Here is a 50,774-nt window from a genome sequence, read left to right on the forward strand (position 1 = left end):
GGCGCAGCTATCGAGTTCGACGGCTTCGCGGAAGCCGATCTGGCGGAGTTTGCATGCACTCAGCTGATGCAAAGCAGCCCCGTAGTGGGCGGGGATGCCGTGGAAGACAGAGCGGCCGCTCCGCCGGATCTTGGCCGTCAGACGCATTGAGGCGCAAGCTCTTTCGAGCCCCGCCATGCGCCGCCACATGCTCGCCAAAAAGCCCGCCGCAATGGCGGGCTTTGGACAGCTGGAGGTTTGGTGGACGAAGGCCTCTCGGCCCGGTCCGACATTTCATCCGATGTATTCGCCTTAGCGGCGAGCGATCAGCAGGCACAATTGGCGCAGATCGCTATCGTAAGTGCCTTCGCTGCTGAGCACGTCGACGCAGCGCTTCTTCATCCTGGCCAACTTGTCGCCCGACATGTCGGCAACGACCTGGGGCAAGCTGGGATTGTTGGGGTTGCTGGGATTGGACGGGCTGCCCGGGTTGGACGGATTGCTCGGATTGCTTCCACCACCGATCCCGACACCGGCGCCGACATTGATGCCACTGCCGACCCTGACCCCGGCGCCAGCGTTAACGCCGCTGCCGATACCTACCCCGGCGCCCGCCGCGATGCCACTGGAACCGCCGATCGTCGCGCCGGCACCGGCGTTGATGCCGCTTCTGCCCCCGACCGATGCGCCGGCGCCCGCGGCGATGCCTCTGGAACCGCCAATCGTTGCGCCGGCACCGGTGTTAATGCCGCCGCTGCCGCCAACCGTTGCGCCGGCACCGGCGTTGATGCCGCCGCGACCGCCAACCGTCGCGCCGAGGCGGGCTTTGATGCCGCCGTTGCCGCCGATGGACGTTCCAACACCAACGGCAATTCCGTTCGCGGCATTTACCGGCATCGAGAGCATGAAAAGCACTGCGCTGCCTGCCACCGCACCGGTGATTGTTTTGATCTTGATGGTCATAACATTCTCCTTGCTGTAGTTGCGCTGAGCAGCCTGCGAACTCGCCGGTTGCATTACGCCCTAAGCGCAAGGAAGAAGATCGGTTTCTTTGCCGATCAAATTACTGGCCTTATGGTAACTGTTCAAAGAACAGCCGCGTGAAATTTGTAGTGAAATTTTCCGAAAGTTTTACTTCGGGATGGCCTCTGAACTCCAATGCGGATGAAAACTGCCCTGCAACCCCGCAAGGAGCCCAACCCGACGCGTCCAACAAGCCTGCCGGGACGGTTTCACCGACTGTCAACGACAACAATTGCGGCAACTAGTTAGCCGCACCATTCGGGCCTACCATCGCGGGTGGGCTTGCGGCGGCGGGACCGGTCAGGACTGGTTCTGCTGCCGATCACGGAACGACGTGCAGGAGCGCCAAGACGATGGGCCCGACCAACCGCGAGATCTAGCGTTGGAATCAAATCCGCTCGAGTTCACGCTTTGCGTGGTCGCGCCTTGGGTTTGCTTCCGTCCTTGGCGGCCGGCGCCGGCTTAGGCTGACGTGCTTTCGGCTTCGGCCGGCTGGCGGTCTCTTTCGTGGCGATTTCTGCGTCGATTTCGGCGGTAGCCTGATCCCAATGCTGCTGATGCGCCCCGTCGGGCCTGCCTGCCTGTTCCCAGATCGCGTGTGCTCGCTGGCGAATCCGTTCCTGCCTGTCCGTCACTGATGCCTCCGTCGGCTCGGTTCATGCGTAAGCAACTTTGTTCTAGCTGATATTTCGACCGGCGTCTTGAGCGGCAGGCAACAGCGTCATTGAACCTCTCTGTCACACAGGACGGCGACGCCGAGGAGCGCCGCCTTCTTGATGATCAGCCCTTCAAGATCGGCGTCCGAGCGCTCGGTTCCGGTGCGTTCGCGCAACAGTGCAATCGCCGCCTTCATCGACAGCAGGCCATCGCCTCGTTCAGCAAGCAGTTTGTCGACGGCTGCGGCCACGTTGACCGGCTCGACATGCATGGGAATGACTCCTTTCCTTGTTTCGAGACGACAGAGCTCCATCCCGATCGCTCGGGATGGAGCTCTGATTTGGTTATTAGACCGTGACCTTTCCCAATCCGGTTCGCGGTTTGGGAACGCCGATCACTCGATGACCTGCACGATCTTGCGGGTGCCTGGGTCGACGAGCACGGTGCGATTGCCGACGACGACGTATCTGTACTGCACGTCGGGAACATCGATCGGTTGCAGCTCGACCGTATCGGGCAACGTGGAACCGATATTGAGCTCCACCCCCAGAAGATTGATCGACGCCAACGGGTGCTTGTGGACGTATTCGCGGATGACCGTCTGCTGTTCGGGCGTGACAATCACCTGGTCCGCGGTGGCCACGCCGACGCCGGCGAGCAACACCAATCCCGCCGCAGCAGGAACAAGGTGGATTTTCATCGTCTACTCCTGTTGTTACGGGCCTCGCCTTTACGGTTGCGACACGGAATTCCGGTCGAAGCGGCGAACCCTCTAGGCAAACGCCCACGCCACCTTGTTGTTCCGTAAGTGGCGGCTAATCGAATAGCGGTGAAGTGCCCGCGCGGTGTGGCGAATGGACTGCGAATGAACTGCGGTGGCCCGCGTCGCAAGACGCGGGCCGATCGGTTTCCCGATCAGCAGCGATACCGGAGGGGGGTGATATCGACTGCGTCTAAACAACATTTAGGACAAGCTAATGTTCCTAGGCGACTGCAACAAACCTGCCGGCTCGAACGGCGCGGCGTTACCGCCCCGTCGCAGCGCCATGGACAGCCCCCGTGGCAGCAAATGAAGCGGCTACTGCTTGGGCGGCTGTGGCGGCAGCTCGCCGGGCTTGATCACCGGGGTCTTGCCGTCATTCGGCGGTGGCGCCGCTATGCCCTGATCGCCCGTTGGCGGCGGCTTCAGCACCCCACCGCATGGCTCGAGCGTATCGGACAAATTGTTGCCGGCCGGCTTCTGCTGCTGGCTGTTCTTGTCCGGCGGCTCGACCTTGCAGCGGTCGGATTGCGACTGTTCGCCCGGCTGCGCGGACGCCGGCACCGCCAGCACCAGCGCGCCTAGCATGTACGGCAAGAAAATGAGCGGTCTCATGTCGAGCTCCTTTCGCGCCAGTATCTTCTGAATGTGAAGGCGGGCAGGCGCGATTGGTTCCGTCGTGCGGCCATGCGCCCGGACCGCAGCGGCCCGGAACCAGCCGCCAGACTTATGAGTTCAACCACTGAGCCAATTCAGGGCCGCTGACATTATGGAGAACCGGCGATGGAACCGCGCAGGAAAGATCGAACCGACGACGAGACGGAGAGCCCGACGATCCAGCAGCAGGACTGGGATGCCATCCGGAGCGGGAGAATCCTCCCTGACGGCGTGCCGCAAAACGGCGACATCCGTTACGACGTCGAGAAAGACGGCGAACTGCCGGAGGAGGACGACGACAACGCTTACCAGGAAAGCGACGAGGCCTTGCCGGACGATACCGATGAACGCGTTATTTCACGCGATCTCGCACGCGAAGGTGGTCCTTTCGACGAGGAGTAAGCCACCGCCTTTCGCACTCTGCGTCGGCGGCCGGATGAAAGCCCCTGCTTTCAATTCGGGAGGTCGAAGACCGGCTCCTGGCAGCGATAGACCAGACATTGACCGTCACGCGTCTTGATATACGCGGCGCCCGGCACCTGCGGCCAGTCGCATTCATTGCCGAATTGGCGGACGTAACGGTCGTAGGTGTTCTGGCCGGTGGTGAGCACCACCGAGCGATGCCTCTGGATCAGAAGCTGTGTCTGTTCGCACGTCATCGCGCGGCTGTCCGGCCGGGCATGGGCCGTCGCGGCAAACAGAAGCGCCCCGACTGTCAGGACTGCCGCTTGTGTCAGGACTCTGGCAAGCATGACACCATCTCCCGTGAAGCCTAACGCGCATCTTGGTCTGGCAGGCGCCGGATCGAGCCGCCCTCGCGCAGAGAAAAGATCGTACAGACTGCCAGGGAAAATGCAAAAGCCCGCCGCACCTTTCGGCGCGGCGGGCTCCAACTGAACGTCACTATTTCGTCGGGCGGCTTACTCCTCCTTCACCGGCCCGAACCGGCGCACGATCATTTCGAAGACGATGTCCGAAATCCACATGGCCGAGACGCCGATTAGGAACGCGGCGGCGAGCGTCGTGGTGTCGTCGTCCGGAGAAGGAATGGGCAGTCCGGCGGCGCGGAAATAATGCACGACCGGCAGCGTCAGATAGGCGGCCGCCAGCGCGCCGCAGATCGGCGAGGCCACCATTTCGCGGATCTTGTAGCGATGACGCGACAAGGCCCGCAAGATGCCGCCGGACAGGCCGGCGACCAACACCGGCGCCTTGATGCCCAGGACGTCGAGCAGCTCGTGCATCATGGCGTCCACCCGCACCATCTGGCGCCCCGCCCGTTGAAGGCGTTCATCTCGTCCAGCTCGGGCCGGGTCATGACGGCGACGACGGTCGCCGATGGCCGGCGCGGCTGGTTGTGGTCGCACCAGACCTGGCGCGGATTGCCGGCCGGCGCGGTTGTCGCGCAGCCGGCGAGCACCAGGCAGAGGATCAGCGCTTTGCCCATTTCGCAGCCTCCGCTCTTGCTGCCGCATCGGCCATACCGGCGGCCTTGCGCTCTTCGGCGGCGGCCTCGCGCCTCATTTCCAGGCGATCTTCGGCGGCCGCGACTTTTGCCTCTGCCTGTTTGACCGCTTCCTTCCTCACCCGGTTGATACCGCCGGCAACGTAAAGGCCGATGCCGCCGGCCACGGCAGCGAATACCGTCATGACGACCTTGTTGCCGATGATGGCGTCGAGAATGGCGAGGAGTGCGGCCATCACAAATCCTCCGCGCGGCGGCGGCGCAGGAACTCGGTCAAAACGCCGTTGACCACAAGAAACCAGGGGAACCATTCCCCCGGGATGATCGGCGAAAGAACCCGCGGGTCGACATAGGTGACGATGGTCGCGATGACGCCGATGGCCGCCTGAAGCCGCGCCCAGAATATTGTCTCGCTGTCGCAGAAGAAGCTCTTGATCCGGGTCCACATGTCATTTCCTTCCAAACGGTTTGAGGATGGCTGATAGTTTCAGGACAGCGGCGATCAGCGCTGCCCAGAAGCCGGGCTTGGCGGCAAGCACAGGAGGCGCAGAGGGCGCGGGCGTGGCGGTCGCTTGTGGAACGGGAATTGGGTTCGCGGGCTCTGGCGGGGCTGCAGGGACGACCGCCGATGACACCGGGCCGGCAGACGGCCAAGGCGTGTCCTTGATGCGCGACCATTTGCGATAGGCCTCGGCAAGCCTGGTATCGTAGGAGTTCTTGCGGTAGCCGGCGCCGTTGTAGCCCTTGGCGAATCCAGCCCAGTCATGATTGCGCAGATTGTCGTCGAGCTGGTTCTCGACGATGAAGTCGATCGCCGCGCCGAGCTGCAGCGCCTCGTCCGCCATCATCGCCCCGACCATCGCCTGCACGGTAAGAAAGCCGGCCGCCTTGAAATTCTCGCCGAGAACCTGGCCCAGCCCCCACGAAGCGGATTTGAGCGCCGCGGTTTCGTCGATCGCACAAGCTGCCTTGAGCCGTGGGTAGCTATCCCTGGGATAGGGCTTCTCGCCCCACTTCGGATAGGCGAGGCCGGCGGCGACCGCTCTTGCCCGCTTGGCAACCGACAGGTTGCGGTAGAAGACGTGCGGTTCGAACAGGATGACCGGCCGGCCATGGGCGTCGAAGCCGTGCCCGCTCGTTTCAACATCGAGGAACGCGTGCATCTCGTCCTCGCCGACGCCGATCCGGGCGCCGAGTTTCGGCAAGTCTATGTCATCGAGGCGCCTGGCGGCGCCCTTGAACGTCATGTCCATGGGCAGTCCTTTCCGCCCTCGCGGGCAGGTTGTGCAGTTGAAAAAACAGATGCGTGGCGGCAAAGCAGAATTGGGCGGCAGCGCGTGCCGATGTGGCAAGCAAGGTTGATGTTTTCGACCCGCCGTGTGAAATGGCCGCGGGATGGTGCACATGTCTGATGATGAACAAACCGCTGCGGCGCGCTGGTCGGTGAAGTCCGAACTCCGCGCCGTCGGTCGCGACAAGCCGCTGCTGCTGCTGCTGGCGGCGATCCTCTGCCTATATTGTGCGTTTATCGCCGGACCGATCGTCTATGCGGTGCTGGCCATCAACGGCATCGCGGATTTCTTCAAATGAAGCCGGTTCCGGCGATCTCGCTCCGGTCCTGGTTCCTGCGTCTACCGCGCCCGAAATTGCTTGACCTGGACGAAATTGCTTAGCCGGGATGAAACCGTTCCCGTCTATCGTTCGTACCTTGGGGGGTACGGGGAGGACATGTGACGATAAGAATCAGGCTTCCGGGCGGGACTTTGAAGATCAAGAAAAGGAACGAGTTGCGGCGTCGCGAGCAGAAGCGCGAGGTGCCGGTTTGGCAGGTCGGCAATTACTTCGTCATCTGGTGGCCGAGCGGCATGTCCGATCGCCCATCCTCGACCAACAAATCCTCGCCCAGGAAATAGCCCGCGTAACCGACGATCCCGACTGGGCATGACGCCCCGGTGCAGGATCAGGAACCGCCGTGCGCGCCAAAACTTCCGAGACCGCTCGACAAATCCCAGAAAAAGTCAGCGGGCAGGCGTTGACTCTTCCGCCACGGAAGGTCTTTGATGCTGCATTGCACAATGAGGCGGGCCGATGGCAGTGCGTATCAGAATGCCGGGCGGCACGCTGAAGGTGAAAGTGTACCGCGAATTGCGCGACCGCGAGCGCGCCCGCCGCATACCCGTCGTCAAGATCGGCCGGCTTTATTTCACCTGGTGGTCGAACCGCCAGCGCCTGGTTGACGATCAGTCGCCAGGGTGACGCCTCTATTCTTTCGGCCTGGCATGCGCCTGGGAAAGCCCGCCCCGGCCTCAGCAGGCCAGCTTGCAAAATAAGTTGATGAGGCTGCTGTTGACTCTTCCGTAACGGAAGGTCTCTACTTACCGCATTGCACGAAAATTGCTGCGTTGCACAACGGGAGTTGGACCGATGGCAGTGCGTATCAGATTGCCTGGCGGCACTCTGAAGATGAAGACCTATCGTGAGTTGCGAGCCCGGGAACGCGACCGCCGCGTGCCTGTGATGAAGATGGGCTCGCTGTATTTTGTCTGGTGGTCGAAAAGCCAGGACCTGCATCAGAAGCCGCAGGACAGCAGACGGTAGCGCCGGCAGTTGGGCCGACGCGTCGGCGTCAACGATCGACCCGAGCCGTGTCTCCCCACTGGTCGAGTTGCCATGCCATGTTGGTGCGACCTCGAGCGCGTCTCGTGCGCAATTCTTCCAGCACTCTTTCGGCGGCTCAAACAGCAGCTTCGGGCGGCCGTAGCGGTCGAAGCCGGATCCTGCCGCCTCGACGTCCATGAAGGCGTGGATTTCGTCCTCGCCGACGCTGATCGTCGCCCCTATTCGCGGATGTCGAGATCGGCGATGGGCTTCGCGGCGCCCTTGAACTTGTGTCCATGGCAGTTCCTTTCCGCCCTCATGGGGAGGCTTGTGATGGTGAGTGGTTGTGTTAAGGGGTTTGGCGCTCAACTTGGAGCGACGGGGCGTTTGCGAGCCTCGAGGGGACCACACGCGATGTTGTCAAGATTGACCAAACACTTAGTGAAGAATGCGAACAGGCTTAGAGTGCCGGCCGTCGCCCGTTCGGTGCGCCGCGCCCGTCTGACATATCTTTCGGACGCAAAGTTTATTAGCCTTCGCGATGCAATCAGGCGGCTGAGGCGTGAAAACGTCCCCGGCGATTTCATCGAATACGGTATCGCACTCGGTGGCTCCGCAATCTACATCGCGTCCGAACTCAACGGGGACCGTTCTTTCCACGGCTACGATGTGTTTGGGATGATTCCGAGCCCGACTGAACAGGACGACGAAAAATCCAAGGCCCGTTACGAGACCATCCGGTCGGGACGATCCAAAGGCATCGGCGGTGACACCTATTATGGGTATCAAGGCGACCTATTCGATAAGGTGAGTGCCAGCTTCAAGGACTTTGGTGTCCCGGCCGATGGTAAAAGGATTGTGCTGCACAAGGGCCTGTTCGAAGACACAGTGCAGTTTCATCCGAAAAGCAGAGTAGCACTGGCCCACATCGATTGCGATTGGCACGATCCGGTCAAGTTCTGCCTTGAGCGGACCGTTGAAGTGTTGAGCCCTGGCGGATTCATGATCCTGGACGATTACAATGACTACGGCGGATGCCGGACGGCGACCGACCAATTCCTTGCAGGCCGTTCTGACTGCCGTCTAATACGAACTCTTCCGCATGCTGTGATCCAGCGATCGTAAGGCTTCTCTTGCGGCCAGGACGTTGCTTTCCGCCTCCCGGGCAGTTGAATGAGGCGGATGATTTCGGGAATTGACTCGCCGACCGCGCAAGCGCCTAGTGCTGCACTGCACTATCTGGCGGGCTTTTCAAAATGACGTTGCGGATCAGGCTGCCTGGCGGCACGCTGAAGGTGAAAACCTATCGCGGATTACGAAGCCGCGAGCGCGACAGACGCGTGCCGGTGCTGAAGATGGGCTCGCTGTATTTTGTCTGGTGGTCGAAAAGCCAGGAACCTCACCAGAAGCCGCAGGACAGCAGACGGTAGCGGCTCCGCCGCGGCGGGTCTGCGTCAGCGATGAACCCTGACAATTCCGAAATACTGCCCCAGCTGTAGGATTTCTGGTCGGCCTGCTGCGCCGTCGTTGGTGCGGACGGCATCTCGCCTCCCAGAGCAATTCTTCTGACGAACTTTTAGGCGATTTTCAGACGGCGTCCAGACTGTCGGGCGCGGGCGTTTTGCAAGCTTGCAAACCGCCGCCGCTTGTCGCAATAGCTAGGCCGTGAGGAGTCGCATGGATGATGGAGACTGACCTGCTTATTGCGAACAGCCAATTTCGGTTGTCGGTTCAGTTAGCCGAAGGGCAACTAATCCCACCCACAATCATTGATACGGACCTCGAAGACGCGGCGCCGGCATTCTTCGAAGGGGTACACCAACATTGGAAGCATTTCAGATTCTTTGAGCAATCGCAGCCTTTCGCTGAGAGGTTGTCCAAGCCGCACTTCGACCGTAACTGATATGCCATTCGTTCCATCATTCCTCTACCGCCTAGCCGGCATCAACTCCGGTCCCGCGACGAAGCTAAGTTTGCGGAGCGTCCGCAGTTTGCGGCGAGGCAAGCATGCGATCGGCGAAGAATGCATCATCAACGGCGTCTTTTCCTTCGATCGCGCTGATGCAAAGATCACCGTTGGAAAAAGATCCTATATCGGCAAGAGCCACCTCGTCGCGGCTGAGAGGATCGAAATCGGGGATGACGTGATCATTAGTTGGGGTACCACAGTCGTCGATCACAACTCACACGCGACGGGTTGGCAAGACCGCAAGGAAGATATCGCCGACTGGCATCAGGGAAAAAAGGACTGGTCAAAGATCACCATTGCGCCAGTGAAGATTGAAGACAGCGTCTTTATCGGCTTCAACGTCATCATTCTCAAGGGCGTAACGATCGGCAAGGGATCGGTCGTTGGTGCGGGGTCTGTCGTCACAAAAGACGTGCCGCCCTTTAGTATGGTCGGCGGTAATCCTGCAAAGCAAATCGGCGGCGCTGCCGCTAGATCAGCGACTTGAGCACAGAGCTCCGGCCATGTAGGCCATGCTGCGCATCGCCATCTGGGGTGCAAACCTGAGAAATTCGGTCCGCAGTCTGTGTTTTACCCATCCTTTTTTTCGCCACCCAGGTGCTGTTCATAGGCGAGGTCGTGCGCAAAAACCTTTAGCCGTTCGACCTTTAGCCCGGACGTTTTGAGAAGGTTTTCAAACGTTTGGGTCGTGTAGAAGTTGATATGCCCATACGGCCCTGACATCCGAATGGCCTTGCTGAGATCTCGCGTATGCTCCAAAGGCACTTCGATATAGAGCTTCTTGCAGACCCGAGCCGCTTCCCTCAGAAACATCCGTTCGTGTTCGACGTGTTCGACGACGTGAATGGCAAGCCCGAGATCGAACGACTTGTCGGGATGAGGGATGTGATAGCCGTCGAATACGTCGATGCTGGCCAGTTTGGCGATTTTTCTTGCCTTGATGGCCTCGACGCCGCTCTTCGAAATCTCGACGGCGCCAAGCTTCTTACCGAGCCCCTTCCTGTTCAGCTTATCCAGCACCGCACCTTCGCCCGCCCCGATATCAAGAATCCTGTCGAAGAACTGGCCTTGAATGATCGCTTCGATGTGCCCGACCGACTGGTTTGAAGCTATGTCCCGTTTTGCGGCTACTTTTCCATCGGCGTAATAGTCTTCATAGATGTCGATGATGCTGCCGGCATGCGCCATGGGACAATCCTCCAAGGATAGCCCCCGCCGACCTCATCCTGCCATTGCCTGCGAACGGCGTCCAGCGTCGACTACGGCGCCGCCTACCCAGACCTCAACGAGACCCTCAATGTCGCCGTCAGGAACCGGGATTTCGCGGCTGTGTGCCGGATCCTTCGGCTTTGCGACCATGATCATCGCGCCGACCACCAGCCATTCCTCGCCTTCCTCGAGCTCGGTGACGATTTCGCCCTTGTGCTGAATAGCAGATGGCATTGGCCTATCCCCGTTCCGCAACTTGTTCGATGAATCGCAGCGCATTGCCGTCATGGCCGGCATCGTTGAAATGCAGCCCCTCTTGGTAGTTCCCAGAGTTGATGTAATCGAAGCCGTCGATCGGGATGGTCAGCACGTTCCGGGACCTGTAGGTCTGTCGGATCGCGCCGAGAGCGGCATCATAGGTTCGGCCGCCGGTGTAGCTTGCATCCCATGCCGCCGACGGCCGCGTCGGCGGCATGACAAGGATACGCGGTGCAGCGGCCGCTTCCAGCGCGTTGATGATTGTTGCGATGTTTGCCGATATCGTGGCCGGCGGCGTGCCAAAGCTGTCATTGATGCCGAGCGCCAGGATGGGCACTATCTTGCCGCCGGCGTAGCCGCATTGAGCGGCGGCGGATGTAAGACGCGCGGTGTTGAATGACGAGAAGGCATAGCTGCCGTGTGCCGCGCGCAAGGTGCGCAGGCGCGGACGCGAGCCGGGCGCCTTGACGCCAAGCCGGATGAGCCCGGTAATCTCGACAGGACCGCCGACAGCCGTAAGAGTGTAATTGCCGCTTGCCGCCTGCGCGGTGAGCGACGGCCCCGAATATTGGTCAAGCGCCAGGGCGCCGGCGCAATTGACGGTTTTATGGGCCGCGCCGCCGTCGAAGGCGAAGGCAAGTGAGCCCTGGGCTGCGTCCTGGGTGTAGTGGACGTCGACCTGTTCATAGGCGCCGGTGAACGCCAGGGACGCGCCGGCCGCTAGGATGATGCTCTCGCCGATCGGCCCGCGCGACCCTGTCGACACGCTGCCGGCGACAGTGACGCCATAGAAGGTCGGAACGTAGGTAGAGCTTGGCCGCAAAGCAGTCATGCCCGGTTCATCGTCGGCAATGCCGATATTGGCAAAGCGGGTAACCAGGTTGAACCAGTGTTTCGGCCCGTCGCTGGCAAGTGCCCAAAGGCCGATGCTATCGGCGATCAGGCAGAACACATCGTTGTTGGCAATATGTTCGGCCATCTTCGCGCGAAAGCGGTCATAGAGATTTTGCAGCGACGGCCGGCGCGGAATGAAGAAGCGCTTACCGTTGACGGCCGGCTTGCCAGGTCCCCAAAAACCGTCGCCAGATGCAGGAATGGCCGTCAAAGCGAAATTCCCAGGCGGCACATAGGGATTAGGATGAGCGGCGGTCGCCGACGCAAACAGCGCGGTCGCATCAACGACGCCATTCGGATCTGCGCCAGCCAGCAGGTTCATGCCGTCATTACTGCCGCCCCCGGCCAAGGCGCGGTCGGCATCGGCGAGCAGACCGGTTTTGATCGTAAACCGAACCTCATACCGATGCTGGGCGGATAATGCTACGGTCGCGCCATTCGACAGCGCGCCTGACTTGATCCATGCAGGGATGCCTTGCGGGTTGACGCTGTTTTGAAACTTGTAGGCGCCACCGCTGATCGCCGGATATTTGCCGGCTGGGATTGGGATACCCAGCGGAATATGGGCGACGCCGTTGATCAGCGTCACCGCATATGTGCTTAGGACGTTGACCACCAACCCGCCGAGATAATCCACTACATGAATGAGCGCAGCGCCGGCGCCAGCGCCAGCGCCGACGTCAACCGCTGTAATATAGCCGTCGGCCGGCGCTGGCGTCTGCATGATGACGCTGTAGCTGCCCGGAACGTCCGACCCTGTGTTGACCAGTATCGGCCAGCCGATTTCCTGGCTAACGCCGACAGCGGAAACGAGACCGTTTGCCGTGGTATAGGCAGCACGCGCCTTGACGGCGACTTCGCCGGTGAAGGTCGCCTTCCACTGTGGACCATTTACCGCGCCGATGGTCTTGGCAGTGTGCGAGGCCGGAACCGCCGCCGTGAACCACTCGACTTCGCCGTTCGGAATTGCCCCGGCAGTGTAGTACCAGCTGCCGGCGCCAGTGCGCTGGGCGCCTATGACGCTGCCGGCAGGCTTCAGGATCGAAAGCCCCGAAACAACCGACGACGGGCCGGCTGGAACGGATATCGTCTGCTCGGAAACCAGGCTAAGCGTTCCGTCGCTCTCGACCTGGGCAATGACGATGTGGACTGTCCCCGGCACGGCGCCAAATCCGAGCTCCAGGATCGACAGATATTCATCGACCGTCGACAGCGATCCAGGCCAGAAATAGACGCTGTCGTTCGTAATCACCGTGCCGCCGACGGAACCAGTGATCGGAACTGGCCCGACGACCCGTGAGCTGATCAGGGCAATTTCCGCCGGTGACGCACGGATACCTGTATCGACGGCAATCGGTCCGGCCCCGACATTGTACAACCCCAAAGAACCAGTCGAAACTTCGGTCCAGAAATATTCGCCGACATCGACATTCCTGCCGAGCACCACCACCGCGGCGGCGCCGGCCAGCCCTGCCGACGCCGCAAAGCTGAACGTCGGCGCCACTGTGTAGGAGCCCGGCGCCGTGATCAGTATCTGCGTCAGCGCCCCGCCCGCCACCACGAAGCGGCCGGCAGCGCCCGAGCCGGTGCCGCCGGTAAACGCCAGGTCGAACGTGCCGTTGGCGCCGCCCGAGCCTGGCGTGATCGCACCGTTGCCGGCGAGGCCGAAGCCGATTGCCGCCGCAGTCGTCGGGAAAATGCCCTTGCCGTAGAGCGAAGCGTCACGCGCAGCCTGGGCGCTGATGACGGCCGCCGCGGCTGCGACGGCATCGGAATTGGTCGCAGCCCGGTCGGCTGTGGTTTGGCCGGCATTCGCAGCGGAAGCGGCGGCACTGGCGGTTGCCTGGCCGGCGCTGGCTTCGGCAGCATCCTTCAAGGCCTGGGTTTCATCGCGCAGCGCTTCGACCTCTTCGACCACATCGGCGATGTCGGGCGGAACGGATGCGGCGATGGTGATGGCATCTGCGCCGACGGCCGGCACGTCGGCCGTGAACTTGAACACGCGGTCGGCATTGACCGATCCGATCTGGGTGTGAACGGTCGTGCCCTTCTGCAGGGTGCGCGTGGTGCGGGCGTCGGCGGCGCGGAACCATTCGCCTTCGCTCGCCGTGTAGATGCCGTTCTGCGTCGGGTCGGCCTGGTCCTTGACCAGCACGCGGTCGCCGACCTCCGCTGGCACGCCGTCGATGGCCTGCAGGCCGTGCAGGAGGATGTCGGCCGTGCTTGCGAGGCGCACGGGTTCGCGTTCGCCGGTCAGGAAACGAACGGCGGCAGTTGCAGGTCGGGACATGAGGGCTTGTTCCATAAAAAAGCCCCGCGAAGCGAGGCAGGAAATGTTCTGATTTCGGGTTAGTGCACGGTGGCGAGCCACCTGGAAGCAACGGCTGCCGATGTTGACCGCAGGCAGCCCTTGTCGACCGCGCCGCGAGCGAGGCAGAAGCGAGCGATTTATCGCGGCGCCTGAGACTGGCACCCTGGCTCTGATTCTTCTATAGACGGGGACCAGCCTCGGGGACCTGAACCTTCAATATGCACACCAGTATCGGAAGCGCGGATTCGCACCTCATCGGCTATCGGGCGGACGTCGACGGGCTGCGCGCGATCGCCGTCATCTCGGTGATAGCATTTCACCTTTCAAGGTCATGGCTGCCCGGAGGATATCTGGGCGTCGACATCTTTTTCGTCCTCTCGGGATATCTGATCACACTGATCTTGTGGCGTGAGGCGCTCAAAGGGCAGTTCTCGATCATGCGCTTCTATGAACGTCGCGTCCGCAGGATCATGCCGGCCCTTTTGCTGCTGCTGTTCTTCACCACCTTGGCGGCAATCGCCCTGCTGCTGCCCGCAGACCTGATCGGGTACGGCAAGAGCGTGCTCGCCTCGCTTGGTTTTGTGGCAAACATCTATTTTTGGCGCGATACGGATTATTTTTCGAGAGCTGCCGAGGCCAAACCGCTGCTGCACGTCTGGTCGCTGGGTGTCGAGGAGCAGTTCTACATTATCTTTCCCCTTTTGATCGCGGCATTCGCCCGCTACTGGCCGCGCGCGACTTTGCCAGCAATCGCGCTGCTCACTCTCGGCTCACTGGCGGTCAATTGCCTGGCTCTCAGGATTGGTGGCGCGTCGCCGGCGTTTTTCTTGTTGCCCACACGGGCCTGGGAACTCGGAGCCGGCGCCCTGGTTGCTCTTCTGCCGCGGGAGCGGGCGCCGCATGGGTGGATCGCTGGCGTTCTCGGAGCGGCCGGCGCAGTCGCAATGCTCGTTGGCATTGGCAGCCCGGCTCGGTTGTTTGGATCGGTCCCTGTTGCACTGCCTGCGGTGATTGGCGCAATGCTCTTGATTTTTGCCGGCCAGGACAAGCAGTCGCCGATCAACCGGCTTCTTGCGATGCGGCCGCTGGTGTTCGTCGGGCTGATTTCGTATTCGCTCTATCTTTGGCACTGGCCGTTCATCGTCTTCTCGCAATATTACCTCATCCGCGATCTCAATTTCACTGAGATGACGGTCGCTGCCGTCGGCATGGTCATTTGCGCGACATTGTCGTGGCGCTATGTCGAGCGCCCCTTTCGCAGCAAGACCATCCCGGCACGGTCCGTGTACTCAGCCGCTGCCGCCGGCGCCGCAATCCTCGCCGTGCTTGCATCGGTGCTGATATGGTCGAATGGACTGCCCGGCCGGATGAGCGGTGAGGTCGCAATCATCAATGCGGCTGTCGGAACCAATTATCGTTGCCCCGTCTCGAATTACCTAAGCGTGGGCCTGTCGCGCGCCTGCACTCTCAACCTTCCATCGCGCAACCCATCGGATGCAAACGTCGTTCTGCTGGGAAACTCGCATGCACAAATGTATGCGCCTGCTTGGGAGTCCATCCTGGTTGCCAAAGGGTTGACCGGCCTTTTGATTCCCGCGAACGGCTGTCTTCCGACCGTCACCGTCAACATCTCTCGCCAATGCATCGAAGTTGCCGCCGGCAACCTTCGTGAAATCGACAAGCTTTCAAACGTTCGGACCGTCATCCTGGGACTGACTTGGCCACATGCGGGTGACGGACTGGTAGATGCTGATGGCAAGGTTGTCGACAACCGTAGTGACCGCGAACTGGCCGTCGGGCTCGATGAGCTAATTGACCATCTGCGGAGATCCGGCAAGAACGTCGTTCTGATTGGCCCGATAGCCGATCCCGGCTGGGACGTTCCCTCGGAGGTGAGTCGCGCCCTCGCCTTCGGCCGGCCGATGGACAAACCGACCTATCTTCCGGTCGAGGAGTTCGAACGGCAATACGGGGCGATCATCCGGCATTTCGAAGCACGGCGCGATATAGGCTTCACCCGTCCGGACAGGATTCTATGCGATGCGAGCCGATGCAACTACATTCTCGACGGACGGTCGATGTTTGCAGACAGCAACCATATCGCCGAAGCGGAACTTTACCGCTTCCGCCCCAATTTCACGGAAGCGCTGGCCGCGCAGCGCTGAGCTTCACAACGCGGTCGAGACCTAGAGCAATCCGCCAATGAGCCTTCTTGTGCCGCCCATGGCCGCCAGTCCGCCGGCCATGCCGGCGCAGTCGGCGACCCAGTCGAGGATATCCATATCGCGTGCAATCAGCTGCGCGCCTTGAAGCAGCTCGATCGCCGCGCCGGTAATGGCGAGGAGCACGACCAGCCTCGTCTTGTGTTCCGGCCAGCCGAGGCTTCCCAGCGCCGCCAGCACAGCGAACGCCGCGGCGTGGTTGAGCTTGTCATGCTGGAAGGTGAAGCCCATGTCCAACTCCTGCAGGAAGCGCACCGGCGAAAGCGCGAGCAGGAGAACAACGACCAAGGTGAGCAGAAAAACGATCCTTGCCATGGTCGAAAAAGAGTCTGTGCGCAACAAGATAGTCAACCCTTCATGTGAGGAGGCAATTCAGAAAGCACCAGGACTGGCACCGCTCTGCGGTTATCGACGCCATAAGCCAGCATCGTGACCACAATCAGACCGCCGGATCGGTTGCGGCACGCTCTACCCGGACCGTCCGGCCACAAAACGGATAGCGCATCACAGACCGCGACCGTTGCACCCCTTCAGACCAGAGGCAAATACCGCCTCTAGCCATGCTTCGAACGGGAGTCCCCGTGGCAGATCAGCGGAAACCCAGTTTTAGAGAAGGTCTCGGATATTGACAGGTGTTCCGGGTGGCAGGTCTTTCACCTTCGCAATAAGTTGGCCCATTATGTGCCAATAGACTTCCAGGTCCGACATCTCCTGGTTTTTGTTTTCGTCCTTGCCATTGAGAAACAATGGTATCTTGTAGCCGATGCATTGGTTGTAAGCCGGCTCGGCGCCACCGGCCTCGCGCCAATCCGCGTAAAGGTTGGCGGCCAACGCCGCGTCTTCATCCTCTATGACATCGACCTCATGGAAGGTGCGGATGTTGGCCGGCACCTGGAGCGCCTGCCCCGTGCCCGGCTCGAACATCACGACACCAGGTTCCCCTTGTTCCAGCCTTTGGCTATCGACTGCAAGCGCCGTCCCCAGCCAATCATAACCAAAGCAGGTGATCCGGCCGGTGAATTCCGGAAAACCCAGGCAGACACGTGCGTTCCAACGTGCCACGTCCTGCGCCCGGATTATCCTGTACAAACCGTGTTTGAACGAAGCGCCGCCGAAGCTGGTCAGCAACTCGGCTAATCCAGGCACTTTCGTATCCAGGGGGAAATTGCCGGTGTCCGCCGGCATCCTACTATCCACCGGGAAGTTTTGGCGAAATATCTCGAACATTGCGATCTCCAATCTACCAGCCGATCAATCTGACGGTGCCTAACCTACTCTTGCCGAACGTCGAACGGCTTGATGGTAGCGGAAGGGAGACCTCGTTCATCAAGCACATCGAAGACTCGCTCCGATAAGACGAGGTTAAGGTTCTTGGCGATGCCGAAGTCATCGTGACCCGCTTTCCCGCTCACCTTCAGCCACACGAAAGATGGAAGCTTTACGTCGGGCTGCTGTTCGCGGAAATCTTCGGACGTTATGACTTCAACAGGGGCGAATGCCGCTCCGGTGAAGCCGATTTTTGATAATGCGTGCGCGGCCTCTTCCGTCACGAGAAAACATGGAAAGCTTGTTATAAGAACATCACCGATCCATCCCTCCATCTGGTACACAAGCTTGCTCACGATAGGAGGGTGGACACTGGTATCCATGATAGTGCCGTCACCCAATCCACCGGCCACATCGGGCAGAATGTCATAGTATCTCATCAGTCACCTATTGGTGGATCGAACAAATGTCCAATATTTCTTGTCGATTTCAGTAACATAGTCAAGGACCTTCTGGCGGGTAGCGTGAGGGTTGTTCTTATAGAAATATTCCCACTCGTTCCGAATGACCTTCTGGTGCAAATTTATGTCGAACTCTTTCCGGATTCCGCGAAGATTCTCGATTGAATGCAGCTCTTGCTCTGTAAAAAGCCCGGGATACCTTTTAAAAACTCCCTGCTCGACGCCATGATGCACTATGTAGTCGCTTTTGTTGAGACTAGGATTCGCGTCGAAAAAGGTTTTTCGATAGTCCTTGAATGGAGACCACCCAACCTTCGCCCCGGCATGTTTAACTTTGGACGTATCCCTAGCAAGCATCGCACCTAGTAACGCGGTATCAAAGGCACTATCGGACATTTCACCGGCTCGCGTCTTCCGGCGTGGGCTTGGTGGCGAGACCGAGCGCGCAAGCGCTTGCTGATGTCTAAGCGTTTCGGCATCTACACCATGAACAAGCGCCTCGCCGCCTTCGGCTAGGGCAGTTGGCAGCCTCGAAAATATTGGGAGTTTCTCTACCCATGGCTTGGCAATCTTCGCGGCAGCGCGTTCCAGGGCCACCGCCGCGAACCTATTGCCAGGAATTGCGCCCACGGCATTGAGCAGTATTTCGTCGTAGTTGCCCTCCAGCGCTGCATTTCCAGCCTTCTCCAGTGCAAATGACGTCCCCAACGGCGTGAAGTCGGCCACCGAGATGCTGTCTTCGCCAAGCCCATCGGAGCCCACGAGTTTTTGCGCGAGAAGACGCCACAGGCTCCCCCGCTCACTGTCGCCGGCTATCAATCTCCCGAGCCACTCTTGATTCGTCGGTAAGTAGTTGGTGAGTTCCGCGTTTGATACCGATCGTCCTGGCTCGACAGTGTTGGCCAAATCGAGCAGCATCATCGGGTCGACTACAGCTGCCCGGACCGACCTGTCCGCGACGCTGTTGTCTGTTTGGGACGCGCTGGTCTGAAGCAGGTGGCTCAGTACCGCTTCGCGCGCGACTTGATTCGGTAGTGCGGCGAACACATTGCGCAGCTCTGCGGTCTGGTCTTGGGGCTGGGCCTTGAGTTTGCCGACAATGTCCTCAGCGACGGAGTTGGGTAGCGGCTGGGCGGTCTCAAAACCCAACTGTTGCTGGGCGGCGATGGAGCCAATGATCGCCGCCTGATAGTCTTCCGGGTTCAACAGGTTGCTCCAGGCCGCATCAAGGTTCGCGAATGCCTCGCGGACATAGCCGCCTGGATCGGCCTGCCTGGCCTTGAACGTCAGGTCCGCGGCGGTGGCGATAGCGTCGTGCCGCGCCTTGTCCTCTTCCGGCGTTGAACTATCTGCGGTGGGGTCGGCGTCCTTGACCATGGCCAGCACGGCGTTATTCGACAGGTCGCGCATGCCGTGGAATTGACGATTAATCTCAACGGTCCTGTTGAACGCCTCGAAGCGCCTGGCGCCTTCAGTAAAGCCATAGAGAGCGACGAACTGTTCCGGCGTTGGGATCGGGCCGGAATAGGTTCCATTGTCCCTGATGTCGGCCGGCGCATTCTGCTCGGCCAGGATAATGTTTGTGCGTTTTTCGACTTGCCGCATCGCGTCGGCGGCTCGGGCCTGCTGGACCAACCCTGGCCGCTCTTCGGGGGCAATGTCGTCCTCAAAGGCCAGCGCTAACCTTTGGTCCGGCGTAAGCTTGCCTACCCGATCACGGAGCGAAGCCGGTGCGGCAGTTCCATCCGCTGGAGGCCCACCCACAGCTTCGATGGTATCGTCCTTGGTCCTGCCGTCAGTCGCAGCCGACCCCCCACCCAGCACCTCCGCAGCACGCTTCGGGTCTTGGGCGATCATCGCCTGGACGAGCGCCTTTGCCGTGTTGCTGCGCCAGGCGGCCTCGGCCGCTTGCCTGGCAAGCGGGTTGCCCATCTTGCCGATCAGGTCGAGCCCGCTCTGCCTGATCGCCTCGAATGTTCCTGTGTCGTCCGGATCGCTTTGCGCGATCGAGCCGGTGTAGATTTGCTCGACCTTGCTCCACTCGGCCTGTTCATAGGTCTGGCGCCGCGCGTGCTGCTGGGCGGCCATGCGCGCCGAGCCGGCGAGCCGCAATGCCTGCTTTTGCGCCAGGAAATTGGCGCGTTCGCTCTCCGGCACTTTGGCCGCGGTGTCGTCGAACATCTGGTCGAACAGGCCGGGCTTGACGACGCCGTCGCTGCGCGGATCGAGCTGGCCATACATGAAGTCATGCAGCCGCTGCCGTCGACCGGCGCGGTCTGCACCGCCACGGTCTCGGCGTGGGCGATGCGTGCGTTCAGCTCGCGGCCGATAATGTCGGCGTCGAACGCATCCTGCTGCTGCTTCTGCTGCCGGAAGCGCTCGGCAATCGCCGAGAGCTCGTCGCCAAAGCCTTGCATGGCGGCGCCCACCGGCGAGCCGTTGGGATAGGAGGCCACATTGCCGGTATCGAGCCGGCGCTGGGCAAGCTGGAGCGGGATGGTGGCCATCAGTAGAGGCCTCCGCCCGGCACCGGCGGGAAGGCGCTTCTGCCGAACGTCACTGCCTTGGCCGGGTCGTAGAGGCCGGAGATCCCCGATACGAAACTGCTGCCGGCCTTGAAGATCGAGGCGCCCACCGCCTGCCTGCCGGAAAAGCGCGCGATCGCCGCCTGCGTGGCGAGACCGTTCTGGCGCAGCTGCGAGCCGTACTGGATCGTCTTGAGGTCGAGCTGGCCCTGCCTGGCATTGGCCGCCAGCACCTCGGTCGGCGAGCCAGAAATGGCGACGCCCGAAGCGCCGGCCTGGGCGCGCGCCTGCGCCTGCAGAAGGTCCTGCTTGTGGCGCTCCTGACCCTGCTCGAAGGCCGAGCTTTGGGCGTCGGCCCGCGCCTGCTGTTCATAGGCCTTGGCCTGGTACTCGGCCATTTGCTTCGGCTGCTGGCCTTCCGCCAGCGCGCCGCCGACGGAAAGCGCCGTGCCGATAAGAGCTAGTGTGCACATGGGTCAGCCTCGTTCGCCGGCGGGAATGAATTTGCTTTTGATGCCGTCGACCGGCGCGCCGATCGCAGGGCGCCGGTCGAGCACGCCGCCGGGGCTGAGGAAGGACAAAAGCAGCCGGTCGGCCTGGATTGCCGGGCGGCTGAGACGCGATGGCGCGGCGGCTCGCAGGCCGGCCATGGCGGTGCGCCGGATGGTGGTCAGGTTGACCTTCAGGCCGACGGCGCCGTCGGCATCGAAAAGGCCGTTGGCGGCGATGACGGCGCGGCTCAAGGCATCGGCCGCGAACAGCTCCTGGCGCAGTTGCTCGATCAGTTCGTGAACGCTCTTCCAGCGCTCACCGAGGGAGGCCGCCTTTGTTCGGATCTCGGCGCCAAGCGCTTCAATGTCGATGCGGGCTTCGCTTCGGGCGGAGGCGATGCGGCGCTTGTCGGCCGTCTCGATGGTCCTCTCGACGAGCGCAATTGCATCGTTGCAGTCGTCTAATGCGGCACGCGCCGCCGCCAGGTCGCCGTCGCCGAAGATCGCGCGATCCTCGGCCTGTTGCAGCTCCTGCTTGCGGGCGATCGCATCGTTGAGGGCGGTGTCGAGCAAGGCGATGACGGCTACAAAATCGGCAGCCGTCCGCGCCTTGCCGAGTTGCTCGGCATGGGGGATTTGAGTCACTGATGGATTCCCTTGGTTGGAAGGATGAGTGGGTTCGCGCAGCTGCCGATCTCCCCCCTCGTGGGGGAGATGCCCGGCAGGGCAGAGAGGGGCGCGAAGGATCGCGGCTTTAGCTAACTGCGGTCAGGCCAGGATGGCGTAAGGACGTAATTACGATTGGTCGGCGGGACAGCGCCCCTCTCTGTCCTGCCGGACATCTCCCCCACGTGGGGGAGATCGGCCGTCATCAAGGGTCTCGCCAACTTGCAACGAGACGTTTCTAAGGCTCGGCGTCCAACACCGGTGTCATCGCCCTGATCGTGCAGGGCGTTGGATTGACGTGGCGGATCTTCACCCGCCCCTGCCCTTCCCAGCTATCGTCGATCGGCACCTCGACATTGCCGGTGAACAATTTGACCATGCCGTCGGGCGCAACCACGGACGGGATGCGAACCTGCTCCCAGCGGCCGCGGATGAACGACTGGACCTGAAGCCCGGTTGTGTCGGCTTCCAGCAGCGAAAGAATGAGCTTGGCGACCTTCTTGCGCCGGCCGACGATCGAGCCGTCGCGGCCGCCGACGTCGAGCTCCAGCGTGTTGGCTTCGGACTGGTAGCCGAGCCCGACCTGCCATTTGGCTGCCGTAGCCCCACCGGGCAGCGAAACCGCGCCAGCGGCCACAGCAAGGCCCTTGTAGACCTTGCCATCGGCCAGGACGTCGACTGTTTCGCCGTTGAGATGATCAAGCCCTGAGACCGTGCCCACAGCGACGCCATCATAGGTCAGGCCGCAGTCGATTTCGAATGCATCGCCGATCCCGCCATACTCGAACGGCGCGGTCTTTATTTCGATATAGCGCCTGGTCACGCCGCCGATGGTGCGCTTGACGATCAGCCAGAGATCGTCGTTGCCGTCCTGGCCGGGCATCACCACGGCGCTCTGGTGGATATGCATGCCGCGAACGTCTTGCGACGGCTAGTGCGTGTAGCCGCCGAGCTCGCCATTCCCGAGCGGGAACCACAGCAGCGGATCGGGGTCGGTCTGGAAGGCGAGTTCGACGACGCCTTTCTTCGGAATGTGCTCCGATATTTGACCGACATCGTCGGAGGTGAAGCGGCCGGTGGCGTTTTGCGTCAGCTCGGCGATCGATTTGCGGGAGCGGGTGACATAGAGGAACGACTGCCCCGCATCGACGGGACGCAGCGGGGCACAGCCGAAAGTACGCGACCGACGGTTCTTGAACGAGGATGGCGTCAGCGCCTCGTCGATGCCGGAGCCCGACAGCGCCCTCACCCCGCCAAGCGTACCGATGATCAACGCACCGTCCGATTCCGCCACCCACGTAATGTCGTTGGCCTGACCCCCACCTGCCTGCACGAATTCCAGCGCGTCGGTGTCTTTCTCACCGGTGGCGAAGTTGTCGAAATCGCCGGTTTGCGAGGCATAGACCGAGAATTTTCGGCTGAACGCCAGGCGCTCCTCGTAAAGCGAACCGCTCTGGACATACTTGCCGGGCACGAAGGTGCCGAGACGCCAGCGGATGATCGGGCTGAGATCGGGCAGAGCCTGCCCATACAACTGGACCGTAACCACCGTCGTGCTGGTCCGGGCAGTGACCTTGGCCCAGCGCCAGAAGCCATCCGCGCCAAGCAGACGAATGGCGCGGCCGACATCGCTGGTCTGGAAGCCGATGCCGTCATTGATGCCGACGATCGAGGAGGCCGAGAGATCGAACGGCGTTTGCGACGGCGCGTATTCGTGCAGGGCCAGTTCGGCGATAGCGGTTCCATCGCTGCCGCCACCTGAAAACAGCAGCTGATAATATTCATAGGCAACCGTATTGCTGAAGCCGTCAAAGAAGCGGGTTTCCGACTTGGACCAGCCGGTCTCTCCGTCCCGGCTGTCGAGCGTCGTCCAGTCGGTGCCGTTGTGCGAGGCCTGGAATTGCCACTGGGTCGGCGATGCAGTGTCTGAGTGATCATTCGTCGCGGTAATCCAGTAGGCATCGACTGTCTTGGCCCCGCCGCCGCCGAACTGGTAGCGCAGATACCCGCTCGGAAAGCCCGCTATGTTCTCCCCCTTCTGCTTGTCCCCATCGAACACCTGCCATACGTCGGATGAGCCGTTGCTGTTGCTGACCGTGCCGCTTGGCAGCGTATTCGAGGCCATGACCGGCATGGCGTTGCCGGTTGCGGCCGGCGTCAACGTCGTGGCGGTGGTGTTGATTTTGTCGTATGGGCCGTCGAGAAAGACGAAATCGGCGAGCGTCCAAGTCGTGTGCGCGGTGCGCGTCAGCACTTTGACCGGATGATCCTTGTGGGTGATCCACATCTGGTCTGCCGACTGGACGAATTGCAGGTCGAACAGATCGGCCTCGAGATAAGGCGAAACGACTTCGACCGTGCCGACCCGCGCGCCATAGGCATAGACGCGGATGTAGAGATTGCCGAATTCGAGCGCATAGGCCTGGTCGGCCGAGAAGATGAACGGGATCAACCGTGTTGCCTTTGACGGAGCCTTCACCTCCGCGCAAAAATAGGTGCCGCCGCGCTTCCTGATGCCGCCATGCGGCAGCGTGACGAAGTTCGTGCATTTGGACAGCGCCGCCCGGTAAAGCTCGAGCGAGGCGCGAGCATGCAAGCGGGGAGAAATCTCGCCGCGGATGAAAGCGTCCTGGACCGGATAGAGCGTCGTCATCGGCCGACGCCCCGGCTGTCGCCGCGCTGGAAAGCCCAGGACGTCGTGGAAAATCTGCCGCCGCGCTGGATGGCATTGGCCGAATAGGCGGCATCCAGCGCCCTGTCATAAGCGCTGCGAGCGACGTCGATCATGCTGGCCTTGTGGGTCAAGGGATGGGCGATCTTGATGGCGAGCGCCGCAACCAGCACTTCGCTGAACAGCGCGTCCCAGTCGTTGGGGTCGGTCAGATTGGCGACATAGCGGATGACACGCGGCCCGGCCTGATCCGAATAGATCAGCCCGGCCTCCTGCCGCCATGAGAGCGGAACGCCGTCCGGCTCGCCATTCCCTGTCAGCGGCAACGGCCGCAGGCAATCGGCGGGAAGCTCATAGGCGAAGTTCAGCGTGCCAGCGCCGCTGCCGGTGTCGAAGCCGGCGACCGAGGCCGCCAGGATGGCGAAGACAAAGGCGTGCTTGGTCAATTCGGCCTCGCGGGTCAGGTCGAAATGCAGATTGAGCAGGCGCGCCGCCTTGGCGTCCTGGTCGAGGCTGTCGATCGGCGCCTCGTCGAGCACGGCGAGCGCCATGTTGGCGATGTCGAGCGGGGTGATGGCCATGGCTCAGGCCTCTCTCTGTGTGGTTGGTCGGGGAAAACGGGGCATGGTGCCTCCACGGCAAAAAGCCGCTTCAAGGCGGCTGGGGATTTCTTGTGATTTTGGCTTGGGCGGAACGTTGCACGTCTCGTGCATGGGGCCGTCACGACGCCAACCGCCCGTCAGGAAATGGCGTGGCAGACGCTTCGTCAGCCGTCTTTTTCCCATTCGAGCAAGGAAGACGGCAATGTTTGGGCTATTGCAGTTTCACGACACCGCCGCGCAACGCGGCGATGTCTTGAGTGAGATGTCATGAGTGAATTGGGTCAGCCGATGCGTGCGCTGGTCGAGATCCCTGTTTCGGCTGACTTGGCAAAGACGCTTGCTTTCACCCTTCCGGCACCTCCCGCCATGGCCAAGCCCTTGTCCAGGGCATCCTGAAGACTTGGTGTGTAGTAGGCGGTGTCCTCCAGACCGCTGAAGAAGTTTATCCGATGAACTTCCCCCTTCTTGCTCATGACAATGCCCGCTTTTCGGAGCACTTCCTGAACTGTCTTGTACTTCATGTTCATAGTTACCTCCCTTGCCGAGACAGGCAGCATCGTCCTTTCTTGTAACTGTTTGGTGCCGTCGATTGGCCAAAGGGCAACATGAATGTTGTAGCGAACCGCAAAATTCACATCACTCTGGCGCAGCGCAGCAGGTGAACTTGGGATTCGCCGCAGTGGCCGACCTGGCGTCCCGAAGGAGCGGGACGTCTGACGCCCGCCCCTTCGCCCGATCAGGCCTCGGTGGTCTTCAGCGCGATGAACGTCATGTGCTTGACGCTCGACGCCGTGCGGTCCCAGTTGGCCGCCAGCGCCAATTCCGCATCGGTGGCGAATTCGCCGGCCGAAGACGCGTCGAGAAAGCGGGTGCCCGGCACATGCGGCACGAAATGCCGGCGGCCGACCATTTCGGTGACGCCGCCGCCATGGCCCTGCCGCGGCTTGCGGTCGAACTCGAGCGGGCCGCCTTCGGTGTTGACCGGCAGCTCGTTCCACAGGATCGCCTTGTCTTTGAACATGAAGGCGGTGTAGACGCCGCCGGCGACCGGAATGTCGTCATCGACGACGGCCCTGAGCCCCATGTAATAGGGGATCAGCGGCCCGCCCTGCTCGGACGACGGCACATAGTCGATGAGGTCGGCGAGTTTCAGCGCCTTCATCTGTTTCGAATGCATCCAGATCGTCTTGAACTTGTCAGCGCGGTCGCCCATCAGATAGGCGGCCTCGATGATGTCGGTGTCGACGATGGAGGCGCCGGTGACACGCACCAGGTCGCCGCCGTCATTGGCGATGTTGTCGGCCAGCACGCCTTTCAGGATGCCGAGCAGCGTCAGCTTGTTGGCGCGCTGCCAGTAGTCGGTCTGGCGACGCACGATGAGCTTCTGCGGATCGTCGCCGGCAAGGATCGAGGTCAGGTCCGGGATGCCCCAGGCCTGCGCACGCACATTGCGGGCCGCGACTTCGCGGCGCGCGCCGATCTTCTTCATCTCGATCGAGTCGGCCGGGTCGTCATTGACCGGCTCGGACGGATCGTTGCCGAGGTCCTTCCAGCCGGGCATGTCGACGGAACGCCCGCCCAGGCTGAGCTTCGAGGCGATCGACGGGTCGGAAAACAGGATCCCGGCCTGGTAAATCTCCAGCGACTGGACGTGCTCCTCGAACGAGTATTGCGCATAGACGGACGGAACGATCGCGTCCGCGATACGGGTATAGGCGTCTGCCATTTTTGTCTTCCTTCAGGTTTGGGGTCAAAGAGGGTTGTTGGGCATCCACAGGTCGGGGTTTTCGCCGGCCTCGCGTGCCAGCCGCCGGGCGCGGGCGGGGTCGCTTTTGACCAGGGCCGAGATGCCAGTCAGGTTGCGCTCGCCGGCGGCATTGCGCTTGAAGGGGTTGCCTCCGCTCAAGGCTGCGCCGCCGTCGATCGTGTCTTCGCGGAACATCGCTTCGCCGATGGCGTGGAACGCCTTGGCGATCTGCGGGTCGGTCAAGGCACCGTCCGGCAGAAGGATGCCCTTCGCCTTGTAGGCATTGACCAGGCCGAGCTTCTTCATCGCCCGGTTGGCGACCTCGAGCTTCTGGCGAAAGCCATCGCTCCCGGTTGGTCCCCAATCCCTGACGAGGTCGTCGTGCGTCGTCTCGACCGAGCGGGCAACGGCGATTTGCTGTGCCTTAGCCTGCTCGGCCATGTAGCCGACGAAGCGGTCGTGATAGGCCTGCGCGACTTTCGGAGTAGCGCCTGCCTCGACCGCCCAGGCCTTGGACGCATTGGCGAGCTCGTCCGAATAGGCGAAGTTTTCGGGGAGCCCGTCGGGGCGCCTGTATTCGACCTTCTCGGGCGAGGTCAGCGGACGCATCGCCTCGGGCAGCCGGGCATGGAACCTGTCCCAGTCTTCCGCGGCTGCATCGGCTGCCGGAACGCGCAGGCTCTCACCCTGCTGCCGCTCCAACTCCGCATAGGAGGCGAAAACCCGATCGAGGCTTTCAGGCTTGGTCCAGCCCTTGGTTTCAGCAAGCTTGCGGTTGCCTTCGGAAAGACCGTCAAACCAACTTTTGGCCGTAGGCGGGGCGGACCCGTTGTCCCCGTTGGCCGGTGGCCGTGCAAGGTTGCCCGCCGGTGGCGCCGCCACCACGGACCCGGCGTCTGCCAGATCTGTCATGAGAAGATTCCTTTACTTGGGTTTCAATGCAAGGTGCCGGCTGGTTCAGCCGGGCTTAAAGCTTGCCAGTCCGGAGCTGCCGCGCGAAAAGAGGCAGCATGACCGGAGAGAACGAGGCCGCAGATTTCACCTTCGACGGCTCGAACATGTTCGAGCCGCTCATGGCGGCCGATCCGTCGTTCCGTGGGCAATGGGACAGGTTCCACGATGAATGGCGCGATGAGGCGGAAGAGCCGCTGTATCTTGCCTTGTCGGAGCTGGCTCTCCACCTGATTCACCATCTCGAAGCTGGAAAGACAGATCGCTTCAGCGACATTTTCGATGTCGTCGAGCGCTGGATCGTCGAAGGCAATCGCCACGTGCGGGAAGCCGCGATCGTCGGGCTGCTCGAAGATCTGCAGAACCCGAGCCTGCATCGCAGCACACACCCCGACCATTTCAAGCCATGGCTGCGGCCTCAGTCGGCTATCTGGTGGGCGAAACTCTACGCATTCTGGTCCGACGGAACGCCACTGGTCTAAGCCGGCCGGCCTCAGGCATTGTCGCCCCAGTTCTCCCAGAGCAGCGTGATCGTGCCCGTAACGGCAATCGTGCCGTCGGCATCGATATCCGTGCCGGTGGCAAACGCCAGGTTGAGATAGAGGTCGACCGGCGTCACGGTTCCGTCGAGCGTCAAGGCTGCGGCAACATCGGCAATCGACGCGCTCGACAGCGCGGCACCGGCGCCATCCAGCGTGCGGCCGGTCGCGGCCAGCACATTGACCATCGTCAAGGCGAGCGCTGGGGTCGACGCTGCCGCCGAGCCGAGCGACCAGGTCAGCGCGGCATTGTCGTTGATGGTCGACGCGCGGGTAGTCAGCACCGCGAACTGCAGCCGGGCCGTACCGCCCTTGATACGGATCTTGCCATCGATGAAATCGAACAGCTTCTGGCTGGCATAGGCCAACGCATCGGTGACCGGCACCGGCATGGCATTGAAGGAGAAGACGGTGCGGTAGGCGCCGCCCTGTCCGGTCGTCCTGGCGGTAAGCCCCGCCTTGGGCGGGGCAAGGCCGGCTTCTCTGGCGGCGGCACGCGAAAGCGTCCGGGCAAGACCTCGGGTCATTTGGTTTCTCCATTTTTGGGATTTGAGGAAGAGTTGGCCACTGCGTGGAAAGAGCAGATCGGGCACATGGGGCCGTCAAAGATTTGTCTCGTCTGGGCATCGTCTGGCCGAGCCGTCGTCTCCGGCCGTCAGACAAAAACAACCATGTCTTATTTCGTGAGGCACGGTGCCTATGTTCCGCCGCAAATGCGACCGTACTTGGCAAAATCAGCCTGCGTATTAGTTCATAAACTTCAAGGGAGTATCAGACGATGACCATGTCCAGAGCCATTGCCGCCATGTTCGTAACCGCCGCGCTGGCAGGCTGCGCGCAGACCGAAGCTCAGCAGAGAACCAGCACCGGTGCGCTCCTCGGCGCCGGCGCCGGCGCGCTTGCCGGCCAGGCGATCGGCGGCAACACCAAGAGCACGGTCATCGGTGCCGGAGCCGGCGCCTTGCTGGGCGCCGTCGTCGGCAACGCCACCACGCCGCAGCCGCGCAGCGAACAGCTTTGCCGCTATCAGGATCGCACCAGCGGCCGCATCTACACCGCCCCCTGCGACGACCGGTATTACAACGGCGATTATTGAGCGTAGAACGCGGTTGGCGCGGTGGAGCCAGCTTCAGCGGCTAGTGCATGTCGCCCAAAGTTTGCAGCGGCTCTAGGACAACGACATGGATGAAACAAAGACTTAAGGGCGTCGATACGCGACGCCCTTAAGGGACGATCTGTCAAGCCAAGCAGGGTGTACGGCGAGGCAGAATTACGGGCATCATCCGTCAATTCGCAATTCCAATCAGAAGAACGTTCAACCCACGAAATTTTCGTCCACGAACATCTCCGCAAATTTCTGCGGTGTGAGAGTTACATCATTGTCGCGGGCGATTTTGAGGTTCCTTGCCCACATATCCCGGATTGCTGCAGGCATTCCCTCAGGCATGTGCATGGCCTGGGCTATTGCGTCATGCCATTGTCCATCGCCGCCATAGATAGATTGCAGTTTGGGGCCCATCTTTTTCAAGCCATCCTCCGACTCCTGAGAAAGTTCTCCGATGGCCCAGAGCACATAAAGCTCCAGTAGCCTAAGCAGCGGCTGTCCATCATAACGTGGGTCAGTCGACATATTACCTCTCACGCATCATTGGTAGCGTATTCGATGAGCCGTTGGCAGATGGCTGACAGGCTGGGCTTCTCTTGCAGCGACGCCACCCAAGCCTCGGTAAACTCGATCGCGATGAATATTTCGATGAAATATGTCAGGCCCGCTTTGGCTGCCTTGGCAGGCACCAATGCATCTTCCGGCTCAGTCGCAACCATTGCATCTGAACCTTCCGTCCAAGGCTCCGCCACATAAATCGTGTCATCCTCGTCAAAATCTGAGAGCCTTCCAACGATGTCTAATAATTTGATTATTTTCCCCATAAAGAAAATCCTCCTCGGCTATTCGGGTGCAGGGTCTTCTGGAAGATAGTCCCAGGGTCATGTTGGGATCTAGGGACGAGTTGCATTACTCCGGGTGGTTGGTGGACTTGCACCATGATCGGCCCAAGCGGCTCATGGCCTCCGCAAGGTCAGTGCTCCCGCACCCTACCCCTCCGCCCGTGCCGCCTTCTCCAGCGCCGCCTTACGCAGAATCGCGATAGCTCGATTCCAGTAGCGCACCGCTTCAAAATGCTCTTGTCTGGTCAGCCAGGTCTTGTTCTCCAAACTGATTGGATCGCCGCCAACGATAATCGGTGTAATCTCAAACAGCTCCATGCCCTTGGGGCGCAAATATCTATGTTGGTCACTCATTTTCAGTCCGCCAACCGAGCAAATAGATCGCTGAGGTCACGCGCTATCGTCTCAGCGGCTTGCCGATCCATACCTATGAATGGGATGCGCACGATTGGCATGGCCGCATTTTCAGTGTCGAAGCCATAGCCTTCACCTCCTCCGTTAGATGCGAATAAGAGGATGCCTGGCGCATACTTTTCAACCTCATATTCTCGATTGAAGTCAGCCAATTCTTCGGCCTTGAAAAAAATAATATAGTTATCGCCGATGAAACCTTCGCCTCCATTGTGCTCTTTGAGGAAGTCGATGTAATCCTTGGGCAGCGCGACTCCCAACTGTGCGGACAGGCCATCGACGACTGCGGGTTCAGCCGGTGCGTAGAACTGTCCCTCGGTTAAAATGTGTCCCATTGCTATCCTCCCAGGTCATTCAGCAACTGATTCCACCACGGCGTAACCTGTTGCCGATGAACATCGCGAGGTAGAACGATTTTGTTGGAGAAGTCGATCGGGCTGCCGCCAAACCTGGATTGATTTCATGCACATCCACTGCAGCGCGCGAACTAAGGCGACAATAGCGCCTACCGACCGTCGTAGGGCTCAACCGTCGCGGACGGGATACCAAAGCGGTCGAGTAGATCCAGCACACGCTTCGATATGACCAGACGCAGATCACCGGCGATGCCGAAATCATCATGACCTGCCTTTCCATTCACTTTCAACCACACGAACTGCGGGAGTTCTACGTCGGGTTGCAGTTCCAGAAAATCTTCCGACTTCGTGATTTCGGCGTGAGCAAAGTTCGCACCCGAGAAGCCGATATTCTGCAAGGCTTGCTTGACTTCAGCCACGACGAGAAAGCACGGGAAGGTCGTTACGATAACATCGCCGAACCATCCTTCCATCTGGTAGATGAGTTTGCTCACAACAGGGGGATGAACGCTTGTGTCCATGATGGTGCCGCGGCCTATTCCACCAGCGACATCGGGCTTTATGTAAAAATAATCCATCACTCACCTAATGGGGGATCAAAAAGATGGCCATATTTTTTATCAATATCAGTCACTTTATCAAGAACTTCTCGGCGCGAGGCCACTGGATGACTCCTGAAGAAATCGTCCCATTCGCCCCTAATAACTTTCTTGTGTAAATTTACATCGACTTTTTTGTTTATCCCCCGCAAATTCTCGATCGAGTTTAATTCTTCTTCAGCAAACAAACCTCGATATCGGTCTAGGATCTGCCGCTCGAATCCATGGTGAACCACGTGGTCGCTGGGATTTAAATTTGGATTTCGACGGAAGAATGTTGCGCGATAATTTTTGAAGGCTCCCACCCTACTGTTGCTCCGGCATATTTAACTCGTGCCGGATCCCTGGCCAGCATTGCGCCCAGCATTGCATTGTCAAATGAGCGTTGGGATTTTGGCACTGGTGTAAAAGCGGAGCTAGCTAGCCCTTTCTGGTGCCGGAGAGTTTCGGCGTCCACGCCGCCGCCGAGTGCCTCGCCTTCCTCAGCTAGCTTGCCGGGCCGCTTGTTGGCGATGAGGCCTTTGGCGCGCTCCGCCGCGATGCCACCGACCGATTCAACTGCGCGCGTTATCCCTTTCTCGGCAACAGCAGCTCGACCAAACCCAAGCCAGTTCAATGCATCATTTCCCTGATGCATCATCAGATTTTCATCGCGGTTCAACGGCTCGTAGTAAGCACCCGTGAAATCGGGCGGGCTGAGTGTTGCCTGGGTATTGCCGTCGGCGGCCAGAGTAGCCAGTTTGGCCGCGAGTTCGGCTGCGCCTATCCCTGCATTAACAGCCACCTTGCCAAGGGCTTTCGCATCTGATGCGAACACCGAGAGCGTCGAAGGGGCCTTGTAACCAGCGACCGGAATGATCCAGCCCAGACCGGCATCGGCCAGTTGCCGGGCCACGGCCGCCTCAGCGACAGGGCCAGACGTTCCCGCAAGCAATCCGCCTAGCTTCGCATTTTTGTCCTGCTGGTACGCAATGCGGCTGTCATAATTATCGGAGAGATCACGGAGAATGACCTGCGGCACGGGCTGGATGTTCTCGACACCCAATTGTTCCTGTGCGGCGACAGACATGGCTATCGCTTTGTCATAGGCGTCCTTGTCATAGCCGTTTGGATCCTCAAGCCCGCCGCCGATCACGGCTTTCCAGGCAGCATCGACATTGGGAAATACTTCGCTGACGTAGCCTCCGGCATCGATTCGCCTGTGGTTCATGACCAGCCCTACCGCAGTACCGGTCGCCTGACGGCGCGTCTGGTCTTCCTGCGAACCGCTCGGCCCGGAATCGGCATCGCGTAGCGCCGCATGGATCGCTTGGTTCGGCATGGTGCGCATGCCGAAAACCTGCCTGCCGACATCGGCTCGCCAGTCGAAATCCCGGAAGCGTTTGTCGCCCTCGTCGAGCCCATAGGCGATCCTGAAGGCGTCCCGGCCGGGTATCTTGCCGGAATAAGCGCCAGTCCTTGCGATGGCGTCCGGCGCGTTCTGTTCGGCCATGCCGATGTTGGTACGAAGCTCGATCTGCTGAGCGGTTCTCGCCGCCTCCGCCTGTCGGGAAAGCGCTGCCTGTTCTTCTTGCGGAAGGTCGTCCCTGAACGCTTGCGCCAGTATTTCATCAGGCGTCTGCTTGCCGACGCGGTCACCCTTCGCCGCCGCCGCATTGGGCGCACCAAAGGCGCTGGAACCACCAACGGCTTCGGCGGTGTCGTCCTTGGTTTGGTTCTCAGCCTGCGCCGCACCCAGCATCTCGGCAGCACGTTTCGGGTCCTGGGCGATTATCGCTTGAACCAGTGCCTTGGCCGTGTTGCCGCGCCAGGCGACTTCGGCCGCTTGCCGGGCAAGCGGGTTGCCGATCTTGGCAATCAGGTCAAAACCGTTCTGCCGGATCGCCTCGAAGTTCCCGGTGTCCTTCGGGTTGCTTTGCGCGATGGCACTGGTGGAGATGTTGTCGACCTTGGTCCACTCGGCCTGCTCATATTCGTCGCGCCGCTGAAGCTGCCTCGCCGCCATCCGTAGTGAGCCGGCCTCGCGCAATGCCTCCTTCTGCCTGGCGAAATTGGCGCGTTGGCTTTCGGGCATTTTCGGCACGGCATCGGCGAACAGCGTGTCGAAAAGGCCGGTCTTGATCATCCGGCCAGTACGCGGATCGACCTGGCCATACATCGTGTCGTGCAGGCCGCTGCCGTCGGCGGGTGCATTCGCCACCACCTCGTCTTCCGCCTGCCCGATCTGGCCGTTGAACCGACGGCGCGCGAGGTCGGCGTCGAACGCCTCCTCCTGCTGCCTCCGCTGCTGGTAGCGTTCGGCGACGGCAGAGAGCTCGTCGCCAAAACCCTGCATCGCCCTGCCGACCGGCGACCCTTCGGGATAGGAGAGCACATTGCCGGTATCGAGCCGGCGCTGGGCAAGCTGGAGAGGTATGGTCGCCATCTATTTGTGTCCTGCCATGAGCGCGCCGGGGATCGTGGCGCGGCGCTGCCGCGCGCCGGCCCCGTGCCGCCGCCTTCGTCGGGTCATGAATTTTGGAGGGGTCGCCAATGAGAGTGTCGCCGGCACTGAAGATGCTGGCGGTCTGCGCCGTCGGCTAAATGGCCTCGGCAAAATATTGTCATTCCCTTATGAGTTGGCCGGGCTCGCGGATTCCCGTGAACGATCGGTCGGAGCAGGCCATGACCGTAGCAAGGCCGGAGCTCCTACAGTCCCTACCCTTCCAGCCTCGCCGACTTCTCCAGCGCCGCCAGTTGCGCTTCGTCCAGCGTCAAAAACCCCATAATGTGCTGCACCACTTCGGCGCGGGCATTGCTCAGCGCGCTGTGCAGCTCGAAGCCGCTCGGCGTCTTGGTCTTGGCCAGCCACTCGCCATAGGACGGACGGCGGTAGTAGCCGGTCGCGGCGGTCAAGTCGGCCAGCACCATCTCGCCGTCCTGGCCTGAAAACACCCTGAGATAGGCCTTGGCCAGGGCATCCCGCGCCTTGGCCGGGCCGCCGGCCTGGCTGGAATGGGCGAAGCGTTTGCCACTCATGCGCCCTGCCCACCCGAAGCATCTTGCACACCCTGCGGCATCAGCCCGCCGAGCCCATCGAGCAGGCCGCTATCGCGCGCCTGCACTGCCGCCGGCACGGCATCCTTGGCCAGCTTGCCGGCAGCAACGATCGACGCCATGCCTGCTTGTGCGGTTTGAGCCTTGGCTCTGGCATCGCGGATGCCGGCCACCTCGTCCTGGCGGCGAAAGATGCGCTGCGGGCTGCGGCCGGCGCCCTGCACGATCTTCAGCGCCTCGTCGCCGTCGATATTGTCCATGATGCCGGGATCGAATTGCGCCATCTGCATGGCCGTGGTGACCACCTGGATGGTGTCGCGGGCTTCCGCCGAACGGCGCAGCACGTCGAGCGGCCCGGTGAAGGTCGGCCGCAGCGCCTTGCCGGCAAGGCTCGCCGGCGGCAGGAAGCGGCTGTCTTCCTCGTAAAGTCCCTTGTCTTCGAGAATGCCCAGCTCGCGGTCGAGATTAGAGGCAAAGCCGGCCTGGATGATCGAGCCGGACGGCCCGAGCAGCGCGCCCTTCTCCTCCTGCCGGATCAAGGCCTCGGTCGCCGTCATCTGCGGGTTCTGCACCAGCGTCTGGAACAGGTTGACGAACATCATGTCGCGGATCTCCTCGGCCCGGCTGTCGGCATAATTGAAGGCATAGGTCGGGTTCTGGCCGGTGGCGATCGGCGCGATCAGCGGCCGGCCGGCATCGTCGATGAGGCCGGGATAGTTCTCGCCGGGATTGAGCACCGGCACATAATCGAGCCTGGCCTTGGAGGCGGTCGCCGGATCGGTGATCTGCTGCAGCGCGCGCAGGCCGGAGCGCCGCACCGCGTTCTCCTCGCGCACCGTCGTCAGCGCCTCGATGGTCGGCGAGATGCCGTAGGGATCGCCCTCGTAGCGGCGCCAGTTGAAGCACGATACCGGGAACGAGCGAAAACCGCTTTCCCTGACGATCGCCTCCTCGTCCTCGATCACATGATAGGACGCGAACGCCGTGTCGAGATACTGGTAGGCGCCGCTCAGACTGTACATCTTGCGCTCGTCGCGCGGCTGGATGCACTGGATCAGCGAGATTTTTGTCTCGCATTTGGCGGGGTCGTCGACCAGAATCTTGATCCGCGCCGGCAGTCTGTCGTAGCCGAGCAATTGCGCCGCCTGCCTTGCGGTGCGCTCGTAACGGCGGTGGAAAATGTCGACCTGGCCCCAGCGGTTGCGCGAGAGATAGCCCTCGACCACCGGGATCGAGGCATAGCGGATCAGCGTGCCGCCAAAACCTTCCTCGGCATAGAGATAGGCCGGGCCGTAGCGCACGACATTGCGCAGGCAGGCCTGCGTTGCCGGCACGAAATTGGAATTGGCGGAATAGCGCAGCGAGAACAGGAAGTCGCGCAGCGCTTCCGCCCATTCCTTTTCCTCGTCGGTCTCCTCGTCGTTGATGGCTGCAGTCGACAGCCCATGCCATTTCTCCGACTGCGGAATGATCAGGCTTTCCAGCCCCGCGGCCAGCCGGTTGGCGGCCGAGTTGATGGTGTTGGCGTAGACGCGCGCACCGCGCCGCTCCTGCCGCTCAGCCTGCGAATCGACGCCGGCCTGGCGGCGGCCACTCCACATATCGGGCGCGTCGGGATCGCAGAATTCGGACACCGCCTCCCAGACATGCTCATACTGGCTGCGCTCGCTCTCCAGTTCAGCCTGTCGCGACAGAATATCGCGAGCACGGGAATCGCTCATGGTCAGCCTCGCTTGATGAACTCAATGGGAAAAAGAAATGGCGGGCGCGCCGAAACCGCCGATCTCCCCCCTCGTGGGGGAGACGTCCGGCAGGACAGAGGGGGGTCGTCTCGCGTGGATCGGCGACCCCCTCTGTCGCCTTCGGCGACATCTCCCCCTCAAGGGGGGAGATTGGAAGCGCCTTATTCCGCCGGCGTCGTCTCCAGCGCGGCTTTGCGCCCAAAGCGCTGCACCACGAAGCGTCCCATCTTCTGGCCGGGTACTTCGATCAGCGTATAGGTGATCCAGGACAGCAGGCACACCACCGGCAAGACGACGACAACAACGATCGCGAAGCGCAGCGGCGCCGACAGCTCGTGGCCGAACTGGGTGATGACCAGAGCCGCCACCGGCTGGAGAACCAGCAGATGGATCAAATAGATGCTGAAGGAAAGCTCACCCACCAAATGAAAGAACCTGTTGGCCAGCGTCATGGCGATCTTTCTGGCCACGATACCCGCCATTCCCGGCAGCATGCGGTAGAGAACCAGGGCAAAGAACCCCAGGACGAGCACTTCGCGCATCAACAGCTTACCCAGCCCATAGCCGCCGCCGAAGGGCAGCGCCGCCAGCAGCATGGCCAGTGCCAGATGCACGAAGGGCCGCTTCTGCCTTTGATGGACGACGCCCGCCAGCAGCATCCCGCACAGGAAAATCTGCATCTTCAACGGCAGGAACGACGGCATCGGAAAATGCACCGACAACTGCCCCATCAAGAACACCATCGCGCTGCCGATCGCCGCGGTCAGGATGGCCGCCCATAGCCAGTCAAGCCTGCGCACCAGCAGCATGATGGCCGGAAACAGTGCGTAGAACTGCATCTCCAGCCCGAGGCTCCAGTCGGGCAGCGGCGTGCGATAGGCGAAATTCGGCACCAGGCCGAACAGGAACAGCAGATGGGCGCCGATGTTTTTCAAGCCGCTGTCGAGATAACGCTCGGGCGCCTGCGGCGACCGCAGCAGGAACTCGTCGATGATCATTCGCGACCCGTAGAGATAGGGGCCGAGCGCCAGGGCAGCGAACAGCATGACGTAGAACAGCGGCGCTATCCTGAAATAGCGGCGGGTCCAGAATTTCAGCCAGGTTTCCGGCCTTTGCCAGGGCTCCTTGTCCTGGCGCAGCTGGTAGTGGAACACCATCAGGAAGCCGGACAGCATGATGAAGAGATCGACGCCGAGGTCCGGTTCGCCAAGAATAGGAATCTGCCAGCCGGTCAACAGCAGGCAGTGCCCGATGAGCACCCAGATCGCGGCGAGCGCCCGAAGCCCGTCCAGGCACTCGATGCGCGATGCTTCCGTCATGCCGAACTTTTCGATAGCCATGTTGCAATGCAGCATGGCGGCTGAAGGAGGAATGTCAACCGTGCGGAGGGAACACGAATTGCGCTTGGTTGTAACGGAAAACGCGGAACACCTGAGGGCAATTGTAGAGGCATGCGCTTGAACACCCCCCTCTGTCCTGCCGGAGGTCTCCCCCTCAAGTGGGGAGATTAGCGGCTTGGAGGACAGCGCCTTTTCTGCACCCTCGAAAATTGGCGAAGACGTGATGACAGCCAATCTCCCCACTTGAGGGGGAGATGTCCGGCAGGACAGAGGGGGGCGCGAAGGATCGCGGCTTATGTGATCCCTGCAGGCAAGCTCCCGTCTATCGCTTCTTCACCAACCGCGCATGCCGCCGCCAGTACCACCACGCCAGCACCCGGTTGCGGAACACTCTTCTCATGGCGCCCATGTCACACCCCCAGCAGCACGCGGCGCTGGCCGGTCAGCTCACTGGGCGACAGATCGGTCTTCACCGTTCCTGCGCTGCCGTCATTGGCCGCAAGCTGGGCCCGCAAGGCGGCTTCGCGCGCCTGCACGTCCTTGTCGGCAATGGTCGGTGTCGGTGGCAACGGCTTCAGCGCCGGCGGCTTTTGAAAAAGGCACATGGTTTTCTCCAAAGTGAGAGGCTCTTGTCCAGTCGTAGAGCAGAAAATCCTCGCCGTTCCGGCCATAGCCCGGCAGGCGGCAGCGTTGCGTAGCGCCCAGCCGGGCAAGCCAGCGCAGCGCCAGTTGATTGGCCGCCAAGGCGCGGGCCTCGACACGCCAGGCGCCGCGCGCCGCAACTTCAGGCCCGAGCACGGCATGAAAGAATTCCGTAATCCCAGGCACGCAGCGCCTCATGCGGCGCGTGCCCCAGCTCCAGGCGATCCAAAGTCCGCTCCGCTGTTCGGCAGCGCCGAAGCCGGCCTCCGGATTGCCGTCGAGCTCGGCGACATAAGCAAAGCCCTGCAGCGCCGTCAGCGCCAGCAGCGCCGGCGACCAGTGGTCGAACTGGCAATCGATCTCGGCCCGGTCCTCGAGCCGGAGGTTGGCAGCGATGTAGGAGAGGTCGCGCAAAGTGGCGGGAATGATGCGGAGGATCATGTTGGGTCACTTTCCGGCACGCTGCGAAGCGGAGAGCCCTAGGGAAACGAGGCGCCAAGCTAGATTGACTCTCTTTGCCGTCTGGATTTCCTTGGCCTGTGACTTGTGGATGTACCTATGGGAACAAGCGCATGACTTGTAGTAACTGCGCGCCGATCGAGGAGACCCGTACGATCTTTAGCACCGGTCGTCTCGCGGCGGCGATCACGATGGCCAAAGAGGCCATACGCGACGGTATTCTGCAGCAAGTACCGGGTGGTCCTATGTCGAGTGTCATCCCGCTTTCGGATCTCAACCCGGATGGACCATGGGACGATCTGCTTCGTTACCGCTTTCGCTGCACGACCTGCGCACAGGTTTTCTTGCTCTCCGCAGAGACCTATCATGGCAGCGGCGGCGAATGGGCTAAGGAGCCCGGCTAAGCTTTTCGGCGCTTCCTCACCGAAACGCCCCCAGCGGATCGGCCTGCCCGGCCTTCCGCCTGGCCGCCTTGAACATCGCCGGGTCGACCTGCGCCTCCCTCAGCATCATCACGCCGTAGCGGGTCGCGGCCATCAGATCGTGGCGCAGCTTCACCACTTGGCCGTCCCTGCGATGATAGAGACGGAACTCCTCGAACCAGGGCAAAAGCGTCGAAACCATCTTGAAGCGGCCTGATTGCATGCGGCCAAGCATCGGCCCGACCGCCACCGAGCCGCCGGCGAACTGCGCGCGGGTGCCAAGCCTCTATTTGTAAGCCACTGCTGCGCTTGCAGGTCCCGCCAATGGAATAATCTCGCAGCGACTAAACCCTGCCTCTTTGCACCACTCGGTGAACTGGGCGCCGGTGAAGTCAAACGCCTCGCCAAATTCGATCAGCATGTTCAGCGACATCATGAGACCGAAGCCGTTTTGCCTGCGTTCATCGTCGATGATGTTCTCGATGGCGACCAGCGCGCCGCCGGTCGGCAATGCACGATAGGCCTTGGCGATCAGCATTTTCTTGTTCTCGAGATTCCAGTCGTGAAGGATCATTCCCATCGTGATGATGTCCGCCTTGGGGAATTCGTCCGCGAAGAAGTCGATCGTCTCGGCGATGACCCGGCCGCCGAGATTGCGCTCCCTCAAGCGCCGTTCGGCGATCGGCTGCACATCGGCGAGATCGCACGTCCGGCATTGCATGTGCGGATGCCGCGCCGCGACGATGGCCGAAAGCTGCCCGGTTGCGCCGCCTATATCGGCCAGCGTCTTATAGTTGGAAAAGTCGAATTTCTCGGCAAACGCTGTGAAATTGCCCATGGAGATGCCGCTCATCGCGTCCATGAACTGCTCCAGGCGCGCCGGGTCCGCATAGAGCTCGCCGAACATCGACTTGCCTGTCTCCTTGATCTCGTTTTGAGGCTTTCCGGTTTGCAATGCCGGTGTGAGATCGCCCCAGAACCGATACAGTCGTGCGTTCGCCATCTCAAGGATTCCACCGATGTATTGGGGGCTCCGCTTGACCAGGAACAGCGCGGTCGATGGCGTATTGCCGTATTTGCCGGTTTCACCGGCGCCGTCCCTCTGCAGCAATCCGAGCGCGACGAGGGTGTCGAGAAAATCATACGTTGCGCGCGGATGCAGCCTCATCGCGCCTTGCAGTTCGAGGCCCGTTTTGGGGCCGTCCGCAAGCAGCGAGAAGAGTCCCAGTTCCACGGCGCTCAACAATGTCTTGGCTGGCCAGAACCCAAAGCCAATTTGCAGTATGTGGTCTGGAGAAATTCCGTTTTGCATCTGATCCTCCCCTATCGGCGAATGCCCCGGTGAGGCCACGCCGATGCGTCCCTTGAGCGGGATCATTCGATGCTACACCACGTCCACGGACGTTCACTACAGTTTTCCAATCGGAGCCGGAGCGCATTGCCTCCCTCCCCGATTTTCCTCACCGAAACGCCCCCAGCGGATCGGCTTGCCCCGCCTTCCGCCGCGCGGCCTTGAACAGAGCCGGATCGACCACCGCTTCCCTCAGCATCATCACGCCGTAGCGGGTCGCCGCCATCAGATCGTCGCGCAGCTTCACCACCTGGCCATCCCTGCGATGGTAGAGCCGGAACTCCTCGAACCACGGCAAAAGCGTCGAGAACACCTTGAACCGGCCTGATTGCATGCGGTCGAGCATCTCCATCAGCCCGGCTTCGACGGAGACCGAACCGTCGGCGAACTGCGCATGGCTGACGAGCATGTTCAGCCCATGCGCTGAATACTGCCTCGCAAGTGCGGTGCCGGCACCTTCCAGCGTCTCGCGGCGGCCGTCGCGCGGCCATGCCCATGGCAGCCATTCGCCCCACGGTTTCAGCGTCAGCGCCTGCATCGCCGGCGTCTGCTGCGAGGCGCGGCAGGCTTTCGTGACATAGACCACATCGGCCTCCGTATCCCAGGCCAGCTCGACCGCGGCCGACGGATGGTCCCAGCCGAAATCGAGGGCGCCGAGCCGCGGCCAATAGCGCGGCAGCGGGAATGGCTCGCAGGCGATCAGCTCCTCGGCCACCGGAAAGATGCGGCCGGAGCCCAGCACCGGAATGCCCTTGGCCCGCGCCTCGCGCTCATGCGCCGGATAGGCGGCAATGATCTCGGCGCGCTGCTGCGGCGTATAATGTTCGGCATCGTCGATGGTCATGAAGGTGACGTGACGGGTCATTGTTTTTCACCCTCGCGGCATTGAATCGTAGTGGCAGGCGCTGGACGTATGGTGTTGTTTGACAAAGAACTTTCCGATGGCGGGACAGCGCCCCTCTCTGTCCTGCCGGACATCTCCCCCACAAGGGGGGAGATTGGATGTCATCCTGGTTTTCGCCAATCTTCAACGGTTGCAGGCAGGCGGGACGCGGAAACTGCCAATCTCCCCCCAAGTGGGGGAGATGTCCGGCAGGACAGAGGGGGGCGCGAAGGAACGCAACGGATGAGAGGAGCGAATGCTTCTTTCCTGAACTTGCCTCACCCCCTCCCCATCCCTCCCACCTCCTCCGCCGACAAGAACAACAGCACCACGTCCGACATGCCGAGCAGCGGCGTGAAGGTAACTATGGTGATGCCGCCGGTGGCGTTGGTGCGGGTCAGCCCTTCGGAATAGATGTCGAGCGGCGGCTCCTCGTCGAACCAGACGCCGTGCAGCGTTTCGCCCTGCCATTTCTCGCGGCCCTTCTCGTAGCTCTTGAACGACAGCACCGATTCACCGGCCTGGACGTCGCCACCGCCGCCCCAGCGCACCACGACGCTGTCGAGCGCGCCCGGCGCCCGTCCCGCCATCGTGCTGACGATGGCGTCGGCCGGGATCATGCCGGTGCCCCAGGCCGCCTGCTGCTGCGGCGGGCCGATCAGGATGCGCTGCGGATTGTCGCGCGTGCTTTCGCCGGTGACGCCGGCCGCCCACATCCGAACCGGACAGTCGAAAACCTTGCCTTGCCACCAATCTGGATAGCGGCCGGTGAGATGCATCGCCCATTCGGCGCCGCCGGCCCTGGTCTTGCCGAGCTGGTTGCCGGCCATGAACAGGCGCTCGCGATTGGTCGCGCCGGCTGCATGGAACTCGGCCTGCCTGGGATAGGGCCGATAGGCGGCAAGCTGGTTAGTGCGACGCCTGCGGTCCAGCTCCGCCAGCAGGCTGAGATATTCCGTCCTTGCCGCCCGGCTCTGCGAGGCCTTTTGCGAAGCCCGGCTTCTCGAGGAACGGCCTAAGGACGGCTTCGAGGCCGCGGATGCGCTGCCTGATTTCGTCATCGCTCAATGCATCCAGATTGTTGATATTGACACTAATATCCTTGGGCAGCACCGACAGCACGAGCTTCAGGTACTGGTCGGGCTTTTCGGCGCGCACCTCGGCGATGACGCCGCCGCCGTGGGCGCGAAAATCGGCGCGGATCGCTTCGAGAAAGCCGTCGGCCAGCGTCTTCTTCGCCCGCCTGGTTCGGCTGCCGGGTGCTTGATCGTGCGGCTGCGGATCGCCGGTGGAAGGAGCCTTGGCCATGCCCTACTCCGCCGTCCCGGCGGACATCGGCTTCTTGTTGGCTGGCCGCACGATGCGCCTGCGCGGCTTGGCCTTCTTGCCGGCGCGTGCCGACTTCGGCTTCCGCAGCTGGCTTGCCGGTTTCGCATCAGTCGTCGTGCCGGGCTTAACCGTACTGGCGTCAGGCAAGGCATTCAGCCTTGCCCTGAGAATTGCCGCCGCCTTGCCGTCGAGTGCTCCCGACGGGAAGCCGAAGCCGCCGACCGCATCGCCGGGGCCGCCGCGCACCATGCCGATCCGCACGCCGGCGGCGACCGCCTCGAAGCGGCCATGGCGGGCACAGGGTGCGGCGCCGGCGAACTCGCCAATAGCGCTGACGACCTCTCGGCCGTCATCGTCGGTGATGATGGTGGCGTAACGGTTGGACATGGGGTGTTCTCTGAAATGGGCGTACGGGCGCGTTGGGAAATCTATGGACGATAGGTGGTTGCGGACCGGGATAGTCGGTCGCGTTCATTCGCGCCGACATACCTCGGCAGCACACGCAACATTCGGTCGAACAGGAGCCCGAAATGAAAAACCCGCCTCGGCGGGCGGGTCGTTGGAGCCAATTGGCACCATACCCAGATTGATAGCATAGCTGCCGGCACAAAGCAAGAACAAAATGTGGCACGGTGGAAGAAAATGCACTGACGACCTCGCACCCTCGTCGGTGAACGGCTGGAAGGAGGGGCGAAAAAGGCGGGCATTGCGTGAGACTTGCGTTGATGGGATGGTGGTTGCGCTTGAGGGGAACGCGTCATGGGCAATGTCACCAGTCACTACGGCAGCGACGGCATCGTCGATCGCATATTGGCCGCGATCCCGGACGCCGACCCGGCCGGAAAACTCGCGGCCGCGCAACTCTATCCATTCGATCAGCTCCATGGCCGCGAACTGATCGCCACGCGGGAGCATGCGGCCCGTCTTGCGCCTTCGCCGACAGATCGGATCCTGGATATCGGCAGCGGCATTGGCGGGCCGGCAAGATTTCTGGCCTCGACCTATGGCTGCCAGGTCGACGGCATCGACCTGACACCAGCCTTTGTCGCCGCGTCGAGCCGACTGACCGCACTCAGCGGACTGGCAGACATGGTTCGCTTCCATCAGGCCGACGCAACGAAACTGCCTTTTGGCGACAGCACCTTCGATGCGGCGATCTGCTTCTATGTCGGCATGAACATCGAGAACAAGGCCGCGGTCATCGACGAGGCCTGGCGCGTGCTGAAACCGCGAGGCAGGCTGATCTGGACCGAAGCCGTGCTCGCCGGCGGCGAGCCCTACTATCCCATGCCCTGGGCGGTTTCTGCGGCGACCAGCCACCTCGCCGATCGGGAAAAATTGAAAACCCTGTTTGTCGATGCCGGATTTCGCATCGACGAAATCGTCGACGAAACCGGCGAACATGTTGAGCTGGCGCTGAAGAGAGCCAATTCCGGCATCGTGCCCTCGCCGGCGCAGCAGCAGGCAAATGAAGTCGTCATGGGCGCGGAATTCCTGCAGCGCCGCCGCAACTACATCCGAAGCCTGAGTGACGGAAAGCTCGCTTCTCTCGCCGTGATCGTCTCCAAACCGGCCTGAAAACAAAAACCCGCCTCGGCGGGCGGGTCGTTGGAGCCAATTGGCACCATACTTAGATTAGTAGCATAGCTGCCGGCACAAAGCAAGAACAAAATGTGGCGCGGCGACAAAAAAATGCGATTTCCTTTCAACGCCTCGCCTTGTCCGCCTCCCGATTGACCTTCCAAGAAGACCGCTAGGCTGCATTCCTTCGCGCCCCTCTCTGTCCTGCCGGACATCTCCCCCACTTGGGGGGAGATCGGCCTTCGCGCCGGCTTTCGCCAATCTCCAACGTTGCAGGAAGAGCGCAGCGCCGAAACCGCCAATCTCCCCACTTGAGGGGGAGATGGCCGGCAGGCCAGAGGGGGGTACTGTCCCAGGCGCTGTCCCGCCGACTTCACAGCCGGCAACACAAGCAACGTTCGATCGAAAAGAAGCCTGAAAACAAAAACCCGCCTCGGCGGGCGGGTCGTTGGAGCCAATTAGCACCATACCCAAATTAGTAGCATAGCTGCCGGCACAAAGCAAGAACAAAATGTGGCGCGGCGACAAAAAATCCGAATTCTCTTCGGCGCCTCGCGTTGCCCGCCAGCCACTTTGTGGGCGCGAACGCAGCGTCGGCAATTGGCGCTTCCTCCATTTGCCGAGGCATCTCACCGGCCGACGAGCAGCCGCAGCCGCGGATCAGAACAGGCATTCGCGCGTTTGAACCCCAGCCAATGGGAGCAAAAGCCATGAACGTCGCCAATCTGCAACTCGAAGGCCTGCTGATGGCCATCGCATCGATCAATCAGGTCCTGGTCCGCAAGGGCGTGCTCTCCGTCGAGGAGATAGACATCGCCTTGCGCAAGGCCGAAGCCAGCGAGACCAACGAGGAAAGGTCCGAAGGCATGTCGGCGTCGAGCCGCGATGCCGTCAACTTCCCGATCCGACTGCTGGAGTTGGCCAATCAATGTCAGCCGGAGACGGACATGCCGTCCTTCTCGAAACTGGCGCGCATGGTCGGTCAGATCAAGGAACCTTACAACGACCAGATGTGACACCGCGATCGTAACTGACGCCGCGACAACGGCTTGCCGCGGCGGGGTTGCAAGACTGCTGGCGGCGCCTGCTAGCGGCCCTGCAGGATCTTGATCAACTTGCTGCTGTCGGCCCCCGGCGAGGAAAGCCTGCGGTAGTCCGCGTAAGTCAGCCTGCCATTAGCAACGGCATTAAAGAGCCGGTTACAAAAGGCGCTATCGTATTTTGCGACACTGACATTCATGATTGCTGCGTAAGTCTTTCTTTCGTTGAGCGGCGTGGACCTCTCGCGTGCAATGCATTCGTTGATCGCCACGCGCTTGGTGACAGGGCTGCCTTCAAGCGTGGTATGCATCGTGTTGAATTCGCCTTCGGTCAAGGTAGTGCAGCCGGCAAGCAGAGACGTGCCGATCATGGCGGCAGCAAAACGCGTGGCGATGTTCATGAATTCCCCCTCAAGACCCATGTCTTGCTTAGCCAGCCGAAAGTTGGAAGTACAGAGGGAATGCAGGCGCATCTACAAAAAGCATAAACCTCGAACGCTCGTACTTTAGCTGTCGCTTTTATTGCGCGCGACCTGCGGATGGCCGGAATGACGGTACCCGGCCGCTCTCGATCGTCACGACGATGCTGGTGCGGATCGTGCTGCCGATCTGGCCCTGGTCGCGGTCATAGACCCGACCGCCATTGTCGCAGCCACCCTTCTGAGCGCCTTTACGAGAACGCCGCCTCCGAGATTGGGCATCACCCCCTGCCAAGCCTCAGCGCCAGGACCCTGCCCGGCCCGTGCACGGCGGCAAACAGCAGCCCGGCCAGGAAAGTGAAGTGATCGACGAAGAAGCCGAACTCCGCCTGGTTGCCGGCCCAGTGCGACGGCCCGTGGAAGGCAAAGCCGAGGAACAGCACATAGGCGCCGGCGACGAGTGCTGCCCATGAGAAGAAGGCGCCGGTCAGGAAGCATAGAACGAGGACGACCTCGAGCAGGGCTGCGCACCAGGCCAGGAAGAGCGGGAACGGAAACCCGGCCGCCGCGATATAGCCGGCGGTGGCGCCGATATCGATGAATTTGAAGATCACGGCCATCAGGAACACGGCTGCGAAAATCAGCCGGCCGATAAGGATTGCCGCGGTCTGCCACGGCGACTGAACGGTTGATTGAGCGGTTTCCAAGGTCATGATGTCCTCCCAAGAGTTCCGATGGTTGTGCCCCAAGGACGCACCACCAGCCGCAAGCCCGACATCATCCCCCGAAAAACCTGCAGGATACAAGCGCGTAGCGAGAAGGCCTCGCAAGACCAGGGTTCCTCGCCCCCATTCATGGGGGAGAGGTGGCGCGGCGAAGCCGCGACGGAGAGGCGCCGGCAAAGAAAAGGCCTCTCTCCGGCCGCGGCGCGGGCCCCACTCCCCCCCCGTGGCGCGGGGGGGTGGGACCCCACCCGGGGGGTCTGCGCCACCGGTCCGCGCCGCCTCACTTTGGGGGGGTTGGGGGGGCTGCTGCCCCCCGCGCAGGGAGAGGCGCCGCAAAACAAATCGCCGAGCTCGGGCGGCTGCGCGCCCACCTCTCCCCCCGCTTGGCGCGGGGCGAGGAACCCAAGCCTGGCTCTACTCCGCAGCCTTCGCCCGGCTGATCGGCTCCCGTACCGTTCCATACTGGCTGCCCCAGCGGTCGGTCATCGCCCAGCGTATGTCCCAGAGTTCCGGGAAGAAGCGGTGGCGGGCGCCGGCTTCCAGCAATTCGACCGGCCGGCCCTTCAGCGATTTCGCGCCGAGGCCGATCGTGCGGTGGATGAGATAGAGGTGGTTGGCACGGAATTTCTGGAACAGCTCGTCGAACTCGATCAGCGCTTCGGCAACGACATAGCTGTCGCCGTGATCGTAGCCGGTATCGTAGACATCCTCGACCGAAAGGCCGCGGTCGTCGAGGTACGACGCCTTGAAGGCCCGCCACAGATCGGGCGGCAGGCGCAGCAGCTGCTTGAAGCCCGGCGATTCCTGGCCGCTGCCATTGCCGAGCTGCAGCCGGATCTGCTGGTATTCCTTGGGCGACATGGTTTCGAGCAGGTCGAGCTGCGCCGTCATCAGCCGCATCAGCCGGTGCACGCGCGCCATCAGCGTGACGATGCGATGCGTGTCCTGCTTTTCCAGGAAATCGACGACGTCGATCAGCGTGTAGGCGATGAGCTTCATCCACAGCTCCTCGACCTGATGAACGATCTGGAACTGCAGCTCGTCGGCATTCACCATCTCGGCCAGCGGCTTCTGGCAGGCAAGCAGCCTGTCGCATTTGAGGTAGACGCCATAGTCGCGCATCTCAGGCGTTTCGATGCGGGCATAATAATCCTGCTTGTCCATGGCCATGCTCCTTGCCCCGGCCGTTGGGCCGCAGGCGCTTGTTGGATCCCGGTCCCCCGAGTCTAATCGCTTTCTTGCCGAACATTGTCCCTTTCTGTTATTCGATTGGCGGGAAACGAAGGACGAAAATTGTCGCTGAAGCAGATTGGAAGAACGAATGATGCTGGACGCGGTCGACCGGAAGATCGTCGCGGCGCTCGAACGCGAGGCCCGCATCTCCTTTGCCGCGCTCGCCGATGAGGTCGGCTTGAGCAAGACGCCGTGCTGGAAGCGGGTGAAGGCGCTTGAGGACGCCGGCGTCATCCGCGGCTACTCGACCCGGATCGACCCGGCCAAGCTCGGCTTCGGCATCGAAGCCTTCATCCAGGTGTCGATCGATTTCGAACTGTCGGACGCCTTCGAGGCGGCGGTCAAAAAGCATCCGCTGATCCGCCGCTGCCACGCCACGACTGGCGAGGCCGACTATCTCCTGCAGATCGTCACCGTCGACATGATGGCGCTCGACAGGATGCTGCGCGAGGAGCTCAGCCGGCTGCCCGGCGTGCGGCGCACGATCACCTCGATGGCGATGCGCGAGATCAAGGGCGGCATCTCGTTCGCCAATGCCGTCGGGCATACGCAGACCAAGCGATAGACCGGTCAGGCCCTGGTCATCAATTCGCGTCCCAGCCGCTTCGGTTGCTCGGCGCGCAGAACCACATTTGTCGTCACCGTGCCGTAGTGGCCGATGCTGTCGACGATGCTTTCAAGATCGGGCGGTGACGGGACCACGACCTTGACCAGAAAACAATCCTCGCCGGTCACCCGCAGCACCTCGACCACCTCCGGCAATTGGGCGAACCTCTTCAGGCAGGCCTGGATATGCTCATGCGTGGTGCGCAGGCGGATGACCGCCATGGTGCCGAGCCCGAGCGCTGCCGAATTGATCACCGCCTTGTAACCGGTGATGACGCCGCGCTCCTCCAGCCGCTTCACCCGTTCCGAGGTGGCGGGCTGGGACAGTCCGACGCGGCGGCCAAGCTCGGAGATGCCGATGCGGCCATCCTCCTGCATGATCTCAATGATCGCCAGATCGGTGGGGTCGAGCCTTGGCCGATAATCGCCGTTCCGCATGATCGCCTTTAATCCATCGGATTTCGTCGCTGCTTTCCGATGATCTCTCATTCCGCCACCTGGAAGAAGACCTAGAATTGCACGCGCTGCATCAGGAAAGAAGGGCTTCGCATGACCGACTTCATCATTGTGCCGGGCATCGGCGGATCGGGCAAAGCCCACTGGCAGACACGTTGGCAGCAGGCAAACCCGGCGATGCGGCGGTTCAACCCGGCGAGTTGGGACGCGCCGGACCTCGACGACTGGGTGGCCGCGCTGGAAACGGGTGTATGCCAGGCAAGGACACCGCCGATGCTCGTCGCCCATAGCCTCGGCTGTCTGCTCATCGTACACTGGCAGCGGATCTCCCCCCGCTCTATCGGCGGCGCGTTGCTGGTCGCGGTTCCGGACCCTGCGTCGCCGGCCTTCCCCTCCTCCGCCCGGGCCTTCGCCGACGCACCGCAACAACGGCTTCGCTTTCCGTCGCTGATTGTCGCCAGCACCAACGATCCCTACGGCTCGCTGGACTATGCCAGGGCGAAATCCGAGCGATGGGGCAGCGATCTCCATATCGCCGGACCGCTTGGCCACATCAATGGCGACAGCGGGCTCGGCAACTGGCCGGCGGGAATGGAGCTGCTGACAGCTCTAAGTCAAACGCAGGCAATCGCCCGAGGCGCCGTGCTTCAGCCGTAACCGCACCAGGACGGCTATCGCGCCGCCGTCCTGATCTGGTTTGCGCCGCGCCTCAGTTCGATGCTGCGGCAGGCGTGCTGAGTTCGAGGAACGGTACGGTCGAGCCCGGGATCATCGACTTCGGCAATTCGCCGTTCCATCTCTCCGCCTTGGTCAGTTCGACCAGCAGCGGATTGTTGGCGATTGCGGCGGCGCGAGCCTTGATGGCGCCCGCGGTCGCATCGCCTTCGACCCTGGTCTTGTAGGCGCTGGCCTCGGCTTCGGCCTTGACGCTGTCGGCGCGGCCCTTGGCCTGGGTGACGGCGATATCGGCCTTGATCTTTTCCTGCTGCAGGTTCTGTTCCTGCTTCTGCACCTCGACCTGAGCCGTCATCCTGGCTTCGACCGCCTGCTCGTAGGCGTCGGAGAAGTCGATGTTCTCGACCTGCACGCTGTCGATCATCACCGGGCCGTCGGTTACCGCCGCGATGGCCTCGGCGACGTCCTTGTTGAACTTCGCCCGGTTCTGGATAACCGACACCGCGTCGTACTGGCCGAACACCGTCTTGATCTCCTGCGGTGCTTTCCTGGCAATGACACGGTCGGCCAGTGCCTCGATCGATCCATAGTTGGTGTAGACGTTGCTGACTTCGGCGGCCGGCACGTGGAAGTTGACGGTGACGCGCATGTCGGCCGGCTGCTGGTCGCGCGAATAGGCCTGCATGGCCGGCAGGCCGCTGCAATCGTTCTGGTTCTCGCAGCCCCATTTGAGCACCTGCTGGCGCAGGCTGATCTTCTCGACACGCTGTAACCACGGCAGCTTGAAATGCAGTCCGGGATCAACGACCGAACTCAGCGCTCCGTTGGTCAAGAGCACGCCGCGGTCGCCCTGGTCGATCGTGTACCAGGATCCAAACAGCGCAAAGACGCCGAGCGCCACGATGACGAGTGCGATCAGGCCGGAACCGATCGACCCCGATGCCATCCCCGGCTTGCCCTGCGGACGGCTTGAATTACCTTGCGTTTCGGTCATCACCCCACCCCAACCTGATTGCCCGTGCTGCTTTTGCCCACAATAGTGGCGGCATTGCAATCCTCTGGATATGGAAGGACCTTCGCGCCAACCGGCCGGACCGGCGGGTGGTTCAGGCTGGCTAGCGGATTTCCCCTGCAGCCGCGGCAGCGGGCTGGGACGCGTTGCCTGGCGTCTCCTTCTGCCGTTCGGCATCGGTTTTGCGCTTCGGGCAATCCTCGTAGTCGTGGTCGCGCCCGCCGCAGTAGGAGCAGCATTTTGCTGGCGCGTCGGAGCGAAGCATCGTTGGCATGCACAAGAATGCACGAAACCCGACAGATTGCGAAGGCTTGCACACCGGCAAGGTCGATTTCGCCACGGAACCGCTGCCGCCGCATGAAAGTTATCCGCTCATTGCAACGGGAGCACAGGACATGGCCGACGACCCGAACCGCTACGAGACCGGAGCGAGGAAATATCCGGCAAAGACGAGCCCCGACGCGGCCGACGAATTTTCGCAGGATGCGGCCGGCAACAAGCCACCTCCCGGCGGCATGGGATTGACCAGGCCGGCTGACGATTTCGACGACAGGACCCTTCATTCGGAGGGCCAGAACCCGCCGCGCGC

At 61.7% G+C, this 50,774-nt stretch carries 68 protein-coding genes and 1 pseudogene (2 of these 69 running past the window's edge); 20 read left to right on the forward strand and 49 right to left on the reverse strand.

Features of this window, described 5'->3' with window-relative positions:
• Positions 1-150: the final stretch of a hypothetical protein gene (locus NKJ40_RS06100; RefSeq protein WP_292664226.1), read on the forward strand. The gene continues 183 nt to the left of window position 1, outside the view; the window shows 150 of its 333 coding nt (coding positions 184-333); its start codon lies off the left edge, out of view; the stop codon is at positions 148-150.
• A 141-nt stretch (positions 151-291) separates the two neighbouring features.
• On the opposite strand, the gene NKJ40_RS06105 is transcribed toward NKJ40_RS06100, so the two are convergent.
• From NKJ40_RS06105 to NKJ40_RS06125, 5 genes are all read right to left on the reverse strand, one after another.
• Positions 292-942 (reverse strand): hypothetical protein, encoded by a 651-nt coding sequence (locus tag NKJ40_RS06105; protein WP_352465301.1) that lies wholly within the window; start codon positions 940-942, stop codon positions 292-294.
• 464 nt (positions 943-1,406) lie between these two features.
• Positions 1,407-1,637 (reverse strand): DUF2934 domain-containing protein, encoded by a 231-nt coding sequence (locus NKJ40_RS06110; RefSeq protein ID WP_352465302.1) that lies wholly within the window; start codon positions 1,635-1,637, stop codon positions 1,407-1,409.
• 86 nt (positions 1,638-1,723) lie between these two features.
• Positions 1,724-1,930, reverse strand: a complete 207-nt coding sequence (locus NKJ40_RS06115) for a hypothetical protein (RefSeq protein WP_292664236.1) — start codon at positions 1,928-1,930, stop codon at positions 1,724-1,726.
• A 123-nt stretch (positions 1,931-2,053) separates the two neighbouring features.
• Positions 2,054-2,359 carry a DUF1236 domain-containing protein gene (locus NKJ40_RS06120; RefSeq protein WP_352465303.1) on the reverse strand — a complete coding sequence of 102 codons (306 nt, stop codon included), beginning with the start codon at positions 2,357-2,359 and terminating at the stop codon, positions 2,054-2,056.
• A 378-nt stretch (positions 2,360-2,737) separates the two neighbouring features.
• Entirely contained in the window at positions 2,738-3,034 is a 297-nt protein-coding gene (locus tag NKJ40_RS06125; RefSeq protein ID WP_352465304.1) for a hypothetical protein, read from the reverse strand.
• 168 nt (positions 3,035-3,202) lie between these two features.
• Between NKJ40_RS06125 and NKJ40_RS06130 the strand changes: the two genes are divergently transcribed.
• Positions 3,203-3,478, forward strand: coding sequence for a hypothetical protein (locus NKJ40_RS06130; protein WP_352465305.1), 276 nt, complete (start codon positions 3,203-3,205; stop codon positions 3,476-3,478).
• A gap of 50 nt (positions 3,479-3,528) precedes the next feature.
• On the opposite strand, the gene NKJ40_RS06135 is transcribed toward NKJ40_RS06130, so the two are convergent.
• The 6 genes from NKJ40_RS06135 to NKJ40_RS06160 all read right to left on the reverse strand — a co-directional run bounded on the left by NKJ40_RS06135 (position 3,529) and on the right by NKJ40_RS06160 (position 5,794).
• A complete protein-coding gene (locus NKJ40_RS06135) occupies positions 3,529-3,828 on the reverse strand; it encodes a hypothetical protein (RefSeq protein WP_352465306.1) in 300 nt (99 codons plus the stop codon).
• A gap of 168 nt (positions 3,829-3,996) precedes the next feature.
• Positions 3,997-4,320 (reverse strand): hypothetical protein, encoded by a 324-nt coding sequence (locus NKJ40_RS06140; protein ID WP_352465376.1) that lies wholly within the window; start codon positions 4,318-4,320, stop codon positions 3,997-3,999.
• The gene (locus NKJ40_RS06145; protein ID WP_352465307.1) at positions 4,320-4,523 is read right to left on the reverse strand and encodes a hypothetical protein; all 204 of its coding nucleotides are present in this window, start codon (positions 4,521-4,523) and stop codon (positions 4,320-4,322) included. Before NKJ40_RS06145 ends, NKJ40_RS06140 begins: the two co-directional genes overlap by 1 nt.
• Positions 4,508-4,777 carry a hypothetical protein gene (locus NKJ40_RS06150; RefSeq protein ID WP_352465308.1) on the reverse strand — a complete coding sequence of 90 codons (270 nt, stop codon included), beginning with the start codon at positions 4,775-4,777 and terminating at the stop codon, positions 4,508-4,510. The genes NKJ40_RS06145 and NKJ40_RS06150 overlap by 16 nt, the downstream gene beginning before the upstream one ends.
• Positions 4,777-4,989, reverse strand: a complete 213-nt coding sequence (locus NKJ40_RS06155) for a hypothetical protein (protein WP_352465309.1) — start codon at positions 4,987-4,989, stop codon at positions 4,777-4,779. The genes NKJ40_RS06150 and NKJ40_RS06155 overlap by 1 nt, the downstream gene beginning before the upstream one ends.
• A gap of 1 nt (position 4,990) precedes the next feature.
• The gene (locus tag NKJ40_RS06160; RefSeq protein ID WP_352465310.1) at positions 4,991-5,794 is read right to left on the reverse strand and encodes an N-acetylmuramidase family protein; all 804 of its coding nucleotides are present in this window, start codon (positions 5,792-5,794) and stop codon (positions 4,991-4,993) included.
• Positions 5,795-5,945: 151 nt separating this feature from the next.
• On the opposite strand from NKJ40_RS06160, the gene NKJ40_RS06165 reads away from it, so the two are divergent.
• The 8 genes from NKJ40_RS06165 to NKJ40_RS06200 all read left to right on the forward strand — a co-directional run bounded on the left by NKJ40_RS06165 (position 5,946) and on the right by NKJ40_RS06200 (position 9,595).
• The gene (locus NKJ40_RS06165; RefSeq protein WP_352465311.1) at positions 5,946-6,131 is read left to right on the forward strand and encodes a hypothetical protein; all 186 of its coding nucleotides are present in this window, start codon (positions 5,946-5,948) and stop codon (positions 6,129-6,131) included.
• Positions 6,132-6,304: 173 nt separating this feature from the next.
• Positions 6,305-6,454 (forward strand): hypothetical protein, encoded by a 150-nt coding sequence (locus NKJ40_RS06170; protein ID WP_352465312.1) that lies wholly within the window; start codon positions 6,305-6,307, stop codon positions 6,452-6,454.
• 175 nt (positions 6,455-6,629) lie between these two features.
• Complete coding sequence (locus NKJ40_RS06175; RefSeq protein WP_352465313.1) at positions 6,630-6,797, forward strand: hypothetical protein; 168 nt, start codon at positions 6,630-6,632, stop codon at positions 6,795-6,797.
• 168 nt (positions 6,798-6,965) lie between these two features.
• Positions 6,966-7,139: a hypothetical protein gene (locus NKJ40_RS06180; protein WP_352465314.1), complete on the forward strand. Its 174-nt coding sequence runs from the start codon at positions 6,966-6,968 to the stop codon at positions 7,137-7,139.
• A gap of 414 nt (positions 7,140-7,553) precedes the next feature.
• Entirely contained in the window at positions 7,554-8,264 is a 711-nt protein-coding gene (locus NKJ40_RS06185) for a TylF/MycF/NovP-related O-methyltransferase (RefSeq protein WP_352465315.1), read from the forward strand.
• Between the two features lie 131 nt (positions 8,265-8,395).
• The gene (locus tag NKJ40_RS06190; RefSeq protein WP_352465316.1) at positions 8,396-8,569 is read left to right on the forward strand and encodes a hypothetical protein; all 174 of its coding nucleotides are present in this window, start codon (positions 8,396-8,398) and stop codon (positions 8,567-8,569) included.
• Between the two features lie 251 nt (positions 8,570-8,820).
• The gene (locus NKJ40_RS06195; RefSeq protein ID WP_352465317.1) at positions 8,821-9,042 is read left to right on the forward strand and encodes a hypothetical protein; all 222 of its coding nucleotides are present in this window, start codon (positions 8,821-8,823) and stop codon (positions 9,040-9,042) included.
• A gap of 1 nt (position 9,043) precedes the next feature.
• Positions 9,044-9,595 carry an acyltransferase gene (locus NKJ40_RS06200; protein WP_352465318.1) on the forward strand — a complete coding sequence of 184 codons (552 nt, stop codon included), beginning with the start codon at positions 9,044-9,046 and terminating at the stop codon, positions 9,593-9,595.
• A gap of 83 nt (positions 9,596-9,678) precedes the next feature.
• Here NKJ40_RS06200 and NKJ40_RS06205 read toward each other — a convergent pair whose 3' ends face one another.
• The 3 genes from NKJ40_RS06205 to NKJ40_RS06215 are packed head-to-tail and all read right to left on the reverse strand — an operon-like array spanning position 9,679 to position 13,759.
• Positions 9,679-10,296, reverse strand: a complete 618-nt coding sequence (locus tag NKJ40_RS06205; RefSeq protein WP_352465319.1) for a class I SAM-dependent methyltransferase — start codon at positions 10,294-10,296, stop codon at positions 9,679-9,681.
• 33 nt (positions 10,297-10,329) lie between these two features.
• A complete protein-coding gene (locus NKJ40_RS06210) occupies positions 10,330-10,551 on the reverse strand; it encodes a hypothetical protein (protein WP_352465320.1) in 222 nt (73 codons plus the stop codon).
• A 4-nt stretch (positions 10,552-10,555) separates the two neighbouring features.
• Complete coding sequence (locus tag NKJ40_RS06215; protein ID WP_352465321.1) at positions 10,556-13,759, reverse strand: SGNH/GDSL hydrolase family protein; 3,204 nt, start codon at positions 13,757-13,759, stop codon at positions 10,556-10,558.
• A 239-nt stretch (positions 13,760-13,998) separates the two neighbouring features.
• Between NKJ40_RS06215 and NKJ40_RS06220 the strand changes: the two genes are divergently transcribed.
• Positions 13,999-15,945, forward strand: a complete 1,947-nt coding sequence (locus NKJ40_RS06220) for an acyltransferase family protein (RefSeq protein ID WP_352465322.1) — start codon at positions 13,999-14,001, stop codon at positions 15,943-15,945.
• A gap of 21 nt (positions 15,946-15,966) precedes the next feature.
• On the opposite strand, the gene NKJ40_RS06225 is transcribed toward NKJ40_RS06220, so the two are convergent.
• The 4 genes from NKJ40_RS06225 to NKJ40_RS06240 form a co-directional block, all read right to left on the reverse strand.
• Complete coding sequence (locus NKJ40_RS06225; protein ID WP_352465323.1) at positions 15,967-16,317, reverse strand: hypothetical protein; 351 nt, start codon at positions 16,315-16,317, stop codon at positions 15,967-15,969.
• A gap of 291 nt (positions 16,318-16,608) precedes the next feature.
• The gene (locus NKJ40_RS06230) at positions 16,609-17,229 is read right to left on the reverse strand and encodes a DUF1851 domain-containing protein (protein ID WP_352465324.1); all 621 of its coding nucleotides are present in this window, start codon (positions 17,227-17,229) and stop codon (positions 16,609-16,611) included.
• Positions 17,230-17,273: 44 nt separating this feature from the next.
• Positions 17,274-17,708, reverse strand: coding sequence for a hypothetical protein (locus NKJ40_RS06235; protein ID WP_352465325.1), 435 nt, complete (start codon positions 17,706-17,708; stop codon positions 17,274-17,276).
• A 3-nt stretch (positions 17,709-17,711) separates the two neighbouring features.
• Positions 17,712-19,970, reverse strand: coding sequence for a hypothetical protein (locus NKJ40_RS06240; RefSeq protein ID WP_352465326.1), 2,259 nt, complete (start codon positions 19,968-19,970; stop codon positions 17,712-17,714).
• Between the two features lie 56 nt (positions 19,971-20,026).
• Between NKJ40_RS06240 and NKJ40_RS06245 the strand changes: the two genes are divergently transcribed.
• Positions 20,027-20,242: a hypothetical protein gene (locus NKJ40_RS06245; protein WP_352465327.1), complete on the forward strand. Its 216-nt coding sequence runs from the start codon at positions 20,027-20,029 to the stop codon at positions 20,240-20,242.
• On the opposite strand, the gene NKJ40_RS06250 is transcribed toward NKJ40_RS06245, so the two are convergent.
• From NKJ40_RS06250 to NKJ40_RS06285, 8 genes are all read right to left on the reverse strand, one after another.
• The gene (locus NKJ40_RS06250; RefSeq protein ID WP_352465328.1) at positions 20,236-20,727 is read right to left on the reverse strand and encodes a hypothetical protein; all 492 of its coding nucleotides are present in this window, start codon (positions 20,725-20,727) and stop codon (positions 20,236-20,238) included. The two genes, NKJ40_RS06245 and NKJ40_RS06250, sit on opposite strands and share 7 nt — an antisense overlap.
• A 3-nt stretch (positions 20,728-20,730) precedes the next feature.
• Complete coding sequence (locus NKJ40_RS06255) at positions 20,731-21,390, reverse strand: hypothetical protein (RefSeq protein ID WP_352465329.1); 660 nt, start codon at positions 21,388-21,390, stop codon at positions 20,731-20,733.
• Positions 21,391-21,649: 259 nt separating this feature from the next.
• A complete protein-coding gene (locus NKJ40_RS06260) occupies positions 21,650-22,321 on the reverse strand; it encodes a phage tail protein (RefSeq protein ID WP_352465330.1) in 672 nt (223 codons plus the stop codon).
• 21 nt (positions 22,322-22,342) lie between these two features.
• The gene (locus NKJ40_RS06265; protein WP_352465331.1) at positions 22,343-24,064 is read right to left on the reverse strand and encodes a phage tail protein; all 1,722 of its coding nucleotides are present in this window, start codon (positions 24,062-24,064) and stop codon (positions 22,343-22,345) included.
• Positions 24,061-24,663: a phage connector family protein gene (locus NKJ40_RS06270; protein ID WP_352465332.1), complete on the reverse strand. Its 603-nt coding sequence runs from the start codon at positions 24,661-24,663 to the stop codon at positions 24,061-24,063. The genes NKJ40_RS06265 and NKJ40_RS06270 overlap by 4 nt, the downstream gene beginning before the upstream one ends.
• 302 nt (positions 24,664-24,965) lie before the next feature.
• The gene (locus NKJ40_RS06275) at positions 24,966-25,211 is read right to left on the reverse strand and encodes a hypothetical protein (protein WP_352465333.1); all 246 of its coding nucleotides are present in this window, start codon (positions 25,209-25,211) and stop codon (positions 24,966-24,968) included.
• A 209-nt stretch (positions 25,212-25,420) separates the two neighbouring features.
• On the reverse strand, positions 25,421-26,410 hold the full coding sequence (locus tag NKJ40_RS06280; RefSeq protein ID WP_352465334.1) for a Coat protein: 990 nt from the start codon (positions 26,408-26,410) through the stop codon (positions 25,421-25,423).
• Between the two features lie 24 nt (positions 26,411-26,434).
• Positions 26,435-27,343, reverse strand: coding sequence for a hypothetical protein (locus NKJ40_RS06285; protein ID WP_352465335.1), 909 nt, complete (start codon positions 27,341-27,343; stop codon positions 26,435-26,437).
• Positions 27,344-27,441: 98 nt separating this feature from the next.
• Between NKJ40_RS06285 and NKJ40_RS06290 the strand changes: the two genes are divergently transcribed.
• Entirely contained in the window at positions 27,442-27,864 is a 423-nt protein-coding gene (locus NKJ40_RS06290) for a DUF7674 family protein (protein WP_352465336.1), read from the forward strand.
• 11 nt (positions 27,865-27,875) lie between these two features.
• Here NKJ40_RS06290 and NKJ40_RS06295 read toward each other — a convergent pair whose 3' ends face one another.
• A complete protein-coding gene (locus NKJ40_RS06295; protein WP_352465337.1) occupies positions 27,876-28,448 on the reverse strand; it encodes a hypothetical protein in 573 nt (190 codons plus the stop codon).
• A 251-nt stretch (positions 28,449-28,699) separates the two neighbouring features.
• On the opposite strand from NKJ40_RS06295, the gene NKJ40_RS06300 reads away from it, so the two are divergent.
• A complete protein-coding gene (locus tag NKJ40_RS06300; protein ID WP_292654509.1) occupies positions 28,700-29,017 on the forward strand; it encodes a YMGG-like glycine zipper-containing protein in 318 nt (105 codons plus the stop codon).
• Positions 29,018-29,236: 219 nt separating this feature from the next.
• Here the strand turns inward: NKJ40_RS06300 and NKJ40_RS06305 are convergent, their stop codons facing one another.
• The 11 genes from NKJ40_RS06305 to NKJ40_RS06355 all read right to left on the reverse strand — a co-directional run bounded on the left by NKJ40_RS06305 (position 29,237) and on the right by NKJ40_RS06355 (position 38,435).
• Positions 29,237-29,551: a hypothetical protein gene (locus NKJ40_RS06305; RefSeq protein ID WP_352465338.1), complete on the reverse strand. Its 315-nt coding sequence runs from the start codon at positions 29,549-29,551 to the stop codon at positions 29,237-29,239.
• A gap of 8 nt (positions 29,552-29,559) precedes the next feature.
• The gene (locus NKJ40_RS06310) at positions 29,560-29,850 is read right to left on the reverse strand and encodes a hypothetical protein (protein ID WP_352465339.1); all 291 of its coding nucleotides are present in this window, start codon (positions 29,848-29,850) and stop codon (positions 29,560-29,562) included.
• Between the two features lie 165 nt (positions 29,851-30,015).
• A complete protein-coding gene (locus tag NKJ40_RS06315; protein ID WP_352465340.1) occupies positions 30,016-30,222 on the reverse strand; it encodes a hypothetical protein in 207 nt (68 codons plus the stop codon).
• Between the two features lie 2 nt (positions 30,223-30,224).
• A complete protein-coding gene (locus NKJ40_RS06320) occupies positions 30,225-30,614 on the reverse strand; it encodes an SMI1/KNR4 family protein (RefSeq protein ID WP_352465341.1) in 390 nt (129 codons plus the stop codon).
• 170 nt (positions 30,615-30,784) lie between these two features.
• Positions 30,785-31,213 (reverse strand): hypothetical protein, encoded by a 429-nt coding sequence (locus NKJ40_RS06325; RefSeq protein ID WP_352465342.1) that lies wholly within the window; start codon positions 31,211-31,213, stop codon positions 30,785-30,787.
• A complete protein-coding gene (locus NKJ40_RS06330) occupies positions 31,213-31,422 on the reverse strand; it encodes a hypothetical protein (protein ID WP_352465343.1) in 210 nt (69 codons plus the stop codon). The genes NKJ40_RS06325 and NKJ40_RS06330 overlap by 1 nt, the downstream gene beginning before the upstream one ends.
• 62 nt (positions 31,423-31,484) lie before the next feature.
• Entirely contained in the window at positions 31,485-33,569 is a 2,085-nt protein-coding gene (locus NKJ40_RS06335; protein WP_352465344.1) for a hypothetical protein, read from the reverse strand.
• Positions 33,570-33,931: 362 nt separating this feature from the next.
• Positions 33,932-34,252: a Bbp19 family protein gene (locus NKJ40_RS06340; protein ID WP_352465345.1), complete on the reverse strand. Its 321-nt coding sequence runs from the start codon at positions 34,250-34,252 to the stop codon at positions 33,932-33,934.
• Positions 34,249-35,991: a portal protein gene (locus tag NKJ40_RS06345; RefSeq protein ID WP_352465346.1), complete on the reverse strand. Its 1,743-nt coding sequence runs from the start codon at positions 35,989-35,991 to the stop codon at positions 34,249-34,251. The genes NKJ40_RS06340 and NKJ40_RS06345 overlap by 4 nt, the downstream gene beginning before the upstream one ends.
• Before the next feature lie 182 nt (positions 35,992-36,173).
• Positions 36,174-37,352 (reverse strand): acyltransferase family protein, encoded by a 1,179-nt coding sequence (locus NKJ40_RS06350; protein WP_352465347.1) that lies wholly within the window; start codon positions 37,350-37,352, stop codon positions 36,174-36,176.
• Between the two features lie 489 nt (positions 37,353-37,841).
• Positions 37,842-38,435 (reverse strand): hypothetical protein, encoded by a 594-nt coding sequence (locus NKJ40_RS06355; RefSeq protein ID WP_352465348.1) that lies wholly within the window; start codon positions 38,433-38,435, stop codon positions 37,842-37,844.
• A 131-nt stretch (positions 38,436-38,566) separates the two neighbouring features.
• Here NKJ40_RS06355 and NKJ40_RS06360 point away from each other — a divergent pair, with 131 nt between their 5' ends.
• Positions 38,567-38,857: a hypothetical protein gene (locus tag NKJ40_RS06360; RefSeq protein ID WP_352465349.1), complete on the forward strand. Its 291-nt coding sequence runs from the start codon at positions 38,567-38,569 to the stop codon at positions 38,855-38,857.
• 16 nt (positions 38,858-38,873) lie between these two features.
• Here the strand turns inward: NKJ40_RS06360 and NKJ40_RS06365 are convergent, their stop codons facing one another.
• From NKJ40_RS06365 to NKJ40_RS06390, 6 genes and pseudogenes are all read right to left on the reverse strand, one after another.
• Positions 38,874-39,125, reverse strand: coding sequence for a hypothetical protein (locus NKJ40_RS06365; protein WP_352465350.1), 252 nt, complete (start codon positions 39,123-39,125; stop codon positions 38,874-38,876).
• Positions 39,126-39,161: 36 nt separating this feature from the next.
• Entirely contained in the window at positions 39,162-40,187 is a 1,026-nt protein-coding gene (locus tag NKJ40_RS06370; protein ID WP_352465351.1) for a methyltransferase, read from the reverse strand.
• A gap of 148 nt (positions 40,188-40,335) precedes the next feature.
• Positions 40,336-41,097: pseudogene (locus NKJ40_RS06375) on the reverse strand (phage terminase large subunit family protein); the annotation flags it as partial.
• Positions 41,098-41,387: 290 nt separating this feature from the next.
• Positions 41,388-41,939, reverse strand: coding sequence for a terminase large subunit domain-containing protein (locus NKJ40_RS06380; RefSeq protein ID WP_502903692.1), 552 nt, complete (start codon positions 41,937-41,939; stop codon positions 41,388-41,390).
• A gap of 79 nt (positions 41,940-42,018) precedes the next feature.
• The gene (locus NKJ40_RS06385; protein ID WP_352465352.1) at positions 42,019-42,417 is read right to left on the reverse strand and encodes a hypothetical protein; all 399 of its coding nucleotides are present in this window, start codon (positions 42,415-42,417) and stop codon (positions 42,019-42,021) included.
• A gap of 3 nt (positions 42,418-42,420) precedes the next feature.
• Complete coding sequence (locus NKJ40_RS06390; RefSeq protein WP_352465353.1) at positions 42,421-42,825, reverse strand: hypothetical protein; 405 nt, start codon at positions 42,823-42,825, stop codon at positions 42,421-42,423.
• A 372-nt stretch (positions 42,826-43,197) separates the two neighbouring features.
• On the opposite strand from NKJ40_RS06390, the gene NKJ40_RS06395 reads away from it, so the two are divergent.
• Together NKJ40_RS06395 and NKJ40_RS06400 are read left to right on the forward strand one after the other, a co-directional pair.
• On the forward strand, positions 43,198-44,016 hold the full coding sequence (locus NKJ40_RS06395; protein WP_352465354.1) for a class I SAM-dependent methyltransferase: 819 nt from the start codon (positions 43,198-43,200) through the stop codon (positions 44,014-44,016).
• A 713-nt stretch (positions 44,017-44,729) separates the two neighbouring features.
• Entirely contained in the window at positions 44,730-45,035 is a 306-nt protein-coding gene (locus NKJ40_RS06400) for a hypothetical protein (RefSeq protein WP_023675713.1), read from the forward strand.
• 71 nt (positions 45,036-45,106) lie between these two features.
• Here NKJ40_RS06400 and NKJ40_RS06405 read toward each other — a convergent pair whose 3' ends face one another.
• The 3 genes from NKJ40_RS06405 to NKJ40_RS06415 form a co-directional block, all read right to left on the reverse strand.
• Entirely contained in the window at positions 45,107-45,460 is a 354-nt protein-coding gene (locus NKJ40_RS06405; protein WP_352465355.1) for a hypothetical protein, read from the reverse strand.
• Positions 45,461-45,759: 299 nt separating this feature from the next.
• Positions 45,760-46,191, reverse strand: a complete 432-nt coding sequence (locus NKJ40_RS06410) for a DoxX family protein (protein WP_352465356.1) — start codon at positions 46,189-46,191, stop codon at positions 45,760-45,762.
• A 426-nt stretch (positions 46,192-46,617) separates the two neighbouring features.
• Positions 46,618-47,367 carry a tryptophan 2,3-dioxygenase family protein gene (locus tag NKJ40_RS06415; RefSeq protein WP_352465357.1) on the reverse strand — a complete coding sequence of 250 codons (750 nt, stop codon included), beginning with the start codon at positions 47,365-47,367 and terminating at the stop codon, positions 46,618-46,620.
• A 157-nt stretch (positions 47,368-47,524) separates the two neighbouring features.
• On the opposite strand from NKJ40_RS06415, the gene NKJ40_RS06420 reads away from it, so the two are divergent.
• The gene (locus NKJ40_RS06420) at positions 47,525-48,001 is read left to right on the forward strand and encodes an Lrp/AsnC family transcriptional regulator (protein WP_245274655.1); all 477 of its coding nucleotides are present in this window, start codon (positions 47,525-47,527) and stop codon (positions 47,999-48,001) included.
• Positions 48,002-48,006: 5 nt separating this feature from the next.
• Here NKJ40_RS06420 and NKJ40_RS06425 read toward each other — a convergent pair whose 3' ends face one another.
• Positions 48,007-48,480 (reverse strand): Lrp/AsnC family transcriptional regulator, encoded by a 474-nt coding sequence (locus NKJ40_RS06425; RefSeq protein ID WP_352465358.1) that lies wholly within the window; start codon positions 48,478-48,480, stop codon positions 48,007-48,009.
• Between the two features lie 111 nt (positions 48,481-48,591).
• Here NKJ40_RS06425 and NKJ40_RS06430 point away from each other — a divergent pair, with 111 nt between their 5' ends.
• Positions 48,592-49,155 carry an RBBP9/YdeN family alpha/beta hydrolase gene (locus NKJ40_RS06430; protein ID WP_352465359.1) on the forward strand — a complete coding sequence of 188 codons (564 nt, stop codon included), beginning with the start codon at positions 48,592-48,594 and terminating at the stop codon, positions 49,153-49,155.
• Positions 49,156-49,207: 52 nt separating this feature from the next.
• Here NKJ40_RS06430 and NKJ40_RS06435 read toward each other — a convergent pair whose 3' ends face one another.
• Positions 49,208-50,167, reverse strand: coding sequence for a prohibitin family protein (locus NKJ40_RS06435; RefSeq protein ID WP_352465360.1), 960 nt, complete (start codon positions 50,165-50,167; stop codon positions 49,208-49,210).
• 290 nt (positions 50,168-50,457) lie between these two features.
• On the opposite strand from NKJ40_RS06435, the gene NKJ40_RS06440 reads away from it, so the two are divergent.
• Positions 50,458-50,774: the 5' portion of a hypothetical protein gene (locus NKJ40_RS06440; protein ID WP_352465361.1), read on the forward strand. The gene runs 61 nt beyond the window's last position; 317 of the gene's 378 nt are visible here — the first part of the coding sequence; its start codon is at positions 50,458-50,460; its stop codon lies beyond the right edge, outside the window.

Origin of the sequence: Mesorhizobium sp. M0119, from assembly GCF_040322615.1 — a bacterium.
Taxonomy (GTDB): domain Bacteria; phylum Pseudomonadota; class Alphaproteobacteria; order Rhizobiales; family Rhizobiaceae; genus Mesorhizobium.

What these genes read in the sequence shown, in the direction of transcription:
- NKJ40_RS06105 (WP_352465301.1), bottom strand. Translation starts at nt 942, where the DNA reads ATGACCATCAAGATCAAAACAATCACCGGTGCGGTGGCAGGCAGCGCA.
- NKJ40_RS06115 (WP_292664236.1), bottom strand. Translation starts at nt 1,930, where the DNA reads ATGCATGTCGAGCCGGTCAACGTGGCCGCAGCCGTCGACAAACTGCTT.
- NKJ40_RS06120 (WP_352465303.1), bottom strand. Translation starts at nt 2,359, where the DNA reads ATGAAAATCCACCTTGTTCCTGCTGCGGCGGGATTGGTGTTGCTCGCC.
- NKJ40_RS06125 (WP_352465304.1), bottom strand. Translation starts at nt 3,034, where the DNA reads ATGAGACCGCTCATTTTCTTGCCGTACATGCTAGGCGCGCTGGTGCTG.
- NKJ40_RS06130 (WP_352465305.1), top strand. Translation starts at nt 3,203, where the DNA reads ATGGAACCGCGCAGGAAAGATCGAACCGACGACGAGACGGAGAGCCCG.
- NKJ40_RS06135 (WP_352465306.1), bottom strand. Translation starts at nt 3,828, where the DNA reads ATGCTTGCCAGAGTCCTGACACAAGCGGCAGTCCTGACAGTCGGGGCG.
- NKJ40_RS06140 (WP_352465376.1), bottom strand. Translation starts at nt 4,320, where the DNA reads ATGCACGAGCTGCTCGACGTCCTGGGCATCAAGGCGCCGGTGTTGGTC.
- NKJ40_RS06145 (WP_352465307.1), bottom strand. Translation starts at nt 4,523, where the DNA reads ATGGGCAAAGCGCTGATCCTCTGCCTGGTGCTCGCCGGCTGCGCGACA.
- NKJ40_RS06150 (WP_352465308.1), bottom strand. Translation starts at nt 4,777, where the DNA reads ATGGCCGCACTCCTCGCCATTCTCGACGCCATCATCGGCAACAAGGTC.
- NKJ40_RS06155 (WP_352465309.1), bottom strand. Translation starts at nt 4,989, where the DNA reads ATGTGGACCCGGATCAAGAGCTTCTTCTGCGACAGCGAGACAATATTC.
- NKJ40_RS06160 (WP_352465310.1), bottom strand. Translation starts at nt 5,794, where the DNA reads ATGGACATGACGTTCAAGGGCGCCGCCAGGCGCCTCGATGACATAGAC.
- NKJ40_RS06165 (WP_352465311.1), top strand. Translation starts at nt 5,946, where the DNA reads ATGTCTGATGATGAACAAACCGCTGCGGCGCGCTGGTCGGTGAAGTCC.
- NKJ40_RS06175 (WP_352465313.1), top strand. Translation starts at nt 6,630, where the DNA reads ATGGCAGTGCGTATCAGAATGCCGGGCGGCACGCTGAAGGTGAAAGTG.
- NKJ40_RS06180 (WP_352465314.1), top strand. Translation starts at nt 6,966, where the DNA reads ATGGCAGTGCGTATCAGATTGCCTGGCGGCACTCTGAAGATGAAGACC.
- NKJ40_RS06185 (WP_352465315.1), top strand. Translation starts at nt 7,554, where the DNA reads ATGTTGTCAAGATTGACCAAACACTTAGTGAAGAATGCGAACAGGCTT.
- NKJ40_RS06190 (WP_352465316.1), top strand. Translation starts at nt 8,396, where the DNA reads ATGACGTTGCGGATCAGGCTGCCTGGCGGCACGCTGAAGGTGAAAACC.
- NKJ40_RS06195 (WP_352465317.1), top strand. Translation starts at nt 8,821, where the DNA reads ATGATGGAGACTGACCTGCTTATTGCGAACAGCCAATTTCGGTTGTCG.
- NKJ40_RS06200 (WP_352465318.1), top strand. Translation starts at nt 9,044, where the DNA reads ATGCCATTCGTTCCATCATTCCTCTACCGCCTAGCCGGCATCAACTCC.
- NKJ40_RS06205 (WP_352465319.1), bottom strand. Translation starts at nt 10,296, where the DNA reads ATGGCGCATGCCGGCAGCATCATCGACATCTATGAAGACTATTACGCC.
- NKJ40_RS06210 (WP_352465320.1), bottom strand. Translation starts at nt 10,551, where the DNA reads ATGCCATCTGCTATTCAGCACAAGGGCGAAATCGTCACCGAGCTCGAG.
- NKJ40_RS06215 (WP_352465321.1), bottom strand. Translation starts at nt 13,759, where the DNA reads ATGTCCCGACCTGCAACTGCCGCCGTTCGTTTCCTGACCGGCGAACGC.
- NKJ40_RS06220 (WP_352465322.1), top strand. Translation starts at nt 13,999, where the DNA reads ATGCACACCAGTATCGGAAGCGCGGATTCGCACCTCATCGGCTATCGG.
- NKJ40_RS06225 (WP_352465323.1), bottom strand. Translation starts at nt 16,317, where the DNA reads ATGGCAAGGATCGTTTTTCTGCTCACCTTGGTCGTTGTTCTCCTGCTC.
- NKJ40_RS06230 (WP_352465324.1), bottom strand. Translation starts at nt 17,229, where the DNA reads ATGTTCGAGATATTTCGCCAAAACTTCCCGGTGGATAGTAGGATGCCG.
- NKJ40_RS06235 (WP_352465325.1), bottom strand. Translation starts at nt 17,708, where the DNA reads ATGAGATACTATGACATTCTGCCCGATGTGGCCGGTGGATTGGGTGAC.
- NKJ40_RS06240 (WP_352465326.1), bottom strand. Translation starts at nt 19,970, where the DNA reads ATGTATGGCCAGCTCGATCCGCGCAGCGACGGCGTCGTCAAGCCCGGC.
- NKJ40_RS06250 (WP_352465328.1), bottom strand. Translation starts at nt 20,727, where the DNA reads ATGTGCACACTAGCTCTTATCGGCACGGCGCTTTCCGTCGGCGGCGCG.
- NKJ40_RS06260 (WP_352465330.1), bottom strand. Translation starts at nt 22,321, where the DNA reads ATGCATATCCACCAGAGCGCCGTGGTGATGCCCGGCCAGGACGGCAAC.
- NKJ40_RS06265 (WP_352465331.1), bottom strand. Translation starts at nt 24,064, where the DNA reads ATGACGACGCTCTATCCGGTCCAGGACGCTTTCATCCGCGGCGAGATT.
- NKJ40_RS06270 (WP_352465332.1), bottom strand. Translation starts at nt 24,663, where the DNA reads ATGGCCATCACCCCGCTCGACATCGCCAACATGGCGCTCGCCGTGCTC.
- NKJ40_RS06275 (WP_352465333.1), bottom strand. Translation starts at nt 25,211, where the DNA reads ATGAACATGAAGTACAAGACAGTTCAGGAAGTGCTCCGAAAAGCGGGC.
- NKJ40_RS06280 (WP_352465334.1), bottom strand. Translation starts at nt 26,410, where the DNA reads ATGGCAGACGCCTATACCCGTATCGCGGACGCGATCGTTCCGTCCGTC.
- NKJ40_RS06285 (WP_352465335.1), bottom strand. Translation starts at nt 27,343, where the DNA reads ATGACAGATCTGGCAGACGCCGGGTCCGTGGTGGCGGCGCCACCGGCG.
- NKJ40_RS06290 (WP_352465336.1), top strand. Translation starts at nt 27,442, where the DNA reads ATGACCGGAGAGAACGAGGCCGCAGATTTCACCTTCGACGGCTCGAAC.
- NKJ40_RS06295 (WP_352465337.1), bottom strand. Translation starts at nt 28,448, where the DNA reads ATGACCCGAGGTCTTGCCCGGACGCTTTCGCGTGCCGCCGCCAGAGAA.
- NKJ40_RS06300 (WP_292654509.1), top strand. Translation starts at nt 28,700, where the DNA reads ATGACCATGTCCAGAGCCATTGCCGCCATGTTCGTAACCGCCGCGCTG.
- NKJ40_RS06305 (WP_352465338.1), bottom strand. Translation starts at nt 29,551, where the DNA reads ATGTCGACTGACCCACGTTATGATGGACAGCCGCTGCTTAGGCTACTG.
- NKJ40_RS06310 (WP_352465339.1), bottom strand. Translation starts at nt 29,850, where the DNA reads ATGGGGAAAATAATCAAATTATTAGACATCGTTGGAAGGCTCTCAGAT.
- NKJ40_RS06315 (WP_352465340.1), bottom strand. Translation starts at nt 30,222, where the DNA reads ATGAGTGACCAACATAGATATTTGCGCCCCAAGGGCATGGAGCTGTTT.
- NKJ40_RS06320 (WP_352465341.1), bottom strand. Translation starts at nt 30,614, where the DNA reads ATGGGACACATTTTAACCGAGGGACAGTTCTACGCACCGGCTGAACCC.
- NKJ40_RS06325 (WP_352465342.1), bottom strand. Translation starts at nt 31,213, where the DNA reads ATGGATTATTTTTACATAAAGCCCGATGTCGCTGGTGGAATAGGCCGC.
- NKJ40_RS06335 (WP_352465344.1), bottom strand. Translation starts at nt 33,569, where the DNA reads ATGCAGGGTTTTGGCGACGAGCTCTCTGCCGTCGCCGAACGCTACCAG.
- NKJ40_RS06340 (WP_352465345.1), bottom strand. Translation starts at nt 34,252, where the DNA reads ATGAGTGGCAAACGCTTCGCCCATTCCAGCCAGGCCGGCGGCCCGGCC.
- NKJ40_RS06345 (WP_352465346.1), bottom strand. Translation starts at nt 35,991, where the DNA reads ATGAGCGATTCCCGTGCTCGCGATATTCTGTCGCGACAGGCTGAACTG.
- NKJ40_RS06350 (WP_352465347.1), bottom strand. Translation starts at nt 37,352, where the DNA reads ATGGCTATCGAAAAGTTCGGCATGACGGAAGCATCGCGCATCGAGTGC.
- NKJ40_RS06355 (WP_352465348.1), bottom strand. Translation starts at nt 38,435, where the DNA reads ATGATCCTCCGCATCATTCCCGCCACTTTGCGCGACCTCTCCTACATC.
- NKJ40_RS06360 (WP_352465349.1), top strand. Translation starts at nt 38,567, where the DNA reads ATGACTTGTAGTAACTGCGCGCCGATCGAGGAGACCCGTACGATCTTT.
- NKJ40_RS06370 (WP_352465351.1), bottom strand. Translation starts at nt 40,187, where the DNA reads ATGCAAAACGGAATTTCTCCAGACCACATACTGCAAATTGGCTTTGGG.
- NKJ40_RS06380 (WP_502903692.1), bottom strand. Translation starts at nt 41,939, where the DNA reads ATGGCCGGCAACCAGCTCGGCAAGACCAGGGCCGGCGGCGCCGAATGG.
- NKJ40_RS06385 (WP_352465352.1), bottom strand. Translation starts at nt 42,417, where the DNA reads ATGGCCAAGGCTCCTTCCACCGGCGATCCGCAGCCGCACGATCAAGCA.
- NKJ40_RS06390 (WP_352465353.1), bottom strand. Translation starts at nt 42,825, where the DNA reads ATGTCCAACCGTTACGCCACCATCATCACCGACGATGACGGCCGAGAG.
- NKJ40_RS06395 (WP_352465354.1), top strand. Translation starts at nt 43,198, where the DNA reads ATGGGCAATGTCACCAGTCACTACGGCAGCGACGGCATCGTCGATCGC.
- NKJ40_RS06400 (WP_023675713.1), top strand. Translation starts at nt 44,730, where the DNA reads ATGAACGTCGCCAATCTGCAACTCGAAGGCCTGCTGATGGCCATCGCA.
- NKJ40_RS06405 (WP_352465355.1), bottom strand. Translation starts at nt 45,460, where the DNA reads ATGAACATCGCCACGCGTTTTGCTGCCGCCATGATCGGCACGTCTCTG.
- NKJ40_RS06410 (WP_352465356.1), bottom strand. Translation starts at nt 46,191, where the DNA reads ATGACCTTGGAAACCGCTCAATCAACCGTTCAGTCGCCGTGGCAGACC.
- NKJ40_RS06415 (WP_352465357.1), bottom strand. Translation starts at nt 47,367, where the DNA reads ATGGACAAGCAGGATTATTATGCCCGCATCGAAACGCCTGAGATGCGC.
- NKJ40_RS06420 (WP_245274655.1), top strand. Translation starts at nt 47,525, where the DNA reads ATGATGCTGGACGCGGTCGACCGGAAGATCGTCGCGGCGCTCGAACGC.
- NKJ40_RS06425 (WP_352465358.1), bottom strand. Translation starts at nt 48,480, where the DNA reads ATGCGGAACGGCGATTATCGGCCAAGGCTCGACCCCACCGATCTGGCG.
- NKJ40_RS06430 (WP_352465359.1), top strand. Translation starts at nt 48,592, where the DNA reads ATGACCGACTTCATCATTGTGCCGGGCATCGGCGGATCGGGCAAAGCC.
- NKJ40_RS06435 (WP_352465360.1), bottom strand. Translation starts at nt 50,167, where the DNA reads ATGACCGAAACGCAAGGTAATTCAAGCCGTCCGCAGGGCAAGCCGGGG.